This is a genomic window from Neobacillus sp. BF23-41 (assembly GCF_041106275.1).
Window position 1 is genome coordinate 5,935 of the sequence record NZ_JBGBPR010000025.1, and the last position, 57,671, is coordinate 63,605.

45 protein-coding genes, 2 pseudogenes and 1 riboswitch are annotated in these 57,671 nt (G+C 39.4%); of the genes and pseudogenes, 11 read left to right on the forward strand and 36 right to left on the reverse strand.

All coding sequences use genetic code 11. The features are described from left to right. Nucleotides 1–421: 421 nt before the first annotated feature. Nucleotides 422–507: riboswitch (cyclic di-GMP riboswitch) on the reverse strand. Nucleotides 508–1,054: 547 nt separating this feature from the next. The 20 genes and pseudogenes from AB7942_RS24885 to AB7942_RS24980 form a co-directional block, all read right to left on the reverse strand. Beyond that, nucleotides 1,055–1,273, reverse strand: a pseudogene (locus tag AB7942_RS24885) (biotin carboxylase N-terminal domain-containing protein); the annotation flags it as partial. A gap of 59 nt (nt 1,274–1,332) precedes the next feature. Then, a complete protein-coding gene (locus tag AB7942_RS24890; RefSeq protein ID WP_369448929.1) occupies nt 1,333–1,920 on the reverse strand; it encodes a cysteine dioxygenase family protein in 588 nt (195 codons plus the stop codon). A gap of 271 nt (nt 1,921–2,191) precedes the next feature. Further along, nucleotides 2,192–3,490, reverse strand: a complete 1,299-nt coding sequence (locus AB7942_RS24895; RefSeq protein ID WP_369448930.1) for an aminotransferase class I/II-fold pyridoxal phosphate-dependent enzyme — start codon at nt 3,488–3,490, stop codon at nt 2,192–2,194. Nucleotides 3,491–3,531: 41 nt separating this feature from the next. Next, nucleotides 3,532–3,708, reverse strand: coding sequence for an aspartyl-phosphate phosphatase Spo0E family protein (locus AB7942_RS24900; protein WP_369448931.1), 177 nt, complete (start codon nt 3,706–3,708; stop codon nt 3,532–3,534). Between the two features lie 319 nt (nt 3,709–4,027). Next, nucleotides 4,028–4,363, reverse strand: a complete 336-nt coding sequence (locus AB7942_RS24905; RefSeq protein ID WP_369448932.1) for a thioredoxin family protein — start codon at nt 4,361–4,363, stop codon at nt 4,028–4,030. A gap of 52 nt (nt 4,364–4,415) precedes the next feature. Then, on the reverse strand, nt 4,416–5,345 hold the full coding sequence (gene trxB / locus AB7942_RS24910; RefSeq protein WP_369448933.1) for a thioredoxin-disulfide reductase: 930 nt from the start codon (nt 5,343–5,345) through the stop codon (nt 4,416–4,418). 532 nt (nt 5,346–5,877) lie between these two features. Then, complete coding sequence (locus tag AB7942_RS24915) at nt 5,878–6,621, reverse strand: amino acid ABC transporter ATP-binding protein (RefSeq protein WP_369448934.1); 744 nt, start codon at nt 6,619–6,621, stop codon at nt 5,878–5,880. 20 nt (nt 6,622–6,641) lie between these two features. After that, the gene (locus AB7942_RS24920) at nt 6,642–7,325 is read right to left on the reverse strand and encodes an amino acid ABC transporter permease (protein ID WP_369448935.1); all 684 of its coding nucleotides are present in this window, start codon (nt 7,323–7,325) and stop codon (nt 6,642–6,644) included. An 11-nt stretch (nt 7,326–7,336) separates the two neighbouring features. Continuing rightward, a complete protein-coding gene (locus tag AB7942_RS24925; RefSeq protein WP_369448936.1) occupies nt 7,337–8,158 on the reverse strand; it encodes an amino acid ABC transporter substrate-binding protein in 822 nt (273 codons plus the stop codon). Between the two features lie 369 nt (nt 8,159–8,527). Beyond that, nucleotides 8,528–9,685 carry a trans-sulfuration enzyme family protein gene (locus tag AB7942_RS24930; protein ID WP_369448937.1) on the reverse strand — a complete coding sequence of 386 codons (1,158 nt, stop codon included), beginning with the start codon at nt 9,683–9,685 and terminating at the stop codon, nt 8,528–8,530. Nucleotides 9,686–9,743: 58 nt separating this feature from the next. Beyond that, nucleotides 9,744–10,934 (reverse strand): MalY/PatB family protein, encoded by a 1,191-nt coding sequence (locus AB7942_RS24935; protein WP_369448938.1) that lies wholly within the window; start codon nt 10,932–10,934, stop codon nt 9,744–9,746. 214 nt (nt 10,935–11,148) lie between these two features. Further along, the gene (gene cuyA, locus AB7942_RS24940; protein WP_369448939.1) at nt 11,149–12,144 is read right to left on the reverse strand and encodes a D-cysteate sulfo-lyase; all 996 of its coding nucleotides are present in this window, start codon (nt 12,142–12,144) and stop codon (nt 11,149–11,151) included. Between the two features lie 89 nt (nt 12,145–12,233). Continuing rightward, nucleotides 12,234–12,611: a RidA family protein gene (locus tag AB7942_RS24945; RefSeq protein ID WP_369448940.1), complete on the reverse strand. Its 378-nt coding sequence runs from the start codon at nt 12,609–12,611 to the stop codon at nt 12,234–12,236. A 99-nt stretch (nt 12,612–12,710) separates the two neighbouring features. Then, nucleotides 12,711–14,189: an amino acid permease gene (locus tag AB7942_RS24950; RefSeq protein WP_369448941.1), complete on the reverse strand. Its 1,479-nt coding sequence runs from the start codon at nt 14,187–14,189 to the stop codon at nt 12,711–12,713. A 231-nt stretch (nt 14,190–14,420) separates the two neighbouring features. Continuing rightward, the gene (locus AB7942_RS24955) at nt 14,421–15,860 is read right to left on the reverse strand and encodes a sigma-54 interaction domain-containing protein (protein WP_369448942.1); all 1,440 of its coding nucleotides are present in this window, start codon (nt 15,858–15,860) and stop codon (nt 14,421–14,423) included. 60 nt (nt 15,861–15,920) lie between these two features. Then, nucleotides 15,921–17,105, reverse strand: a complete 1,185-nt coding sequence (locus tag AB7942_RS24960) for a MalY/PatB family protein (RefSeq protein WP_369448943.1) — start codon at nt 17,103–17,105, stop codon at nt 15,921–15,923. A gap of 232 nt (nt 17,106–17,337) precedes the next feature. Further along, a complete protein-coding gene (locus tag AB7942_RS24965; RefSeq protein WP_369448944.1) occupies nt 17,338–18,768 on the reverse strand; it encodes an MBL fold metallo-hydrolase in 1,431 nt (476 codons plus the stop codon). A gap of 57 nt (nt 18,769–18,825) precedes the next feature. After that, nucleotides 18,826–20,034: an FAD/NAD(P)-binding oxidoreductase gene (locus AB7942_RS24970; protein ID WP_369448945.1), complete on the reverse strand. Its 1,209-nt coding sequence runs from the start codon at nt 20,032–20,034 to the stop codon at nt 18,826–18,828. Between the two features lie 34 nt (nt 20,035–20,068). After that, nucleotides 20,069–20,854 (reverse strand): sulfite exporter TauE/SafE family protein, encoded by a 786-nt coding sequence (locus AB7942_RS24975; RefSeq protein WP_369448946.1) that lies wholly within the window; start codon nt 20,852–20,854, stop codon nt 20,069–20,071. Nucleotides 20,855–21,498: 644 nt separating this feature from the next. Further along, the gene (locus tag AB7942_RS24980) at nt 21,499–22,545 is read right to left on the reverse strand and encodes a YeiH family protein (protein ID WP_369448947.1); all 1,047 of its coding nucleotides are present in this window, start codon (nt 22,543–22,545) and stop codon (nt 21,499–21,501) included. Nucleotides 22,546–22,676: 131 nt separating this feature from the next. Between AB7942_RS24980 and AB7942_RS24985 the strand changes: the two genes are divergently transcribed. Beyond that, the gene (locus tag AB7942_RS24985; protein ID WP_369448948.1) at nt 22,677–23,573 is read left to right on the forward strand and encodes a LysR family transcriptional regulator; all 897 of its coding nucleotides are present in this window, start codon (nt 22,677–22,679) and stop codon (nt 23,571–23,573) included. A 172-nt stretch (nt 23,574–23,745) separates the two neighbouring features. On the opposite strand, the gene AB7942_RS24990 is transcribed toward AB7942_RS24985, so the two are convergent. The 3 genes from AB7942_RS24990 to nagZ all read right to left on the reverse strand — a co-directional run bounded on the left by AB7942_RS24990 (nt 23,746) and on the right by nagZ (nt 27,774). Next, nucleotides 23,746–24,615 carry a DUF1002 domain-containing protein gene (locus AB7942_RS24990; RefSeq protein WP_369448949.1) on the reverse strand — a complete coding sequence of 290 codons (870 nt, stop codon included), beginning with the start codon at nt 24,613–24,615 and terminating at the stop codon, nt 23,746–23,748. 472 nt (nt 24,616–25,087) lie between these two features. Continuing rightward, nucleotides 25,088–25,720, reverse strand: a complete 633-nt coding sequence (locus AB7942_RS24995; RefSeq protein WP_369448950.1) for an FMN-dependent NADH-azoreductase — start codon at nt 25,718–25,720, stop codon at nt 25,088–25,090. A gap of 308 nt (nt 25,721–26,028) precedes the next feature. Beyond that, nucleotides 26,029–27,774, reverse strand: a complete 1,746-nt coding sequence (nagZ, locus tag AB7942_RS25000; protein WP_369448951.1) for a beta-N-acetylhexosaminidase — start codon at nt 27,772–27,774, stop codon at nt 26,029–26,031. A 592-nt stretch (nt 27,775–28,366) separates the two neighbouring features. Between nagZ and AB7942_RS25005 the strand changes: the two genes are divergently transcribed. Then, entirely contained in the window at nt 28,367–29,173 is an 807-nt protein-coding gene (locus tag AB7942_RS25005) for a 3D domain-containing protein (RefSeq protein WP_369448952.1), read from the forward strand. Nucleotides 29,174–29,308: 135 nt separating this feature from the next. On the opposite strand, the gene AB7942_RS25010 is transcribed toward AB7942_RS25005, so the two are convergent. From AB7942_RS25010 to AB7942_RS25020, 3 genes are read right to left on the reverse strand one after another with little or no spacing between them, the layout of a single operon-like run. Continuing rightward, nucleotides 29,309–30,415, reverse strand: coding sequence for a Ger(x)C family spore germination protein (locus tag AB7942_RS25010; RefSeq protein WP_369448953.1), 1,107 nt, complete (start codon nt 30,413–30,415; stop codon nt 29,309–29,311). After that, nucleotides 30,412–31,509, reverse strand: coding sequence for a GerAB/ArcD/ProY family transporter (locus AB7942_RS25015; RefSeq protein WP_369448954.1), 1,098 nt, complete (start codon nt 31,507–31,509; stop codon nt 30,412–30,414). Before AB7942_RS25015 ends, AB7942_RS25010 begins: the two co-directional genes overlap by 4 nt. Beyond that, nucleotides 31,494–32,984, reverse strand: coding sequence for a spore germination protein (locus tag AB7942_RS25020; RefSeq protein ID WP_369448955.1), 1,491 nt, complete (start codon nt 32,982–32,984; stop codon nt 31,494–31,496). The genes AB7942_RS25015 and AB7942_RS25020 overlap by 16 nt, the downstream gene beginning before the upstream one ends. Nucleotides 32,985–33,238: 254 nt before the next feature. On the opposite strand from AB7942_RS25020, the gene tatA reads away from it, so the two are divergent. Next, on the forward strand, nt 33,239–33,436 hold the full coding sequence (tatA, locus tag AB7942_RS25025; RefSeq protein WP_088089927.1) for a twin-arginine translocase TatA/TatE family subunit: 198 nt from the start codon (nt 33,239–33,241) through the stop codon (nt 33,434–33,436). 67 nt (nt 33,437–33,503) lie between these two features. Next, nucleotides 33,504–34,226, forward strand: a complete 723-nt coding sequence (gene tatC / locus AB7942_RS25030; protein WP_335439144.1) for a twin-arginine translocase subunit TatC — start codon at nt 33,504–33,506, stop codon at nt 34,224–34,226. Between the two features lie 142 nt (nt 34,227–34,368). Here the strand turns inward: tatC and AB7942_RS25035 are convergent, their stop codons facing one another. Then, nucleotides 34,369–35,811 carry an alkaline phosphatase PhoX gene (locus AB7942_RS25035; protein ID WP_369448956.1) on the reverse strand — a complete coding sequence of 481 codons (1,443 nt, stop codon included), beginning with the start codon at nt 35,809–35,811 and terminating at the stop codon, nt 34,369–34,371. Between the two features lie 318 nt (nt 35,812–36,129). Between AB7942_RS25035 and AB7942_RS25040 the strand changes: the two genes are divergently transcribed. Further along, nucleotides 36,130–36,900, forward strand: coding sequence for an IclR family transcriptional regulator (locus tag AB7942_RS25040; RefSeq protein ID WP_369448957.1), 771 nt, complete (start codon nt 36,130–36,132; stop codon nt 36,898–36,900). Between the two features lie 426 nt (nt 36,901–37,326). Beyond that, complete coding sequence (locus AB7942_RS25045) at nt 37,327–38,676, forward strand: MFS transporter (RefSeq protein WP_369448958.1); 1,350 nt, start codon at nt 37,327–37,329, stop codon at nt 38,674–38,676. A 592-nt stretch (nt 38,677–39,268) separates the two neighbouring features. Here the strand turns inward: AB7942_RS25045 and AB7942_RS25050 are convergent. The 3 genes from AB7942_RS25050 to AB7942_RS25060 all read right to left on the reverse strand — a co-directional run bounded on the left by AB7942_RS25050 (nt 39,269) and on the right by AB7942_RS25060 (nt 42,790). After that, nucleotides 39,269–39,427 (reverse strand): hypothetical protein, encoded by a 159-nt coding sequence (locus tag AB7942_RS25050; RefSeq protein WP_335439284.1) that lies wholly within the window; start codon nt 39,425–39,427, stop codon nt 39,269–39,271. A 521-nt stretch (nt 39,428–39,948) separates the two neighbouring features. Continuing rightward, the gene (locus AB7942_RS25055; protein ID WP_369448959.1) at nt 39,949–41,589 is read right to left on the reverse strand and encodes a bifunctional metallophosphatase/5'-nucleotidase; all 1,641 of its coding nucleotides are present in this window, start codon (nt 41,587–41,589) and stop codon (nt 39,949–39,951) included. Between the two features lie 112 nt (nt 41,590–41,701). Beyond that, nucleotides 41,702–42,790, reverse strand: a complete 1,089-nt coding sequence (locus AB7942_RS25060; protein WP_369448960.1) for a HupE/UreJ family protein — start codon at nt 42,788–42,790, stop codon at nt 41,702–41,704. A 458-nt stretch (nt 42,791–43,248) separates the two neighbouring features. Here AB7942_RS25060 and AB7942_RS25065 point away from each other — a divergent pair, with 458 nt between their 5' ends. Beyond that, the gene (locus AB7942_RS25065) at nt 43,249–43,992 is read left to right on the forward strand and encodes a DUF4253 domain-containing protein (protein WP_369448961.1); all 744 of its coding nucleotides are present in this window, start codon (nt 43,249–43,251) and stop codon (nt 43,990–43,992) included. Here AB7942_RS25065 and AB7942_RS25070 read toward each other — a convergent pair. Continuing rightward, nucleotides 43,989–44,429, reverse strand: a complete 441-nt coding sequence (locus tag AB7942_RS25070) for an HIT family protein (RefSeq protein ID WP_369448962.1) — start codon at nt 44,427–44,429, stop codon at nt 43,989–43,991. The genes AB7942_RS25065 and AB7942_RS25070 overlap by 4 nt on opposite strands. Nucleotides 44,430–44,626: 197 nt before the next feature. After that, nucleotides 44,627–46,075 (reverse strand): L,D-transpeptidase family protein, encoded by a 1,449-nt coding sequence (locus AB7942_RS25075; protein ID WP_369448963.1) that lies wholly within the window; start codon nt 46,073–46,075, stop codon nt 44,627–44,629. A gap of 614 nt (nt 46,076–46,689) precedes the next feature. Between AB7942_RS25075 and AB7942_RS25080 the strand changes: the two genes are divergently transcribed. Together AB7942_RS25080 and AB7942_RS25085 are read left to right on the forward strand one after the other, a co-directional pair. Continuing rightward, nucleotides 46,690–47,172, forward strand: a complete 483-nt coding sequence (locus AB7942_RS25080; protein WP_369448964.1) for a sigma-70 family RNA polymerase sigma factor — start codon at nt 46,690–46,692, stop codon at nt 47,170–47,172. A gap of 604 nt (nt 47,173–47,776) precedes the next feature. Then, nucleotides 47,777–48,886, forward strand: coding sequence for an FtsZ/tubulin family protein (locus tag AB7942_RS25085; RefSeq protein ID WP_369448965.1), 1,110 nt, complete (start codon nt 47,777–47,779; stop codon nt 48,884–48,886). 75 nt (nt 48,887–48,961) lie between these two features. Here AB7942_RS25085 and AB7942_RS25090 read toward each other — a convergent pair. From AB7942_RS25090 to AB7942_RS25105, 4 genes and pseudogenes are all read right to left on the reverse strand, one after another. Continuing rightward, nucleotides 48,962–49,375: pseudogene (locus AB7942_RS25090) on the reverse strand (ABC transporter permease); the annotation flags it as partial. Between the two features lie 93 nt (nt 49,376–49,468). Next, nucleotides 49,469–50,431 carry a bile acid:sodium symporter family protein gene (locus tag AB7942_RS25095; protein ID WP_088089939.1) on the reverse strand — a complete coding sequence of 321 codons (963 nt, stop codon included), beginning with the start codon at nt 50,429–50,431 and terminating at the stop codon, nt 49,469–49,471. Nucleotides 50,432–50,704: 273 nt separating this feature from the next. Beyond that, nucleotides 50,705–52,645, reverse strand: coding sequence for a fructose-specific PTS transporter subunit EIIC (locus AB7942_RS25100; protein ID WP_369448966.1), 1,941 nt, complete (start codon nt 52,643–52,645; stop codon nt 50,705–50,707). Nucleotides 52,646–52,883: 238 nt separating this feature from the next. Then, nucleotides 52,884–54,803, reverse strand: coding sequence for a BglG family transcription antiterminator (locus AB7942_RS25105; RefSeq protein WP_369448967.1), 1,920 nt, complete (start codon nt 54,801–54,803; stop codon nt 52,884–52,886). A gap of 474 nt (nt 54,804–55,277) precedes the next feature. Between AB7942_RS25105 and AB7942_RS25110 the strand changes: the two genes are divergently transcribed. Continuing rightward, nucleotides 55,278–56,225 (forward strand): L-lactate dehydrogenase, encoded by a 948-nt coding sequence (locus AB7942_RS25110; protein WP_369448968.1) that lies wholly within the window; start codon nt 55,278–55,280, stop codon nt 56,223–56,225. A 24-nt stretch (nt 56,226–56,249) separates the two neighbouring features. Continuing rightward, nucleotides 56,250–57,491, forward strand: a complete 1,242-nt coding sequence (locus AB7942_RS25115; protein WP_369448969.1) for an MFS transporter — start codon at nt 56,250–56,252, stop codon at nt 57,489–57,491. The last annotated feature ends 180 nt before the right edge of the window (nt 57,492–57,671 follow it).

Genomic DNA, 57,671 nt, shown 5'->3' on the forward strand with positions numbered 1-57,671 from the left:
GGGTTCTACGTGACCCAAAACGTCCGAATTTCTTGAGTTCAGTCACGTAGAGGGGTTCTACGTGACCCAAAACGTCCGAATTTCTTGAGTTCAGTCACGTAGAGGGGTTCTACGTGACCCAAAACGTCCTAAAATTTTGAATACAGTCACGTAGAGCAACTAGGCGACGAAAATGTGATTAAATCTCTGGTAGCCTTACCTAAAAATAAAAAAACAACCCCTAAAAAGACGGGATTGTTTTAGAAAACGCTTTCAATTTATTGATGTGTTTCGATTAACTGGTCTCCTCTTTTCGCTGCAACCATTAGACTCATAATCAAAAGCATAGAGAACGATCCAACAAATAGGCCTGCAATAAATATAAACATAGTATTACCTCCTAGAGTATGTTTTATAATTCGTAGTAAGGTGATCGATCATATTCGGTAACTGGCTAGCATAGTTATGACAACCTTAGCCCCTCTAGTTTTGCGACACCATTTTTCAATGGGAGTGCCCTTTCGTACGAACTATGTGTTTATTTTGATATTATACCATCGATTACTAGGATTAAAAATAGCCCTATAAACCTATTTAATATGATAATAAAGTGATCATAACAACAGTCCACCTCCATTGGCACATCATCACATTTATTGTCGAAATATTTTTTCAATTTTCGCACATTTCTACGTTTTTCCCTAACAATGTTTGGGTATCATAAAGGAAACAATCTGAAGACTTAACACCCCTTAGTAGGGGAAGGTCTATTTGAGATCCCAACTATTGAAAGCGTTATCAATAAAACTCGAAAACCATAAATGTTTATCTATGTCGATCATAGGAGTGGATTTCATGGACAAGCAGGGGAATCTATTAATTGGATTAATTTGGGGTACATCACTTAGTGTTCCGTTATGGATTGCGTTTTTCGGTTGGATCAAAGTAATCACTCATTTTATTTTCTAAAAGGGCTGAATCTCAACATAATCATATAAAAAAAGCGTAAAACCCCTATCTCATAAGGGGTTTTACGCTTTTTTAAATTTAGAAATCTACTATCACTTCTGCAGTTGATCCCTTCAATGTCCAAATAAGCTTCAATTGGCTTTTTTCCTTTTCCGATTAAATACGCTTCATCTGTTTTAAAGCGATGAAAAGACCATGCATCTTCATTTGAGTAAATGGCCACAGTTCGAATATTTAGTTCTGTACATGCACGAAAAATACGAATGGCAATTTCTCCCCGGTTTGCGACTAAAACTTTGTTAATTTTTTTCGTTACAACACTCAAGCTTTTTACCCCTCTCGCATAAATTAGACAATTTTATAGATTAATATTTATAAATAAACTTAGATTGGCCCGGGGGTATACCCTACAAAGGAATCGTGGGCTGAAAAAATACCTTCTTGTTGTAAAGGTTGAAATACCCGAAACTTACGGAGTTGTTTTCCATAAACATGGATGGTTATCGCCGTTTGATCGCCCTCCGTTTCAAGGATGTGACAATCCGCTGGGGGCAGGAGTTTGCCAGTCATTTGCTGATTTACAATCAATGTATCAGTTTGCCTGAGTTTTACTAAACTTTCTGAAATCTCATCCACTCGAAGATAGTTCGTCACCTTGATCTGTCCAGCCACAACCCCTTCGGCTCCCCAAGTACCATCGTGATCATGGAGTGAAGTTTTCTGCCCCGGCTTCCAGACAAGTGCAATTATCTCAAAACGACCCTGCGGATCGCAGTATAGGGAATGGCGGGCATAACCTTCCGAGCTGGGCTTGCGCTTTTCGGGAGAGAGCCAGGATGTGGTGCGAAGCAGCTCACCGAGTAAACGCTCTGCCTCTGCCACCCGAACGGCATCACTCTCATTTCTCTCTATTACCCATGTCATATCTCGAATAAAGTCGATCAGTGTATATTCTGTCGTTTGATTTGTCATGATACATTGTCCTCCTATGAAGGATAATTTCTTTAATGTTTTGCTTTCATATACCTATTTGGCAAAAACATGCCACCGATAAAATAACAAAGGAATGCTTACTATATTCCGTTCTTTGACCTGATATTATTGAAAATTTTGGGATAAACCTTTTCCATAACCACTATCGATACCTTTGTTAATTCTTAAATATGAGAAATCTTTATCTCAGGTTTGAAAAACAATTCCGCTAATACCAAGGAAGTAAAAGGACCTTATGTAAGGGTCTCTATTACACTATGGATTCTAATTCTTTACATGACCGATAGATAAGTTCAAAAAGCAGGTCCAGATCAGTTAAATCAACACAGGAAAATGCGATTCGAAGATCCGTCTTGGCTAGGGAGATCGTCCCCACTCCGTACTGCTTGAGCAAGTGGATCCGCAGCGTTTCTGCATCGGAATGCTTGATTCGAAGACACACGAAATACCCTGAGTTGAATGGATAGGGTTCGAATGCATCCGCATATTTCCCGTCTGCTAAGATCTCTTTGACTCGCTTCGCCCTGGCTTCCATTACCTTATTTCTCTCCCTGAGCTGCACTTCAAATTCGGGATTTAACAAGGCCTCCAAAATGATTGTTTGGGAAAGGTGGGGACTGCATGAGATGGTACTTCGAATGGAACCCATCGCCTTTTTCTCCAGCGCTTCCAAAACCGAAGCATCTCGGATTCCAAATGTGAGAAACCCAACACGAAAACCCCAAGCATATTCTTCTTTGGTTGCCCCATCAATTTTAATGGGGAGGACACGCGGGTGTAACCCTACTAAACGAGCAAATATAGATTCTTTGATTGAATCTTCATAATATAATCCAAAATAAGCATCATCAATAACAGCAACAATGTTAATCCCAAGATCCGCTGCCTGCTTGATGGCATGAAGGATTTCCTCCACTTCTTTTTCCAAAGGAGTATAGCCTGTTGGATTATGCGGGAAATTAAGCACAAGGATAACTTTTCCATTCTTACAGGATAAAAGGGCCTCCAGCATACCTTTTCCATTAAATAGGTTTGCTTTGGTGAATAATGGATAGGTCACTGTTTGGCTGCCGCGGCGGACGTTGAATGTTATATGATAATTATCCCAATACTTATCTGGCAGTAAAATGGGATCACCTTTTTCCACAAACAGGTCGGATACGATACTCAAGCCATGGGTCAGCGCGTTCGTCACGATCGGAGTGCCAAATTCCTTTCCTTCAAGGGAAGGATTATCTTTAAGAAGCTTCTTTCTCCAAACCTCACGCAACTCTGGTTTTCCTGCCGTTGGTGCATATGGATACAGGTCTTTCGGATCGTAGTGGGAGAGGTTCTTGTGAATGACATCTAAATACATTGGTTGTCCACCCTCTGAGGCCATCCCGATTGTTGCATTGAATCGGTCTGCTTTTCCCTTTGCCTCTCCTGCCTGGCTGACAATCCCTTTTGGAAAATACAATGATTTTCCCAACGATGACAACATCTCATATACTGGTTTATTGCGTTCTTCAATGACATGATTTAATTCTAAAGCCAATGGGTCTAGCACTTTATTCACCTTCCTTTTATACATCAATTGTTTGGCTTAATTTAATTTGTTCTTCTCTTTAATCCTGGATATCTAATTTTCATTAATTTGTTAAGTAATAAATCTAAATCTTGACTATATTTAACTGTTCTTGTATCACACAGACCATACATGAATCCTGATTTCTCCATATTGACTTTTAGATAATTGTATTCCTTCACATATTTCATAAGTTCCATTTTTTATTCCTCCTAATGTATATAATATAGAGGTGATTCTAGTCCTAAAGGCTGAATAGTGCCTATACAAAAAACAAGTCGATAAAATCGATAGTTTCGAATATATTGCCAATAAATATTGAGTGACTACTCAATATTTATTGGCTTCAGATTAATGCGGGTGATACAGATTGTTATAACCCTGATTATCATTAAATATAAATGTCAAAGTAGAGCGGCTCTAATTGAGTTTCAGTATTGTATTTGTTAGAAAGCAGTGTCGATATCTTTATGGATAGGCGCTACACCCAATTAAATACTAGTAAATGAGTATCTATTCTCATTTTCTACTTTCTTCAAAGATTTGATTGAGAAACTGTTCAACCTCTTCCTGGCTTTTTCCGAGTTTACTAACAAAGCGATTAAGTTCCTTCCCTTCTTGAAAAGCAATAAAGCTTGGGATTCCGTACACATCTAGCTTTTCTAATAGTTCCGGAAAATGTTCTCGATTTACTGCGATCATATCAACTTTTTCTTTATATGCTTCTTCCAAAATCGGGATGAATAAATCGGTATGCTGACAGTCTGGGCAATATTCAGCATAAAATTTGGCCATAACTGGTTTTGTTGATAAAATCGCCTCATTAAACTCTTGTTCTGTTTTGATCTCTTTCATAATTAAAATCCTCCCTATATTTTGTTCTCAAATGTTATACTGATTGTTTCCACTACTTAAACGCAATTGCATCAAAGTATCTTTCGCAATCCAGAGCAGCCATACAACCACTTCCTGCAGCAGTAATTGCTTGGCGGTATTTATGATCTTGAACATCCCCGCAGGCAAATACACCAGGAATATTTGTTTCTGTTGTACCAGGATTCACAATGATATATCCCATATCGTCCGTTTTGATTTGATTGTCTAAAAAAGATGTGTTCGGTTTATGCCCGATTGCAATGAAAACACCATCAGATTCCAGAATTTCGTTTTTTCCAGTTACACTGTTTTTTACTTTCAAGCCAGTAACGTGTCGTTCTCCTGCAATCACTTCTTCAGGAATGTAATTTAAACTCCAAGTAATTTTTGGATTACTTTTGGCACGGTCTTGCATAATTTGGGAAGCGCGAAGCTCCTTTCTGCGGTGCACAACACGAACCTCCGAAGCAAACTTCGTTAAAAAATTTGCTTCTTCCAAAGCTGAATCTCCGCCACCGACAACGATAATTTTCTTTCCTCTAAAGAAAAATCCATCACACGTTGCACAGGTACTTACCCCACGGCCAATATTTTCCCTTTCCCCTGGAATATCCAAAAGTTTCGCAGAAGCCCCCGTTGAAATGATTAATGATTGCGTTTTGAGCTCCCCTATTCCTTCCACCGTTAAGGTAAAAGGGTTATTTGAAAAGTCGACTTTTTTAACCCACCCCCTTTTAAAATTTGCTCCAAAATACTCAGCTTGCCTTCGCATGTTCTGCATCAACTCTCGTCCCATAATCCCTTCAGGGAAGCCAGGGAAATTCTCAACATCTGTTGTCAATGTCAATTGCCCCCCTGGTTCAGGCCCTTCGATGACTAAAGGACTTAGGTTAGCACGTGCTAGATAGATTGCTGCGGTCAGCCCAGCAGGGCCAGTTCCTAAAATAACGGTTTTATACATCACTTACCTCCTCGTTGTGCTAATCTCTTAGTCATGAATATTTATTTGCAATTTTCATGCCAACTTTTAATTTTCTGTAATATCGCTATTTTTACAACCGTTCTATAGGTTAATCAGTCCCATTTCCTTCACGATTGAGAAAATTATTTTCAAGATTAAGAAAAACATCTTAAGAAAATTTTCTCAAAATTAATGGTGCACCGCGTACGAAGTAGACGAATGATAGGAAGCATAGTTTAACAATGATAATGACTAAATGCCTCAAGCACTGAGTTAAAAAAAGCAAACAGAGCTACTTCTGTTTGCTTTTTTTCATTATTTAAATAGATGAAAGTAAATCAAAGATTTCTGTCCCTACTAATCTTTTAAAGCTTTGTTGTTAAAATAAGGGAAAGGTTAATGGGATTAACCATCCTCTAAATATAGTTAGATAAAACGTAATAATACTGTACTATATTTAATAAGCCGTATGTCTAAGTTTGGGAGATTACTTGCATTGCTGCTTTGCCAGATTATGCATAGTTAAATCGTTTTACGAACAAAGTTTATTTAAAAATTGTAATGTACGTTCATGCTCTGTATTTTCAAAAATTTGTTGTGGTGTTCCTTCTTCGACAATCACACCCTTATCAATGAATACTACCTTATCCGCTGCCTCACGAGCAAAGTTCATTTCATGAGTTACAACAACCATAGTCATTCCTTCTTTAGCCAGTTCTTTCATAACCTTCAGAACTTCTCCTACTAACTCAGGATCTAACGCGGAAGTAGGTTCGTCAAAAAGTAGGACTTCAGGTTCCATTGCCATCGCTCGGGCGATTCCTACGCGTTGTTGTTGTCCCCCGGATAGCTGAGATGGGTAGTGGTTTGCACGTTCCTTTAATCCTACCTTTTCTAGCAAGTGAAGAGCTTTAGTACGTGAAAGTTCCTTGTCTTGCTTACGAACGATGAACAGGCCTTCCATAACATTTTCAAGTGCAGTCATATGAGGGAACAAATTATAACTCTGGAAAACCATACCTGTTTGTTGACGGAACTTAATAACCCTATCTTTTGGAACTTGCTTTTTATCCCGAAAATCCAAAGAAAATTTTCCAAGCGTGATAGTTCCTTTTGTAGGTATTTCCAGTAAATTCAAACAACGTAACAAAGTTGTTTTACCTGATCCCGAAGGCCCAATAATACAAACTGTATTGCCTTCCTCTATTTTCAAATCGATTCCCTTTAAAACTTCTGTTTGCCCAAACTGCTTATGCAGGTTCTTTATCTCAATCACTTGAATATCCTCCTATCAAATCAGCCCGCCACATATCGATCAAGTCGTTTTTCCATACGTCCTTGAGCGTTTGAAAGAACTGTACTGAATATCAAATAAATAAATCCTGCTAGACAATATAGTACCAATGGTTCATAGGTTGTTGCTGTAATTTGCTGCGCGATTCTAAACATTTCGGTCACTGTTATTGTAGCAGCCAATGATGTATCCTTTACCAAGCTTATAAAACTGTTTGACATGGGTGGGACAGACACCCTTGTTGCTTGAGGAAGAATAATCCTTTTTAATGCTTGACGATAACTCATCCCGATTGAATAAGCGGCCTCCCATTGACCCTTGGGAATTGAAAGTATAGCTGCGCGAATAATCTCTGAGTTATAGGCGCCAACACTAAGAGTAAAACCGATAATAGCCGATGGCAGCGGACCAATTGTAATCCCAACACTTGGAAGACCATAGAAAATAATAAACAACTGAACAAGCAGCGGTGTTCCCCTAATTACCCATACATAAAATCTTGCAACAGCGTCGAGAGGTTTAATTCCCGAGATTCGAGCCAGTGCTGTAAGCAAAGCAAGAATGAGTCCCAGAAAAAAAGATATAAGTGTCAACGGTACGGTAAAAGCGATCCCTGCTTTTAACATCGGTAAAAATGAGTTTACAATGATGTCAATAATTCGTAGCATTCTTTCATCAGCAAACATTAGAACACTCCTTATTTTGAAACATCGGTTTCAAAGTATTTTTGTGAGATGCTTAAATACGTACCATCTTTCTTCATGTCGGAGAGTGCTTTATTTACGGCCTCTACCAATTCTTTATTCCCTTTCCTAAACATAATTCCCATTTGTGCCGGTTCATCAAGCTCTGCTACAACTTTAATAGGTGCATCAGGCTTTTGCTTTTTGAAATCGAGATAGGACAATCCATCATTTACAGTCGCATCAGCGCGTTTTGAAAGTATTAAATCAACGGATTGATTAAATCCTTCGACTCCCACAATCTCAGCACCGTTGGATATTGCTATATCCTTAAAATTACTAGTTAGTGTCTGAGCTGCTTTTTTTCCTTTCAAATCTGCAAATGATTTAATAGTGTCATTGTCATTGTGAACAATCAAGAAAGGTTTTGACACAATATACGACTCAGAAAAATCGTATTTTTCCTGACGGTCAGGACGTATTCCTACTTGATTAACTATGATATCGAATCGTTTCGAATCAATTCCTGCAAATATACCGTCCCATGGGGTTTCAATAAATTCTGGTTTCACACCAAGTCTGTTCGCTACTTCCTCAGCGATTTCGATATCAAAACCAGTTAATTTTCCTGAAGCATCATGGTAGCTAAACGGTGCATAGGTTCCTTCTGTTCCAATTTTAATTTTTCTATCTGCTTTAATTTGCTCTAGCAGATTCTTACTCCCAGCTGCCTGATTATCCGGTTGAGTGGTTGCTTGATTTTGCGTTTTTCCACATGCAGTTAACATAAGTGAAACGAGTAACGAAAAAGCGACTATTTTTAAACTCTTTTTCATAAAAATATCCCCCTTTGTGCGCATATTCAAATTTTCAATATTCCCTTCACGTCTTGATCCTGTGAAATCACCTCCCTCATAACCAAATAAATCTGATTCTTGATTGTAATCTAGCAATAACAGCTTATTTTCTAGAGAATCCATAGAAATTATACTATTACAAATATTCCTATTTATTTATATTTTTATATTATTCTGATAATTTTTTATATACTCTATACAAAAAATTATGAGTGGGTTGTTTACAACTTCTCGCCCTGGTGCCTTGGTGTGTAAATGAATGGATAAACTAGGATAATTCCGGGAGGATACCCGGAGTTTAGAGCTTCCTCCAAATAGAGGTGGACAAAAAGTTCCTGATACCATCCGTTATTCTAATGCCATTTCGAGATCCTTCCATATATCTTCCACATCTTCAATTCCAACCGAAAAACGAACGAGTCCATCATTGAGACCTGCTTTTTCTCTTTCTTCTTTAGGGATAATCGCATGTGTCATCGAAGCTGGATGTTGAATTAGTGTACCTATGTCCCCTAGGGAAACTGCTAAAGTACACAATTTTACTGAATTCATAAGTTTAACACCGGTTTCGTATCCCCCCTTCAAGACAAAAGAAATCATTGCTCCAGGACCTTTCATTTGTTTCTCCATGATATTTTTATCTTCGAAACTTGCTAGTCCTGGAAAATAAACCTTCTCTATAGCCTTATGTTTTTCCAAGCGGTCAGCCAAAATTTGTGCATTTTCTTGTGAGCGATCCATGCGAATGTGTAATGTACGTATCCCTTGACAGAGAAGCCAGGCATCCATAGGGGCCAAATTTGCTCCCATAGTCTTCTGCACTTCTTTTCTCATCGGATCAATAATTTCCTTGCTGGAAATCACTAGTCCACCAATAAGATATCCATGACCGGACAAATATTTTGTTGCACTGTGGACGACAATATCAATTCCGCATAGAATAGGATTTTGCAAATATGGGGACAAAAACGTATTATCAACTACGGTCAAGATACCCTTTTGCTTGGCGATCGCCGCTACACTTTTCATATCCACTAAGGAAAGCGTAGGATTGGAAGGTGTTTCAAAGTAGACCACTTTCGTTCTATCTGTAATGTGTGGTTCAAGCTCTTCCCCATTTTTAAATGGTACAAATGTTACATCAATTCCAAACTTCTTTACCGTTTTGGTTAGAAATGCGTGCGTCGCCCCATACAACGCTGTGTGTGCAACAACGTGATCTCCTGCCTGCAAAATACCCAAGAGACAACCAGTTATAGCAGCCATCCCAGATGAGAACGCCAAACAACCTTCACCAAATTCCAATTCCGCTACCTTCTCTTCTAGCTCTCGTACATTTGGATTTCCCAGGCGTGAATACATAAATCCTGGATCTTCTCCTGCGAAGCGTTTTGCTCCAATTTCTGCATTATCAAAAACAAACGTTGAAGTCATATAAACAGGGGAGATGTGTGAGCCATGCCCTGGATCTTTATTTACTTTTACTAGTTTTGATGAATAGTTCATTATTAAAACGCCTCCTAATTTTAGTAATCTGAATTGTGTCGTTTTTATTTCTTCCTGCTTAGTTGTATTTTTTTAAAAACCCACCATTTTTATCATAATTTTCCTTTAGCTGTTTTAAAGCACGTTCTAGTAAAGATCTTGTACAAGCAATATTCACCCTCACAAAATTATCGCTATCTTTTCCATACATGCTCCCAGCATTGATTTTAACTCCGGAATTTTCAAAAAATTGAACTAACTCCTCGCTGTTTAAGCCTAACTCTTCACAGTCAATCCATAGCAAATAGGAACATTCAGGATACTGAACTTTTAACTTTGGTAAATTTTTATTGATATGCTCAATAGCAAAAACAATATTGTTTCGTAAATAATCATTTAATTTATTCACGTAATAATCGCATTCATTATAAGCAACTATTAAAGCCTCAACCCCTAAATAGCTATAATCGAAGTGATATTTCACATAAATATCGTCAAAAGCTTTCTTCAAATTTTTGTTTTTTATAATAACATAAGCACTAAAGAAAGATGCTAAATTGAAGGTTTTACTTGGAGAGTTCATCACCACAACATTATTATCCTCTTCCTCACAAATCTCTAAAAAGGAGTAAAAACGTAAACCTTTGTGGATCATGTCACTATGAATTTCATCACTTATAATAATCACGTTATTCTCTCGACATAAATCGTACATTTTCTTCATTTCTTCTTTTGTCCAAACTCGTCCAATGGGATTAGCAGGATTACATACAAGGAGGATTTTCACATCGGGCATCATTAGTTTAATCTCTAAATCTTCAAAATCAATATCATAACTCCCATTTCGGAATTTTAATGGATTATCGACAGCATTTCTATTAAAATTTTCAATTACCTTTTTAAAAGTAGCATAGACTGGAGGTTGAATCACGACTTTGTCTCCTGGATTCGTATAAGCATCCAAAAACATCCATAGAGCACCTGTCATTAATCCTGGTGCATAACTAATTTCATCTTCTCGAATATCGATTTTATGATGACGCCCATACCAACCTTTAATAGCACTAGTAAATCGTTCATGAGGAAAATTTCCATAACCAAAGACTCCAAAGTCTACCTTTTTCCTTAGCGCATCTAACACTTCACGTGGTGCCTTGTAATCGGTGTCAGCGATCCCCAGTGGAATTAATAAGCCTCCTTTCCCTTCATTATCCCATTTATCCGAATCAGTACCGACCCTATTTATAGATTCATCAAAGTTGTGTAACATAGATTTCGCCCTCATTTTTCAAGATATTTTTATATACGATTACATTTTTTCGTAAACTAAATTCATTCATACAACTCTTTTTTTAAATCTGATGGACACATCTGAAGATATGTCCATCAACAGACACTTTTTAAATCGATCGATATAACATATTAATTTTCTCATCCATCCAAAAATACCACCCGTATGAATACGAGCAATTCCCTCTTAAATTTCAATAAAAGAGCGAAGTATTGGCGTATAACGCTGAGGCTCCGCCAGAATGTACAAATAGGATGTTATCGTCCGGCTTAAAGGTGCCTTTTTGTATTAAATCAATGAGTCCCGCTGCTGCTTTACCTGTATATACCGGATCCAGCAAAATCCCTTCTGTTCTTGCCATGAGCTTGACAGCTTCCACCATTTCAGGCGTAGGTAAAGCATAGCCTGGTCCGACATATTCATCAAAACACATAATAGCCTCACCAGGGATTGAATTTGGAATGCCAATATGTGCTGAAGTTTCTTTAACAAGCTGAAAAACTTTCTCTTCTTGTTCCACTTTTCCTCTGCTTACGTTTATTCCGATAACCGGTATTTTACTTTGATTTCCATAAAAGCCAGTCACCAAACCTGCATGCATTCCCCCGCTACCGCTTACACAAACAACAGCATTCATATTGACTCCTTGATCAAAGGACTGTGCCAAAATCTCCTGAGCGCAAGCAACATATCCCGTTGCACCAATGCCATTCGATCCCCCAACCGGAATGATATAAGGTTTATATCCCTCATTCGTTACCTCTTTAGCTACTTTCAGCATTTCTTTCATCAAGTCCGTCCCATTAGGTACAACCTTGACTTTTTCAGCGCCCAGTAAATGATACAGAAAATAGTTACCATTAAAATCCGGCTCAGAATTTGTTAAAAGTCCCTCTTCCAATACGAGAATGCACTTCATTTTCTCTTTAACGGCAGCGGCCAGCGTTAAACGGCAATGATTTGATTGAATGCCTCCACATGTAATTAGCGTATCCGCGCCTTTTTCCAATGCATCGGCAACGAGAAACTCTAGTTTTCTTGTTTTATTTCCACCGGCCGTCAGCCCAAGTAAATCATCTCGTTTAATATAAATCGAAGGGCCACCAAGAACTTCAGAAAAATGATGTAATTTCTCAATGGGTGTATATGTGGGTGTATATCGTTGTCTAGGAAATTGTGCTAAATTCATATTAATCTCCTCCTGTGTCCTCTTTTAAAGCCATATGTAAATTAAGAAAAGAGAATATCAATCTGAGGTTCTCTTTTCAATTATTATGATTAAATCATAGCAACCGCTTCGATTTCAATCAAAGCATCTTTTGGTAGACGAGCAACTTCAATCGCGCTTCTAGCCGGATAATTCACGGAAAAAAATTCTCCATATACTTGATTCATCGCGGCAAAATGATTCATATCGCTTAAAAAAACCGTTGTTTTTATTACCTGCTGTAAGCTTGCTCCCGCCGCTTCTATAACCTGCTTGAGATTCTCCAGTGACATCCTTGTTTGCTCCTCAATATTATCAGGCATTTCTCCGGTTTCAGGATGAATCGGGAGCTGCCCTGAAGTATACACTACATTTCCTGCTTTAATACCTTGTGAATAAGGACCGATAGCCTTGGGAGCTTCTTTGGTTATGATTGTTTCTTTTATCATAAAAACCACCTCTTTTTTTTTATGTAATCCTATTTAAACGGAATTGTGTTTAATGTTCCTCTGAAAATAAGCGCTGTACATTACACACAGCTTTCCCTACTATTCTTTGCGTTCAAAATCACACTCCATAAGTGGAACAACTTTTGTTTTCTTAATGAATTTATAACCAAGCCAGAGAAGCAAGAAAATAGGAAGACCAATATATGTCGCGAGAATTTCTGCCCAGCTAACTTGATGTCCTGAAAAAAGATTCTGTCCAAGAATGAAAACCACAAAAAATAACAGCGTGATAACCGGACCCAGCGGGTACCATTTGGCTTTAAACGGCAATTCATTTAAATCTCTTCCTTGTGCCACATATGCCTTACGGAAACGATAATGACTTACGGCAATTCCTAACCACTTGATAAATCCGGTAAGAGCTGAAGCATTTACCAGCCAAATAAAAACCGAACCATTTCCAAAAAGGGAAGCCAAAAAGGAGACAAGTCCTAAAATCGCCGTCGTACACAGAGCCAACATGGGAATTCCCTTCCGGTTAAGCCGTCCAAAGATGCGTGGTGCCTTTCCTTCTTTCGCCAATGCCCATAGCATACGTGAAGACGCATACATTGCTGAATTAGCTGCCGATAAAACAGACGTAAGGAGCACGGCATTCATAACTGAAGCCGCAAATGCCAAACCGGCTCTTTGAAGAACGAGCGTGAAGGGACTGATAGAAACATTTTTAACGCCGGATTTAAGTAGGTTCGGATCTGTAAAAGGAATAATCAAGCCGATAACAAAAATCGTTAATACGTAGAAGATGAGGATTCGCCAAAAGATTGAACGAATCGCTTTTGGTACGTTTTTCGAAGGATTATCGGTTTCACCAGCAGCCGTCGCAATAACTTCGGTTCCCTGAAATGCAAAACCAGCGACGAGCATTACACTAAAGATAGATATAAGCCCTCCATGAAAAGGAGCATCTCCTTGGGTAAAGTTACTGAACCCGACCGCATGTCCTCCCATAATTCCAAAAATCATGGCAACGCCAATAACGAGAAACACGATGATCGAGATGACCTTAATACCGGCAAACCAGTATTCAGTTTCCCCAAATGCCTTGACTGATAAAATATTTAAGATTAGCAGCAACCCCAGAAATAGTGCGCTCCACCAGAGAGAAGGTACGTTTGGGAACCAATACTTCATTATAAGGGTAGAGGCCACCAAATCAGCAGGAACCGTAATCGCGGTTGTATACCAATAGTTCCAACCTAACGCAAAGCCAAACGCAGGATCCACATACTTTGAGGCATAAATGTCAAAGGCCCCTGGAACCGGTAAAAAGGCCGATAGCTCTCCCAAACTATTCATGACAAAATAGACCATAATGCCGACCAGAATGTAGGCAGCAAGCGCTCCTCCCGGCCCTGCAGTGCTAATCGTTGATCCGCTGGATACAAATAATCCCGTTCCAATAGCGCCCCCAATAGCCATCATCGTTAAATGTCTAGATTTCAGCTGCCGTTGTAATGATCCTTTTGAATTTCGCTCTTCTAACACGTTAATTAACTCTGCTTCTAATTTCCCCATAGCATGTCCCCCTATTTACTCATAGTTCAAATGCAATTTGTATTGTCTCATCTGACTGTTAATCTCACTTGTGTCTTTTTGGAAATTTCAGTTATTTTAAAACGTAGCTCTACCTGCTTCTTTTGTCCTCACCCCTCTCTAAAAATCCAGGCGAGAAAATGATAGAAGCACTCTCCCGCTTTCATTTCAATTAACTTCTAATCAAGAAAAATAGTTATCTTTTTAATAAAGTTAACATAATTTATATTTTTCTAACTTGCGATAAAGGGTAGACAGGCTAATCTGTAGTTCCTGGGCGATTTGTTCTTTATCATATTTTTCAGCTAAGAAGTAGCTCTGGATTACATCTCTTTCATATTCTGAAATCATTTGTTCTAAACTCAGTCCTCTACTCTCGACAGAGAGACGATCCTGTTGAAGTATATAATCAGGTACATCATGGAAGCCGATCATATCTGATTCAGCCATATTGACCATATATTCTACGGCGTTTTCCAACTGCCGTATATTCCCGGGCCAATCATAACGTATAAGCCATCGCTCCAGCATAGGGTCAAGTCTCAGTGGAGACCTTTGCATGATCCTGCAATGTTTATGAATGAAATGATCGAGATACAAGGCGATATCATCACGCCGCTCTTGCAAGGATTTAGTATGGAGGGGGATGACATTGAGACGATAGTACAAATCCTCGCGAAAAGTGCACTTCTTCACCATTTCTTCCAGGTTTCGGTGAGTGGCCGCAATCACCCGTACATTAATCCCGATTGCTTTTTTTCCACCGATTCTTTCAATCTCTCTTTCTTGTAAAACCCGTAATAATTTGGGTTGCAAGAATAGAGGCATATCCCCAATTTCATCAAGAAAAATGGTTCCATTGTCCGCTAATTCAAATTTTCCTATTTTCCCATTCCGATTTGAACCGGTAAATGATCCCCCCTCATAACCAAACAACTCACTTTCCAACAAGCTTTCAGGTATCGCGGCGCAATTGACTGCTACAAATGGATACGTTCGGCGCTTGCTTTCAAAATGAATCGCTTTGGCTAATAATTCCTTCCCCGTACCGCTATCTCCCCTAATCAGGACAGTAGATGGGCTGTTTATAATCCTTCTTGCTTTTTTAATCACATCTTGAAGCCCAGAATCTTTACCAAGAATGTTTTCAAAAGAAATGGTATTTGGGGGGACCGGGATATCCTCTTGAATTGTACAACCCGTTTCTTTACCAAGGTCTAGCATCGCTAATTTATTGCCTAACAATGTACTGCCATTGCTTAAAAAACGTATCAGCTTCTCTGATTCTATAATCATTTTCTCCTTTTGTTTATGAGAAAAACCAATCATGCCAATGACGCCAACTAGTTTATCTTGCTTTACAATAGGAAACCCAATGGTGGCGAGTTCTTTGCATTGATTAACGAATTGACACTTCATACATTGCGACTCATCTTTTTTTACATCGTAGATTACTCCAGGCTTTCCAGTTTCCAATATCATTTTGAAAAAGGAGCCTTCCGGAGCCGCTTTGCCAATGAGCTCTTTATAATAGCCGGTCCCGCTAATGCGAACGCCATTTTCATCAAGTACAGTTATATCCAAACCAAGGATTTCTGCCGTGTTCTCCGTGTAGTCTTGAATAAACTGCTGTATGCCAATAAAGCCTGCCATATGATCCTCCTCTCCTATAGCGTTATATGGAATAATAATAAAAAATTATCACAAAATAACTTAATGAACTTTACATAGAGAAGCGACAGCGTTTTCTATTCCACCCAGCGCATTTTTTAACATCGAACGCGGGCAAGCAATATTTAGCCTCATAAATCCTTCACCTTGCCTACCGAAAATGTGTCCTTCATTCATTGCAACTCTTGCTCTCTGTAACATAAATTCATCCAGTTCTTTAACTGAAGAACACAATTCCCTGCAATCCAGCCATACAAGGTATGTGCCTTCTGGCTGGATGACGTTGATTTGCGGAATCTTGTTGCGGAAGTAACTCAGAGTGTACTCCAAATTCCCCTGCAAATATTCAAGGAGCTGATCCAGCCATTCTTCTCCATAGCGGTAAGCAGCCTCTAACGCAACAACGCCAAATATGTTTGGCGAGCCAATGGATAATGTATGAAGTTCCTGATTATACCTATCGCGCAGTTGCTGATTTGGAATAATAATACTCGACGTCTGCACACCCATCAGGTTAAAAGTTTTGCTTGGCGCAATGCAGGAAAGGGAGTGATTCGCAAACTCTTCTGAAATAGAAGCAAAAGGAATGTGAGTATGTGTCTTATAAACAAAATCAAAATGAATTTCATCCGCAACAATGAGAATGTTGTGCTTTATACACAGCTGTCCCAACCTCGTCAATTCTTCTTTGCTCCATACCCTTCCGATCGGGTTATGAGGACTACACAGAATTAGCATTTTTACCTTTGCATCTATCTTTGCCTCCAAGTCTTCAAAATCCATGGAATAACGCCCATTTTCAAGCATAAGCGGATTGCTTACAATTTCACGGCCGGCCGCTTGGATCACACGGGCAAAATGATGGTATACAGGCGGTTGGATAATAATTTTATCTCCTGGCTTCGTAAAGGACTGAATCGCAAGCGATAAGGCCGGAATTACGCCTGGGCTGTGGGTAATCCATTCTTTCTTAACGGACCATCGATGTCTTCTTTTTATCCAGTCAACAATGGATTCCATATACGAGTCTGATCTAAGCCCGTAGCCATAAACACCGTGCTCCGCCCGCTGTTTTAACGCTTCGATGACAGGTTGCGGAGACTGGAAATCCATATCGGCCACCCACATCGGAATAACATCCTTTACGCCAAATTGATTTTTAAGATTATCCCATTTTTCACAGTCAGTGCCCAGTCGACAGATCTCTTGGTCAAAATTATATTTCATGAAGTATCTCTCCTTTTCATGTTTGCTTATGCATAAACCTCTTTACGTAATTTATATAAGCAATTTTCATGCCAACTTATTTCCCTTATAAAATCGCCTTATTTTTATAGAATTCTTGATTGAATTCCGAATACCGCGAATGTCAATTTTATAAACGCTTTCATTATAAGCATTGGCAAGTTTGCAAACATGGTAAATATTTCGCATAGATGATAAAATTCAAAGATTTCATTTAAAAATCTCTAGTGGTTCGCAACTTTTCCTGTTTTCTCCATTCCTCATAACCGCCCACAAGACTTTGTACGTCTTTAAAACCATGAACTTGCAGAAGGCTTGCAGCGATAGCAGATCTTCCGCCAGTTTTGCAATAAACTAAAATTGGTTTATCTTGCGGAATGGTGTGTGCCTGTTCCTGCAGATGACCGAGCATCACGTGCTTCGACTGCGGAATATGGCCTTCTTCCCACTCGCCCTTACTTCGGACATCAAGTACATATATGCCTTCTGTTTGAATTGCGCCCTCTACCTGATCCAATGTCACTTCTTCATATTTCATTCCACGCGAATCAGATTCACCTAGCAGCTTCATCACACATGGATCCATTGTGGCAACGATACGATCCAATCCAATGGACTGGAGATCCTTCACGATATCTGCCACATCCGTATTGGTTGCTAGAAGATAGATTGGCTGGTCATAATTCAACAGCCATCCCGCCCAAGTTACAAATGATTTATTATAAGGAATATTCATCACGCCTTGTAAATGCTTGGCAGCAAAATCACTGGCTGGACGCGTATCAATAACCATTTCCTGTTTCACCCATTCCTGCACAATACCGATCGAAACATCCATACGAAGCGGTACTGCCATCCTTTGGATTTGAAGTGCCCCCTCTTTATTCAACCGCTTCATCATTGAAAAATAAGGGGGTGCCTCCGGCTGTCCAGCCAACAGCGCTTCTATAAAACGATCCTCGTTATCATATTGCAATGCCCAATTTGTCCGTTTTTCATAGCCGATGGTTGAAGAAGGTACTGCTCCTAACGCTTTACCACAAGCACTGCCCGCTCCATGTCCTGGCCATACTTGCAGATAGTCAGGAAGCTTTTTAAACTGCTTTAGTGACCGATACATCATGCGTGCCATTTTTTCTGAGGAACCTCGTACCCCCACGGCTTTTTCTAATAAATCGGGACGCCCCACGTCACCGACAAACACAAAATCTCCGGTAAATATGCCGATTGGGCCCTTGATAGATGCACCGCCATCTGTTACAAGCAGCGATATATGTTCAGGTGTGTGTCCTGGTGTATGCATCACCTCAAATTGGATATTTCCAATGGCAAAAACATCTCCATTTCTAAGATAAAAGTGTTCATACCCAGTTGCGTACTCATATTTCCAGTCCGGTCCTCCTTCATTAGAAAAATACAATGTGGATCCAAGCCTAGAAGCTAGCTCCTGCGAACCAGACAAAAAGTCCGCGTGGATGTGTGTTTCCGTTGCACCCACAATCCGAACACCATGTGCTCTTGCTGTTTCTATGTAAGGTTCTATATTGCGTGACGGATCAACAATGATTGCTTCGCCCGTATCCTGACATCCCACAAGGTATGAAGCTTGAGCCAGTTTCTCATCATAAAAGTATTTGAGTAACATCAGTCATCCTCCTTTTAAGCGCGTGCTTTTGTTTTGTTATGACCATCAGAAACATGATTACATCCTACCTTTGAGCATTCCCTTCCAATACATAACAGGAAGGAAGTTTTTCTTCAATACATACATGCTGTACCTCTCGCGTGCCTGATTGATCGGGAAGGTTTCCTGCGGCTGTAAATCATAATTGAATTCGGCCAGTATAAGCCGTCCATATCCGGTAACAAGCGGGCATGATGTATAACCGTCATATTGATGAACCAATGGTTTGGCTCGCATCCGATGAAGTAAATTTTTTACAAGTACGGGTGCTTGTTTACGAATCGCAGCCCCCGTTTTCGACGTAGGCAGGTTGGTGCAGTCCCCAATGCCAAAAACATTGTCAAAGCATTGATGCTGCAGCGTATATTTGTCTACATTCAGCCAACCATTACTTGCCGCAAGCGGACTATTCTTAATAAAGTCAGGGGCGCTCATTGGTGGTACCACATGAATCATGTCATATTGGATATTTACACGCTCTTGTGTGTTCAGATTTTCGAATGTCGCTTGCTTTTTTTCACCATCGATTTCAATGAGATTTTGCATAAACCATGTCTCGATTTCTTTTCGTTCTATTATTTTGTTAAGTGCCTGTTCATATTTTTTCACATTGAATATGCTTGGGCTGCCTGAAGCAAAAATAACTGAAGAGTGTGGGCGCACTCCTGATTTTCTGAAATAATCATCCGCCAAATACATGATTTTTTGAGGGGCTCCACCACACTTCACCGGAGTATTCGGATTGGTAAAGATGGAAGTACCTCCCTTGAAGTTGCGAATCGTTTCCCATGTGCTATCAACATAGTCATAAGAGTAATTACTACATACCCCATTCTTTCCAATACTTTCTTTTAACCCTTTGATTTTATGCCAATCAATTTGAATCCCTGCAGCAACAACTAGATACTCATAGTGCAGTTTCTTTCCAGATGCTGTTACAACCGCATTTTCATCTGGTTGAAATGCGGTAACCGCATCCTGCACCCACACGGCTCCACTCGGAATAACGGATGCTTCTTCCCTTTGTGTCACCGTTTTATCCGCTTCACCAGCTCCGACAAGCGTCCATAATGGCTGATAATAATGTTTTGTTGAGGGTTCAACGATGGCAATATTTCCGCTTAGGCTGTGTGATTCACGCAGGAGACGGGATGCAACCGTAATTCCAGCACTCCCACCGCCTATAATTAAAATTTTATAATGTGTCTCATTCTTCACCTTTGGCATTCTTATCTCCTCATCTCCATTTTAGTAAAGCTGCTCACAAATCTAAGGCTTCAGCATTAATAATCAGCATGTAAATGGCGACGAACATAACGACACCTGAAAATATATAATGGAGTGTGCGCCGCTGCTTACTTAAGCGTGCCGCAAGCAGTGCTCCCACCATTCCACCGCCAATTCCGCCTCCAACAAACGCCAACATAACCCACCAGTTTATGAGGCCGGATAAACTGTAACTCACTGCGGTTGTAAGTCCAAATGTACCGACTGATACCAAAGAAGATCCAATTGCCGCAATCATTGGCATTCTTGCCGCAAAAATCAAGCCAGGAACAATCAAAAATCCGCCGCCAATCCCGAAAAATCCGGATAACAATCCCACCAGGATCGCCATGATGATCAACTGTGGCATTTTGATTTGATTTTTAAGATTGTCTGCTTGACTACTCTCCTCTTTTTTTGGCGTAACCATTTTTACAGCCATAACAATCATCAGAATGGCAAAAAGGAATAACAACTGTTTACCAGGTACCAACTTTCCAATCATTGATCCTGTATAAGCACTCAGGGCACCAGGGATGGCGAAAACAATTGCTGCCTTCCACTGCACATTACCGGCACGTGAGTGTGGAATAAGGTTTACGTAGGCATTTATAGCTACGGCTGACGCTGTCGTTCCAATGACCACATGAGGATCTTTCATACCGACAACGTATAGCAAAAGAGGAACCGCAAGAATAGATCCACCTCCACCGAGCAAACCAAGTACGAATCCAACAATCGTTCCAGAAAAAATGGAAAGGAATACTTGAATTGTTGTCATTCTTTTCTGAGACTCTCACAGAGTAGTTGTGGATTCATCTCCTCCCTCCTTTCTCTATTTACTTATCATTTATATTGCAAGAACCATGCCAACTGATTTCTTCTGTAAAACTGCATGATTTGCGCACCCCACTCTTTGGAAATTCTCAATTTTGCTATCATTCATATTAAAAAATCCTTTATCATCAAGCTTAGACTCTTCCTAGGACTAGGAACCAGTTTTGCATCTGTGATAAACTCTTCAAGCTATTTCTATAAAGTGATTCAACTAACATATCAGTTAACAAATTTTTTTAGATTTCGTATAACTGAAATAGCGTACAAGAACACGTTAATGGGTTACCTCTGATAGGGATAGCACCATTTACCCATCAAGCTAATTAACTCGAAATAAAAAAAGCTTGAGAAAAATTTTCTGTCCTCAAGCTTTTTTACATTATCAATATTAGAGCTAACTGACCCATAATGCCCCGTGAGAAAAAAATCCTATAACAACAGTTTCAAGGAAAATTCAGAAGGGAACAAATAGTACTTCCTTATTCCATAAAAGTGCCAGATTCTTGAATAAGAGATTGAATTTGTAGGAGGGAATCGGGCCCTAAGATAATCAATTAACATTCAGTTTACTATAATAAACTATCATTTTTATACAATAAAGTAAGCTAAAATTGAAAGACAGATAGATGTAATCCCCATCGCGATTAACGGTTTTAATGCCTTCGTACGGAGATCCCGAAGGCATACATTTAATCCGAGTCCGACCATTGCTGCTGTTAAATACCATGTAGTAAGCTTGGAAATACCATTCATAAATTCACTTGAAACTGGAATAGTTGTACCAATGACATAACTTCCAATAATGCTCATGATAATGAACCCTATTAAAAACCATGGAAATTCAACCTTCGTTTCAGAACATTCGTCCCTAGATCTTTTCCTTTTCATGATGTACATCAAAAGAAAGCACAGTGGAACAAGTAAAAACACTCGACCTAATTTTGCAAGTAAACCAATAGCTAGCGCATCTTGTCCCCCTGGTGCTGCAGCTAAGGCTACGTGAGCAATTTCATGTAAGCTAATTCCTGACCAAATGCCATAATCTATGTCTGACAACGCTAAGAAGGGCCGTAATATCGTATAAGAAATCGCAAAAATCGTCCCAACTAAAGCAATAATACCAACACCAATGGCGGTATCTTCATCTTCTGATTTAATAATTGGTGCTATCGCAGCTATGGCTGCCGCACCACACACCCCTGTACCTACTCCAAGAAGAAGTGATATATTTTTATCTGCTTTCAACATTCGAGCTAGCCATACTGTTACCAAGATAGCAAAGATAATAACCCCAGTATCTCGAACAAGTAATCCTAAACCATCCTGTAAAACCGTAACTATATTGAGCTTAAGTCCATACAAAATAATCGCAAACCGTAATAATCTTTTCGAAGAAAATCCTATACCTGAACGGAGGAGTTCAGGGTAACCAAAAAATTGCCGATACATGACTGCGATCACAATGGCGGATGCTAATTGACCAACATGATCAAATCCAGGCGTTTTTGCCAATAAGTAGCCCAGTAAGGCAATCATAAAGGTAAAGCCAATTCCACCGATCCATTGGCCAAAAGATGAGGTTTTTTTTAGGGGTTGGATAGATTCTTTATTTACTCTAGTGTATTGCGCTTCCATCTCATCACCACCTTTATTTATTAACAATCTCAGACTAAACCTTTTCTATCCATAAGAAAAATAATTATTTATGATACTTATCATAAGTAAAACTATATAATAAAAAATAAACTGTAAAAGGGTTGATAAAAATGGATCCACAGTTACAAGTCTTTGTAACGGTAGCAGAGATGGAAAACTTTTCACGTGCAGCAGAAGAATTACATATGACTCAACCTGCAGTAAGCCAATATATTCAATCTTTTGAGCGTACCATGGGGACAAAATTGTTGGAGCGCAGTAATAAATTTGTACGCTTAAATAAAGCTGGGGAAATTGTCTATCATCACGCAAAAGAGATATTAGGTCTCTATACAAAAATGCATTACTTGATAGATGATCTAACCAACAAGCCGAGTGGACCTCTTTCAATTGGTGCCAGTTATACATATGGGGAATACGTTTTGCCGCATGTTATTGCAAAAATGTATATGAAATATCCATTAATCACTCCAACCATTACGATCGGGAACACAAAAGAGGTAGCAAAATTAGTTTTGGGGCACCAATTAGATGTGGGAATTGTGGAAGGGGAATTCAAAGATAAAAATTTAGTAATCGAACCTTTTGCAGAAGATTCCATGTATCTGGTGGCATCACCAAAACATAGTTTGGCACAAAAAAATGGTGAAATTAACATATCAGAATTAGAGGAAGAAACGTGGATTGTCAGGGAAAATGGTTCTGGAACTAGAGAAGTAACTGAGAAAATGTTCAGATTATGTGAAATCATTCCGAAAAAAACATTGGAGTTTGGAAGTACACAACTAATTAAGGAATCTGTAGAAGCAGGTCTTGGTGTTAGTCTACTTTCTTACTGGGCGATTCGTAAGGAATGTTCAATGGGCTCTTTAAATGTCATAAACGTAAAACAACTTCCAATTATACGGAAATTTTCAGTTGTCTTACGATCCCCATTCCAGACTAAAGCGTTAAGCGTATTTTTAGAACTATTAAGAGAAAGTAATAAGGCCATACCTGATTTATGAAGTGGTTTCCAATATTAAAAACGCTATTTTACTAACTTTTTTTGAAAACAATTTGCCAAATTTCTTGGCACTATCCTTATTTTTTTGCACCTTAACTGCAAAAAGGCTCTTTCCGATAAAATGGAAAGAGCTTTTTAATTTTATGTACACATGCAATATTAACCTTTGTTCATTAAGTAAAGAGGACACTAGCCTCATCAAGTAAGCGATTTAAGAAATCTTGCAGCTTTTGTAAAAATGACTGACCCTCTTCAGATTGCAAATATGTCGAGATTTTTTCTGTCGTAACACTAAATTGTTCTTTTACTTGGTTCCAGTCAATATCCATAGCGTTTAGTTTATTGAAGAAGTCTACTAACATATCTAACTCTGCATCTTTTAAAGTAATCCCAAGCTCCGTGGCAACTTGTTCAATTAATGCACGCAAATCAGCTTCTGTTTTCGGTTCATTCTGGGCGATTTCATCCTTGACTTTTCCCATGAGAGCAGCAGCATTTTCCGCTCCAATGGAGTCACCGAGCTGTGCGGTTTTCACCATTTCTTCATTCGCCACTTTTTTGATTTCTTCAGGAATTTCTTCATTAGTTGTCGTTTCGTAAGCTTTCATAATTCCTGTCAAAGCAGCTGTACCTGTAACAGAAAACGGAGCGGTAATCTGAATTTTTGCATCCTTTACACCCGCTGTAAACAAGGCATTTGTATACATTTCATCCGTAACCCATGTAATATTGTTCGTTTGAACGTCTAACCCGGAATCTTTGGAACCGATTGTGATGCTCGCTGATGAAATAGCAATAGAACCAATTTGTGCCTTAGGAATAGACTCCCCTAAATAATCATGCTCTTCTTTATTGGATACGGTAATAATTTGTGCGTTTGCCGGTACCGCTAACTCTGCTAACATATCATTTTTTTGCTGTTCGGTTAGGTTTTCTCCTAATGTAACAATGACATCTCCTTCTGCTACGTCTGCAAAGCTGATAGAAGGAACAGAGAAAAGCATCGGTATAGCAAGAAACATTGCCTGTAATTTTCGTTTCAAAAAAAGACCTCCTTTTATACATTCAACCATTCATAATAGAATGGTTAATGCTTCGCCAATTATATTTAATATCAATAAAGAATACTTCCTGAAAAATTGGCTTTGAATTATCTTAACATAGAGGATGGGATTTCATTGATAGAATGGGTAACTTTTATGTTAAAAATCTATTAAGATTCTTACATAGTAGATAATAATGTTACAACCTTTACAGTAAACCCCAAAAAGCTTAATAAACATGACGTACGTATAACGAATATAATTTAATGGAGTAAAACATTGAAAGAAGTCTATGAAGACGATGAAAAATTACCAAGACCACAACTTTATGAGGGACAAATCGAAGAAACGGAACGATAGTAAAAAATTCCAATCGAATGATGAATTTATGTAAAAAAGCCCTGGGAGAGGCTATTCTAACCAGGGCTTTTTGAACCTAAAAACAGTATAATTAATAATCTATTTCTCCGACTTAGGCAGTCACAGCGGAAAGACTCTTAGCTACCTCTGCCACTTTTGCTAAACCTTCAGCAATAATCGTTTCAGCTTGATCTGGCATCGCATTATGACCTTCGATAACCACTTCATCAACGATCTCCATACCAAATACTCCGCCAAAAACATTTTTCACATAAGTTGCAGCCATTTCCATTGGTGCAGTTTCAGGCGTTGAGTAAATGCCTCCGCGAGCACTTAGGATAACGGCTTTTTTATCAGTCATTAAGCTGATTAATTGACCAGTTTCACTGTATTTAAATGCGAAACCAGCTGCGTATACATAGTCGATAAACGTTTGTAATTTAGCAGGGATCGTTAAATTCCAAAGCGGGAAGGCAAATACCACTACGTCTGCGGCAGTTAAGGCATCCATTGCTTTTTGTTTAGCAGCTAAAATACGTTGTTCGACATCTGTCATTTCTTCGCCTGATTGTAATTTACCAAACGCGTTGAATAAATCTTGACCAAAGTAAGGCATATCTTCGGCAAAAACATCGTAAGTTGTTACATTGACGCCTTCTAAGTTCTCCATGAAAGTTTCGTACATTTTACTAGAAACAGCTTCAGAAGCTGGACGGTTGTTTGCTTTCACTACTAATATATTCATCTATTTAAACTCTCCTTAAAAATCGTATTTATTTTTATCTCGAATTCATAATATATTAAATACGAGTTTTTGGCAAACGAAATGCACTGACAAAGGAGGAAAATTTCACCATGCCCTTTATTAGAGCCATTTTTTGCTTTTATAAAAAAATAACTGATTCGTGGGTTGATTCATTAATCGTTACTGCTGGCTCCTTTTTCCTGTGGTCATTGGCACGATCTAAAGCGGTAATAGCTAAAAGGACCAGATAAACTGGTCCATGCTCTAATAAGGAATTTTTTAGTTCCCTGGCTGAAATATACTAACAATTATTTTGAATACTCATCCAGGAGTTTATTTATCGATTGGTTTAATTCCTCTATATTCACATTTTTCACTTTCGCATTATTTATTCCATATTTCTTTTTTAACTTCAAAATTCTACTGACACTAACATTGATTCTTTGTTCAGAAATTTCCCCTTTTTGGACAGCGGTCTTTAAAGAAGAAATGGTTTCCACTATTTTGTTATAATCATGTCCCACTAAAATAATATCGCTGCCGGCCTTGACTGATTCAACGGAAGCCTTGCCAATCGAATAATGGTCAATAATCGCCTCCATGGTCATGTCATCCGTTATGACAACACCGCTATAGTCCAGCTGTTCTCTCAAGATCCCTGTTATGATATTTTTGGACATGGAAGATGGAAAAGCAGCATCCAGTTTGGGCAGTAAGATATGGGCAACCATCACCACATCAGCCCCGCTATTGATTGCCTGCTCAAACGGGATTAATTCGAATTCTTTTAGTTGCGCAAGGCTTTTATTGACAATTGGCAGCTCCAGATGGGAATCTACAGACGTATCTCCATGACCCGGAAAATGCTTAATGGTTGGGATAATTTTTTGCGACTGTATACCTTTAAAGGTTTGAATACCAAGCTTACTAACAACTTCCGGATTATTCCCGAATGATCGATCCCCGATAACCGGGTTTTTGGGATTACTGTTGATGTCAAGAACAGGAGCAAAATCAAGATTGAAACCAAATCCTTTTAACTCCTTCCCTAAAATCGTCCCGACATTATAGGAAAACTGAGAATTATTTATGGAACCAATTTCTTTATTTGTTGGAAAATTAACCAAACCGCTGGGAAGCCTGGTTACACGGCCGCCTTCTTGATCCACTCCTAATAGAAGCGGCAAATTCGGATCACTTTCAGATTTCATTTGATTCACAAACTGAACTGCTTGCGTTGGGTTTACTAAATTGTTCTGGTAAAAAATAATCCCGCCAACCTTGTATTTCGTTAGTAAATTTTTTGTATTTGTATCCATGGTTGTGCCGGAAATACCTGCGATGATCATTTGCCCAATTTTCTCATCTAAACTCATACCTGATATCATGTCCGATATGCTTTTTTGTTGGTTGGGTTGACCCTCTTGATTTTTTACTTGTGTATAGACTGAAATATGGTCCACTTTTGGATTCGGCTCCTGATCGGTTGGTTTTGGTAAGATCCACTTTAACTCTGTTAAAGGGGTGACCTGATATACAAGAATGATTTGGTCATGAGTATCATCTTTGTAGGACCTAATCTCATCTGGTTTTCCGCACGTCAGTTTGATTTCACTTTGCGGGATTTTTTGTAATTCAGGATCATATGACCTGATATCCGAGATAACTTCACCCAGATATCCTATGACGACATTTCGATCCTCATATTCTTCGTATCTTCCACTTGCCGTTTCCGTTGTTTGGTTCGGTTTTCCCCATTCATTATGTACTTCCTTAATATTTGTCTTACCTGAAATGAAAGGGATGTTGACCACTTTTCCTTCTTTTGAAAGTGAAAAGATTTCCCTACTATAGGCATGTAGTTGCTTATTTTTGTCTTCAACTGATTCTGTTGGACCATCGGTTGAGGTTTGGGGTGGTTTAGAGTTTACCTTTGTTGACTGTTTCACACCCCTGTCTTTATCAAAAGCATAAATAACAACAACTAGGATAATAAGGAAAGAAAGGATTGACATAATAAGTGGTTTCACGATGGGATTTTTACGTTTTGACATATAATGATTGCTTACCCTTTCTTTGGCGAAATTGCCATAATTTTTTTGCAGTGATTACAACATGTCTTGTTTATCCATTATTCCTAAATAGTGTGTTAATAACTTAATGGCCAAAAATAGTGCTGTAATATACAAATATGATTCATATCTTTGTATATTACAGCTTTTTAATGAATCTAGAAACAATTCTTTTAAGGAAGAGAATGCCAGGGAATGAAGGAGATTGAATCGTGCTATTTAAAGAAATATAAATAACAGGAACTCAATTTAATCACTCAAACACCTGGACTCTAATTATTTTTTAAGAGTTCAAAAGCCTCATATACTTGTGGTACGGTTCACCGTAACTGTTAAAGGGGCAATTTTTTACTTAAAACTCACTCCTCCTCAGAGTGGCATACTACTGGGATTTTTGGTTTGAAAGGCACTTTAGAAAGATACTATTTTCTGATTATTCGTTCGTTTCAGTAATATTATTGCAATATAAATGCCATGCGCGTAAAGGATTTAACATCTCCCTGTTCTTTGTTTCAGAAAAATCCATGTTACGATGATAAAAACTTAGCAACCAAAGAACATGGAGGGTAAAAGAATGCTTAAAAGAATTATATCAATAATAGCAGTTGCTGTACTCTCAGTAACTGTAAGTGCTAATGTACAAGCTGCAACAGTAACAGTACAAAAAGGGGATACCCTTTGGGATCTATCACGCGCAAATAATACATCTTTAGAAAATATACAAAAGTTGAATCATCTTACTACGGACCTTATTCACCCTGGAGATGTACTAACCATTGCACCAGAAAAACATTATACTGTTAAAAAAGGTGACACATTATGGGATATATCCATGGATCATCAAGTAACTGTTCCGCAAATTAAAGAGTGGAACAAATTAACTACCGATCTTATCCATCCTGGATTAAATCTATTAATCTATGAAGGTTTAAATACTACTACTACTAAGGTTGTAACAGAAAAACCAATGAACCCTGTTACACAAGCACTAAAGAAAAGTGCACCTGCTGTAGAAGCTGTAACCCCTGCAGCGCAAGCACCAAAGGAAAGTGCACCCGCGGTAGAAGCAGCATCAACCAGTAATTCAAGTTCAAAGGAAATTACTGTGAAAGCTACAGCCTATACGGCTTCGTGTGAGGGATGTTCCGGCACTACGGCTACTGGAATTAACCTTAAAGCAAACCCAAATGCAAAGGTCATCGCAGTTGACCCGGCTGTTATTCCGCTTGGCAGTAAAGTGTATGTAGAAGGCTATGGTGAAGCAATCGCTGGGGATACTGGTGGAGCCATTAAAGGAAATCGAATTGATGTCTTTATTCCTTCTGAACAAGATGCAATCAATTTTGGAGTAAAACAATTAAAGGTAGAAATATTAAACTAACATGGCCAAAACCAGGCTATCCTGAGGATCTCAATTTATGTACAAAAAACTGCAATCCCTTTATGTACCAAGTGGTTGCAGTTTTTTTGTACATTAACTTTATTAAATTATTCGATTGCCCACAAGTGTTAAAGTCTAAAAAACATTCCCCGTTTTTACGATGTTTACCTTTACTTTCGGTTCAAATTGAACATTTTTATATTCTTCGTCCCAATGGATTTTATTCCATAATTGAGGGTGAAAGCTTGAAATTTGCCGGCCAATTCCCAACGCATCACAATGGGCCTTTAGTAATGTATTGGTGATTTCCTTCGCTTGTTTGGTCAATTCATCAGACAGGTCTTGATTTATCTTTTTTATATTAAGTGGATTTTTAAAATCTTGAGGATAGCTTATGACTTCAATATTCAGCTTGAGATCTATTTTGCACGTTATGTTATCATCCTTATCCACCTGGACTTCTAGGTTTCGTCTCACTCCTCTAGTTGAAAAAGAAATGGATTGTCTATTGCTTTTTGGACCTAGGATTAATGCCATTCTGTTCGTCTTACTAAATTGATTCATTAAAGACAGGAGTAAACCGCTTTTCTCTTTTGGTAAGGTTGTACCTGTATAGTGATCACCGTTAAATAAGGCCACTCCAGCCACTTGCACTTTATCGGACTCTACTCTTTCAAGATAAGGTAATATCATATCTTTACCCGGATCTACTATATTATTCCAAACCGTAAAGGTCGATTTTTCCGGTATGACCGTATCCACTTCAGCACCCTGTAGTATTTGCAGGATGACGAAGGCAATGGGGCTTTTTTCTTTTTCCATTGAGAGAATCTCTTTCGCTTTCCCTTTACTGATGACAATTTTGGAAGATACAAAAGAATCTCTATTCCGATAAAAAAACTCTATGAATTGATGAATCCCTTTTTCCGCTAGTTCTTCACCAATGATTACAACATGCGCTTTACTTGCATCGATCTCACCCGAAATTTTGCTGTCCATATCTAAACCTAACCCAACAACTGTTGGTTTTTCAGCTTCTACTAATTCATCATGTAATTCAAATATACCTCCTCCCATACTTTTTATGTTTAATGTTCGAACCGATGCAGCAATTTTCCCTTCTTCCGTTAGGTCGAAACTAATTCCGTTCACAAGTGTTCGATTCACGAGAAGTCGCTGGTCCCAACAGCCAGTCAATAGGATGGGGACTATAATTAAAATCATGAGCGATTTTTTTCTCATGTGGATTCACTCATTTCATGCTTTTTCAATAGAAACGAAAGGATTAATAACAAAGTGGGGATCAAAAATACGACCACATAACTTAAATACGAAACATATTTGTTAAATAGAGTAATGAAGGCGTCATCGTTAGGTATCAAGGTAATCAAAAAAAGAATGAATCCATTCAATAACACGAACTTTGGATAATGTTTCTTTTTTGCATTCATACTCCTGCTCGCAAAATATAAATAACTAATGATGGATGTGGTCATTGGAACAATCCATATTGAAAGGAAAATGAGATCCACGCGATCGACCATTTTATAAGAGATACCTCTAAGTAAACTTAAAATTGGTTCTCTCATTTGAGCCAACTGTTCTGTACTAAAAGTGATGAGAGTGATAAAGATAAAGTAGGTGTAAAAAAGAGTGAGAAAGAGATTGGCCATGGATATCGTCTTTAATACTCCTTTTTTATTATCAATAATGAAGGGGAAGAAAAATAACATCCCTTCAAATCCTAGCATCGCAAGAAGTGAATCCTTACTTCCCATGAAAATATTCTTGATTCCCGAACTTCCAATGGGAAGGATGTATTGAATCTCTTTAGGAGCAGGCCAGCTTAAAATAGAAGTAAACCATAATAACAGGATTAAGGAAGAGGCCAGGACAAAGAATCTTGCTATCATTTTTAAATCGCTGATCGCTAAATAAACACAAGCGGTCAGGAGCAGTAACGAGATGATCCATCCAGGTGTTAGCGGCAATAACCATGAATTAATAAGTTTAATACATAATATCGTTACTAAACCTCCGACAAGGATGAAATTCATATAAATGATAATGTTAAGCAATTTCCCTAAAAAAACGCCAAGAATCTTTTGAGTAATTTCTGTATAAATGAGCGAAGGAAACCGTCTTAGTAATTTCCAATAGATGACCAGCATAGCTTGAACAGCCACCCCTGCAATCAGTGTAGAGATCCATCCGTCACCTTTTGCACTCTTTTGAACATCATGTGGCAATGATATAAGACCGATACCAATTTGAGTTTGAATTAACATAAAAAACAGCTGAAATTTTGTAATGTTATTCGTCATTTCTTTTTCCACGTCCTTGTTCGCCCTAATTGTTTTGCATAGGCTGGCCTTGCGTCAGTCGGACGAGTTGTTAATTTCCAGAAAGGAAGCCTGATGAATGAATCCTTTAAATCTTCTTTCTTAAATGGTGCTAAGGGTGCAAAATATGGCGTTCCAAAAGAATCTAATTTACTTAAATGCATAAAGATCAACATAAGCACGAATACAATCCCAAAAAATCCAAGCAGTGATGCCGCCAGCATCGTTGGAAATCCTAATAACCTTGCACTCGTCCCCATTTCATTTATCGGTGCGACAAAGGAGGCAATGGCTGTAATTCCGATCACCACGATCATCATATTCGACACAATATGTGCATCTACGACCGCTGTCCCAATGACTAATCCCCCTACAATACCAATAGTTTGAGCGATAGGTGAAGGCAGCCGAATCGAAGCTTCTTTTAATAGTTCCAAAATGATTTGCATCGTTAACGCCTCCACAAAGGGAGGGAATGGAACATACTCTAATGAAGTCCTGATGGAGTATAGAATTCCAATCGGAAGGACCTCTGAATGGAACGAAACGATGGCGATGTAGATAGCAGGCAGGCTAATCGCGATAATAAAGCTAAAGAGGCGAGTGATGCGAAAGAAAGAACCAATCAGCCATCTGCTATTATAGTCATCAGGTGCTTGATAAAAGGCAAAAAAAGTAATCGGAACGACTAACACACGGGGATTTCCATCCACAATGATTGTAATTTTCCCTTCAGTTAGATAGGACACGGCTCTGTCTGGTCGTTCTGTAGCTAAAATTTGTGGAAAAGGAGAAAAGGGATGATCTTCAATCAGCTCCTCTACATCACCTGTTAAATAAAGCTGATCCATTTCAACGGAAGTTAATCTCCGCTCCACTTCGTCAATCAGCTCTTTATTCGCAAGTTTATCTAGATATACCATGCCCACTTTCGTATTCGAAAGGTTGCCAATCGTAAAATATTTCACCTTTAACTGCGGGCTTTTAATTCTTTTTCTTAAAAGTTGCAGATTCGAACTAAAACTTTCTACAAATCCGTCATGAGCACTTTTAATACTCCGCTCGTTATTTGGTTCTTGAAGAGACCTTCCTTCAATTCCTCCCACTGAAGCCAAATAGGCTTGCGGATCGTTTTCTATCAGAATCATACAGGCCCCATCTAATAATTGTTTCCCTGCTTCTAAAATCATCGAAGTCTGTTTGATTTCTGCGGCATGGACGGTTTTTTCAATTTCACCCGCTTGCATTTCTATAATAGGCTCTATAATAGAAGATTGGAGAAGTTCTTTCTTCACCAACGATTCAAGATAAAGAATGACACACTTCTGGTTATGAAATCGTAGTTCTTTTTTCATTAGATCGTCTGTATGGCAAAAATACTCTTGTAAAGTCCTTATATTTTTATCAATATCATCAGAAATTTTTCCAAGTTCATTAGATAAAGATGTATTCTCCTTAATGAAACTCATTAATGAAAACTCCTTAAAAAAGCTGAATATACACTTATTATTTCCTTAATATTCCCTCATATTCCAAGCATGCCCTTTTGTCAGCCTCCGAACATATTTACAGACAATTAAAACAATTAATAGTTTATTTACAATTCTTTACACTCACTTAATTAACATAGTGATGGTAGTAACCTATAATCATAGATGGAGATGAAAATCCACTATGCGCTTTATTCTTAGGTATACAGCCATATAAGAGGAGGAAATTTTAAATGCTACAAAATATTGGGATTCCTGGTTTGATTCTTATTCTTGTAATCGCCTTAATCATTTTCGGCCCTTCAAAATTACCGGAATTAGGCCGCGCGGTTGGCTCCACATTAAAGGAATTCAAAAAATCAACAAGAGATTTAGTTTCCGATGAAGAGCCGGCAAAAGCACAGCTCAAAAAGGAGGACAAAGCCATTTAATCCGAATCATTTTTTAGGAAGATGTAAGGAGGCTTGCATCTTCTTTTTCATAAGGAGGACCGACCAGATGAAAAACCACGATATGGCCCTGATTGGTCATTTTGAGGAATTACGTAAACGTCTCATTTTCGTACTAGGAACTTTTATCCTGTTCTTCATTGTATCCTTTATCTATGTACAGGACATTTATCACTGGCTAGTGAAGGACTTAGAAGTGAAGCTGGCCATATTAGGACCGAGCGACATTTTATGGGTCTATATGATCCTATCAAGTGTCGTGGCCATTGCAGGAACCATCCCAATGGCCGCCTATCAAACTTGGCTGTTTGTCCGTCCCGCATTGAAAGAAACGGAACGTAAGGCAACGCTGGCTTATATTCCAGCACTATTCCTTCTATTTATTATCGGAATTTGCTTCGGCTATTTTGTTATTTTTCCAACGGTATTTCAATTCCTCCTCTCCATGTCAGAGGAAATGTTTATGACCTTTTTTACTACAGAAAAGTACTTTATGTTTTTAATTCATATGACGCTTCCATTTGGATTTTTATTCGAACTTCCAGTGATTATCATGTTCCTAACAAGTGTCGGAGTGCTAAACCCATATAGATTGCAAAAGATTCGAAAATACGCCTATTTTGTACTAATTTTAATCGCAATCTTCATCACCCCGCCGGATTTTCTATCAGACATATTGGTAATCATCCCCCTGATTTTCCTATATGAATGCAGCGTTCTATTATCCAAGGTCGTGTATCGGCGAAAACTACAAATGAATCTAGCTGCGTAAATGTAAAAGAAGTCTTAGTCCATGTGCTAAGACTTTTTTTTATGAAATAGACCATCAACGAACCAACCAACATAAGTCAAAAAGAAAAAATGTAAACCAGTCACGAGGCCGGTTTACATCTTTTTATAGATTCATATAAAGGTTAAATCTTCAGGCCGTGGCGCTCAAATGCTGCGGCTTCTAGAATCGACATTCCTTGACTCTCGGCAAACTGGGCAACCTTGTTAGAAACCTGTGGTGCAAAATTTTTCGAAGGAACAGCGTAAGACATTTCCCTTGCACGGGCAGAGTTACTGCGTGCAAATGGACCCCAGATGGCAAAGGTTCTGCCTGGGCTTTGAATATTAACAAAAAGCGTGTTTCCGTCAGGCGAGAAGGTAGGCCCTGTCATTTCAGATCCATTGAGACGATTGTGAGCAAAAGGATAGATTTTGCCTTCAGGTGTAATTCCCATAAGTCGATCGTCACCTGCTCCATCTTCCACAAACCAAAGGTCGCCCCATGGAGTCATAGCAATGTTATCCGGAGATTCCATGTCTTTTGCATCTGTTGCCTCATAGAAAAGCTCCAAGGTATTGGTGCCTGGAATGTAGCGGTAAATGCGTCCAAGATTTTTTTCGCCGGCAGAGCTGTCATCGAACCAAAACACACCCGCTTGGAAGAACGCTCCCTCTAATTTTTTGAATTCAATACAGCCTTGTGCCTTGGCATCCTCGCGGCATAAATGAGGATCTAGTTCCTTCCAGACAATCTTAAAGGTTTGTCCTGTTTTAAATGTGCTTGCTGATGGGCCAGCTACCTCTTCAATCGCTGCCGCATAAAGCTTGCCGCCTTTTTGCAGGGCACCCGGCTGTTGGGTGGTATCATTTGGGATAAAACGATAGAAATAGCTTGGAGATGCATCCTCAGTCAAGTAAACATATCCTGTCGCCGGATCAATCGCACAGGCTTCATGAGAAAAGCGTCCCATTTCCTTAATTGGAGTTCTGGACATTTCATTCTCAGGCTGCTGCGGGTCCACTTCGAATACATATCCGTGCGTCGCCGAACGTGTTTCTTCACAAGTCAGCCACGTACCCCAAGGTGTCGCTCCTCCTGCACAATTTCGAATGGTACCTGAAGAGGTTACATATTCTTTGATGACGTTTCGATTTGGGCTAACAACTAGTGCAGTTGTCCCCCCTGCAGCTGCAGCATCATAAGGCTTGGTTCCAATCACCGGATTTGCTGCACCTGGACTCAATTCATGATTACGAACAAGAATGGTTGTATTGTTAGGTCCTTCAAAAGCTGCCATTCCATCAAAGGCTCCAGGGATTTTTCCGCCGTTTGTCAACTGACCGCCCTCTTCGGAAATAATCTTATAATGAAATCCCTTTGGAAGATCTAGAATTCCATTCGGATCCTGAACCAAAGGACCATACCCACCAAAACCGCTGGTTGGATTATTGGTAGTATCCGCAAATGCTTTTGAACCGAGTGTTAACACTCCGGTTGATCCAAGCGTAATTGCAAGTGTGCTCATTCCTCCCGCTTTTAAGAAATCTCGTCGATTCATGCCATCTTTAGATACTTGATTTTCCATAATGTAAATATTCCTCCTCATAAATGCTTTTTCTATCTATTTATAGTTTAACTAGCAATCATTAAGAATTAATGGAAATTTTGTAAGGATTAAGTAAATAAGATTAAAGAAATGTAAAAATACTCCTATTAAATCGACTTTATAAATATGTGAAGACCTCCACCTCTTTTTTTAGTCTAAAGTCCCAAAAATTATGTAGTAAGTTCACCTAATTATGTATTTCTTTACTACGTATCATTGGTCATGAATAACTGTGGGATATGATTCACCGCTATGCTAATATAGGAAATAATAAAGAGGGTTTAAAGGAGGTTCACAATGGAAGTCACCAAAAAAGGAACGACCATTCAATCATTACAAATCGGAATGGGTATCCTAGATATAATGGCCCAACAAGGAAGGCCATTAAAATTTACCGATATTCAGGATCTAACACAGATTACAAAAAGTAATCTTTATAAATACTTAAATACCTTTACACAATTAGGAATCCTTTATCGTGATAAAGCTACCGGATCCTATGTACTGGGAAGTAAGTTAATTGAATACGGAATGGCAGCAGTCGATCACGAAAACGTTATCGATCGGATCACCCCTTACTTACAAGAGCTGAACGAAAAGAGTTCAAGCACTGTCCTTTATTCCAGTTGGACCCATAATGGTCCAATGATCGTTAAAGATATTAACACCAATCGAGGATATAATATTGGAGCTCAGATCGGGACCATACTTCCCATTTATTCCTCAGCCGGGAAAGTATTTATGGCCTTCATGGATGAGCAAACGATTCGTGAGTGGAAAGCGAGGGAATTGCAACAAAGTCCTCCAGAAAAGGTTAGCCAACTGGAAGTAGAACGCAGATTGATTCAGGAGAAAGAAATTGCTTTTGCAAGGGAGCCGCTGGTATCATCCGTGTCCTCCGTTTCGTTCCCAGTCTTTAATTTTAAAAAGAAATTCCTTGGAGCTGTAACGATCGTTGGTTTTTCCGAGTTAATCCCAAGTAATGAAGAAGAGGAACTAAGTCAATTTTTCATCCAAACCAGCAAAGAAATATCCCGTAGTTTCGGATTTTTATCAAATGAGGAATAAGAAAAGCGCAAGCGCCCTGTTCAGCGGCGTATGGCCTGGAGCGCTCCAACTGAGATAAAGGAAACACGAAGAGCCGAAGGCGCATTAGTGCTTGACTTATCGTAGGGCGGAGAGCGAAGGACACTAGCCGCTAGGGCGCTGAAGCTGGACAATTCTCAAAGTTGAAATTTATACTCTCTAATCTTTAAACTCAAAGCGGGATAATCCCCGCTTTTTTTGTGTGTATTTAACCATTTTAAAAATGTCAAATTTACAAAAAACTTTAAATATTATAATTTTTATATTGAAAATAGAGAAACCACCCTTTATAATCTCTAATTAGATAACAATATTCACTATATCTATAATGAATATGTTGCTTACGAGCTTAATTGTATTACCGTAAGCGCTCTCATTAAGTTTGAATTGAAAAAAGGGGGAGAAAATTTGGCAACAATTAATTCGACAGAGATTATTGCTAACAGTAAATTTAACCGTTTTCATCTAGGCTTACTACTATGGAGCTTCTTCATCATATCGTTCGACGGGTATGATCTAGTCGTCTATGGAACCGTCGTCCCAACTTTAATAGAGAAATGGAACCTTTCCCCTGTTGAAGCAGGAGCCATCGGAACCTATGGATTATTTGGGATGATGTTCGGTGCCATCCTTTTCGGAACACTCGCAGACCGGATTGGAAGAAAAAACGTAATTGCAATTACCTTAGTGTTGTTTAGTTTCTTTACCTTCTTATGCGGCTTTGCAGAAACACCCACTGTTTTCTCAACCTTTCGCTTTTTAGCAGGATTAGGACTGGGAGGAATCATGCCAAATGTCATCGCATTATTGACAGATTATGCCCCTAAAACCATGAGAAGTATGATCGTTTCCATCGTATTATGCGGCTATTCGATTGGGGGAATCCTTGCTCCGTTATTAGGAATCTTTTTAATGCCAAAGTTCGGCTGGGAATCGATCTTTTGGTTTGCAGGTCTGCCTCTATTACTGGTGCCTTTTATGTATAAGCAACTACCTGAAACAGCAAGCTACCTGATACGGACAGGCAAAAAGGAGAAATTGATCTCTGCACTTACTAAGGTAAGCCCCGGATCAAAATTTAATAAACATGATGAAATCGTAGAAATAAAATTACAAGAAACAAAAGTTCCGATTATTGGATTATTTAAAGAAAAAAGAGCATTAAGTACAGTTATGTTTTGGATCGCCTTTTTCAGCTGTTTATTAATGGTTTACGGTTTAAATACTTGGCTTCCTAAGTTGATGATTGAAGCAGGATATGGACTTAATTCCAGCTTAACCTTCCTCATTACCCTTCAAGGTGGTGCCATTATCGGAACGCTTATCATTGGACGACTTTGTGATAAATACGGCTCCAAAAAAATGCTCATTCCGATGTATGCATCAGGGGCAGTAGCGTTGACATTGCTCGGATTTGGCGGAAGTTCATTTTTGATCTATCTCTTAGTAGCCATTGCAGGTGCTGCGACCATCGGTGCCCAAAATATAGTCCAGGCCTATGTGTCACAATACTATCCTCCAAATATTAGATCGACAGCATTAGGGATGGCATCTGGCATAGGAAGACTTGGTGGTATGCTCGGACCACTTTTAGGCGGATTCCTGTTATCTGTTTCGTTACCGATTCACTTAAATTTCATTGCCTTTGCCATCCCTGGTTTAATCGCAGCAGCGGCCCTAGCAATCATACCTGTTAGACATGCGTTTTCTAATGAAAACGATAACAAAAGTGAGTCGATTACAACCAATGTGAGTTAACATCAGACATGTTTCTGGGGCCATTTTATATGGCCCCAGATATGTTTAAAAGGAAATATAAAAACTTCATTAACTTACGATACAGTTCACCGCACCTATTATACCTGATGTTCTTTTAAGTGCACCCGTAATGCATTTCGAGATGATTTTTATTTTTTCAGTAAATGTCATAAGTTTCGTTAAATATGTAGTAAGTGGCCGCTATCTAGTCGTAATTCCCAATACTTATGTAGTAAGTGACCACAATCTTGTAGTAAGTTCCCATAATGATGTAGTAATTACCCCATCCGAATTCTTTCCTCTATGACGGGCAAAACAATCCCCCAAAAAAAGGGACACCATCCCCAACCAGGACGGCATCCTCCTAAAGTATCATAAGTAAATGAGGTTTTTTCCTTTGACCGAGTAGATGACTTACAAATAAAAAGCCATTCCGCTACAAGTGTTTGGAATGGCCTTTCATTTTAACGTTCGGTCTTTGTCGTAAAATTAGGTACTATTCTAGATTGTGAATGAGGGCTGACTGTTCAGTTAGACACTGGAGAGTTAGCCTCATTTTCAACCTTCTATTCTTCATTAGTACGCAAATATCTTAAGCTGCTTCCTGCTGGAAACAAGGATCATTGAAGTATACAACTTCAGAAATAATTTTACAGCCCTTCATGTTTTTGAGAGCCTCTCTTGCTGCTTCTTCTGTTTCAAATTCAAACATGGAAATATTTGAATCTAAATAACGAGTGATAATCCACATAAAAATTCCTCCAATGTTTTATAAATCATTTCTGTCCTACCGACAGACGTCTAAAATTTGGCTAAATATACATTAGCTATGTTTAACCTCAAGGATGATTTAGCATGATGAAATCCGCACTCTAGGATTTAAAGAAGTAATTATTCATTTCCTCAAACCTATGATAATGCAATAATGGAAATAAATAAAATGCAATATAGTTATAGTTACAAATAAAAAAATTTTATATCGTGAAATTTTGAAAGGGAAAAAGTGGATTACCGGGATTGGAAATACTTTTTAGCAAATAAACAAATGGCAAGGATTAAGAACTCTCAAAAAGTTTCTAAAGACTTTGTAAATTCCCTAAATAAATTAGTCCAGTTTAACCGTCGAGATAACAAATAAAAAACACCGTTCCGAATAAATCGGTCCAATTGTCATAGAATCATATTTTTGCCGTTTAACATATATCCCTTCCAGGGAATTTCATTTTCTGCTTCCAGCGGTTGAAAAAGTAGAACAGGTCTCTTAACACGGGGTTATTTAATTTTCGTGACCCGTTCTTCGATCAAAGAAGTAAATGGCTGCTTCAGCTGCCTCACATAATTTTCAAAGACATCGATGTCAACCGGACCGTCCACTTTGTCTGTCCCTTCAAGGAAAACGGTGAAATCGTCACCGCCATTAGCCAGGTAGCTGGTAACCGTAACTGTATATTTGGAAGCAGGGTTAATTGGGGTCCCGTCAGCACGGAGGATATCAAGGACTTTTCTTTTCGTACCTTTAGTTCCGCTCCAGGTGTATTTCAGTCCGGAAATTTGCAGCATACGCACGATTCCCTTCGGCTGCCATTGCTGATTCAAGACTCGGCGAATTTGGTCGCCGGTCAAAGTCACTTTAACTAGATTATTTTTAAATGGTAGAATGGTGAACAGCTCTCCCCAATTGACCTCCCCAGCTTGGATATCGGCCCGGATTCCAGCAGGATTCATAAAAGCGAAGTCAGACTTCATGGCTTTTCGTTGGGAATCGGCAATCAGATTTCCTAAAGCGGATTCACCGTTTTTGTTCCTAATGCCCGTAATGTCATTTGCAGCCGTTCCAACTACTTTACTTACGATGGGATCGACCTTGGCCTCGTACATTTTCATCATTTGCTTAATTTCCTCGTCCGGTTTGATGGCGTCCTGATAGACGTATACAATCTCAGCTTTTTTGGTCACAATCTCTTTAGTTGCCGGATCAAGCTCCAAGTCGACGTCGGAGAAAGCTGTTCCGTAAGAATAAGCTTCAACAAGCAGCTTTCCGTCCACTTTGGCGTTTAGATATGTGTGAGTATGACCGCCAAACATCACGTCTACTTCATCGTCTACCTTTTTGGCAATATCAATGATTTCTCCGGTAGCGGCACCTGTCAGGGCGGACTGACTGCCACCATTGTGTGCAAGAACGACGATAGCTTTAATGCCTTGTTTTTTGAGTTCTGCCACTGCTTTATTAATGGCTTTCACTTCATCTGTGAACTTTACTCCCACTAATACACTCGCATTCGCAATCTTGGGGGTATCGCTCAATACAACTCCAATAAATCCGATCGGTATGCCATTAAACTTTTTAATTTCATAGGGAGGGAGAATCAGTTTACCCGTCTTTTCGTCAATAACGTTGGCACATACATAAGGGAATTGAGCACCTTCAAAGTATCCGGCCTTCGGGTTGGTTCCACCGTGGATCAGGCGCATCATTTCTTTCACACCCCGATCGAATTCGTGATTCCCTAACGTTCCCAAATGAAAGCCTATTTTGTTCAACACTTCAATTGTAGGTTCCTCTTGCAAAAGCGAAGATACGGGTGCGCTGCCACCAACCATGTCACCTGCATGGACCAAAAGAGTGTTTTTGTTTTCCCCTTTCCTTTGCTTCAAATAGGCTGCTAGATATTCGACTTTGCCCATATACCTTCCGTTAAATTTACGGGTCCTGTCCAATTGTCCATGCAAATCGTTAAGGCCGAGTAATTGTACTTGAATGAAACGGTTCTTATCATTCTCGGTGTTTTTGGGTATGCCTGGAGATTCAGAATTTCCGTTGGCCAAAACAAAACCCGCAGATATTGTGGTCGTAAGAACAATAGCAGGAATTGCTTTTTTCACTGCGTCCCAATTCAAAGATGCCCTCACTCAGTTCTCCCCTCCCAATCCTTTAGTGGATTACTACTTTAGGATAAGGAGAAATTGTTAAATTTAGATAACATTCCCATAAACTTTAAGTTAATTTATAAGGGGAAAAATTTCAGGTAAAAACACGCGTCACAAACCAATACAATCCGGCAAGTCCCACCAGGACGGAACCGGTTTGTACAGCTCTTGGCCACCAGTGGAAATTTTCCACTTTTCGAATCAGAGGGTAGAGGCAGACCAAGATGAGCAATTGACCCAATTCAACTCCAAGGTTGAAGGTAAGCAGCGCAGTGAGTTCGTGATTTTTAGGCAAACCAATTTCATGCAGCACTCCGGCAAAACCAAATCCGTGTATCAATCCAAAGGCAAACGTTAACGCCCAGCGATGCTGATAATCCCGTGACCAAAGATTTTCCAGCGCCACGTAAACAATGCTGAGGGCGATCGTCGCTTCTACAATCCGGGAAGACAGGGACACGACGTCCAAAGCTGCTAGAATGAGTGTAATGCTGTGTGCAATAGTAAAGGAGGTGACGACGGCCGCTATACTTCGAAACTTCATTTTTACCAAAAGAAGGGCCAGCAAAAACAACATATGGTCGTACCCAGTTAAAATATGTTCGATTCCAAGCCGTATAAACTGAAAAGCCGTGTCCAAAAATCCCGGGGCTTCACCAAACGTTCCTGTCCACTCCTTTTTATCTTTAGAAAATATATATTCGAACGATTTTCCGTCTAACGTTTTAAATGTGGCAACATTCGTATGTTTGTTTTCGGACCGGTCAAAAAACAAATTATATAGAATTGACACTGTCCCGATTTTGGAAGAATCCTTAAAAAATAAATCGATTTGAATCATCGACAGTTGGGGGACGGATTGAAGTTCATGGCTCATTGACAAAACGCGGCCGTTATTTTTTACTGCCAATCCTTTTTCAATGTAGGGACGAACCACCTCGTCGTAGGCGTTTTTCAATTCATCTTGATCGATTATCTCGTCATGATTGGCATCCACACCCGGGAATTCGGCGATGGATAATGAATCAATCAGGAGAGTAATTTTTACAATATCTCCATCCGCCGCGATTTTAGCAAAGCCGTAGCTTCCGGAATGTGCGTACGCTTTATCGGTATTGGAGGATAAAAAGAAAAATCCCAGAAAAATGATAATTGAAAAAAGAAGTAAATAGGTTTTTTTCAATGTGAATCCCCCCTAAGATCTTGTAACCCGAGAAACAATTACTTGAGAAGAAAAGAATGATATGGAGAGGAAAAAACAAGTTTACATGGTTCAAAATTGATTCCTTCGACAGGAACGATATTGCTTGCGGCTTCCCCTTTTGCTAACCACGGGATAATTCTTCGGAAATCTATTAAGCAACACGGAAAAAACATATGATACTAGTATTTGATTTATTCATATACCGTTCCAATTTTAAGGAGCTAAATTAACTTGGATAAAAATTTTTCGATAGACTTGTTACGGGGGAACCTTATCATAAGTAGAGCGGTTTTAAGGTAGCTATAATTAGAGGTGATACAAATTTCTGTATCACCTTTTTAGGTTGATTAATTTCTAAGAGGAAATAAATATATTTTATTGAATTTATTAATATGATCATCTTTATCCAATAACGAAGCCTGTAGGAGATGAAGAACGTGGGAATATTTGATAAATTCAAGAAAAAAAAAGAAAAGATTGATTATATTGATGAAATAATTACTAAATTGGATTGTGACTGTTCGATTATTGAAGAGGACGATGTTAAAGGGGTTATGACGAGGTATCATCAAGCTCTCATAGAGGGCAAAAAAGAAGGATATACACCACTTATCATTATCCCTTCAGAGATGATGTTAGAAATCGTTGATACCAATGCGGATAAAGAATACTTGAACGATGATCGAGAATCAATCATAGCCAAAGCGAAGGATATTGATGTAAAAGAATTATTAAAGAGACTGCTAGATGAGGTCATGCCCATGGAGGAAGACGATGATATCACTGGTGAGTTTTCTTTAGAGGAACAGATGGACCATTTTCTGTCCATTGAAGATGTAATAAATAAGAAAATAATTTTCGCAAAGATTCCAACGGATAAACCTTGGGAAGTAGCTGCTTGGGTTCCAATGGGCGGGTTTAATGATTGTCCTATGCCAGAGGAGCAAGTTGCAGTATTCAAGTACTGGTACGAAAAATATGGAGCTACTCCCGCTTTAGTATCCACAGATGTATGGGAATTATTTGTTGAAAACCCTCCTAAGTCACAAGAAGAATCAGAATTACTCGCTTGGGAACAATTTGGATATTGTGGTGATATAGTCTGGCAAGGGGTTGGAACAGTAAATTCCCTAGCAGGAACTCTTATCAATTCTTCGGTTTGGTATTTTTGGTGGGACTAAAAAACGTTATAATCGCCCACAGCTCTTTTTATTGTCTCGATCATGTTATGGTATTCTTCTTCTGTTAAGTATGTTTTTCCTGGGTTCATCTCGAAAGTGGACCCCCAATTTTCTCTTCCTTCATACTTAGGCACAATGTGCATATGTAGATGATGTAATGTATCACCATACGCTCCATAATTAATCTTGTTTGGCTGGAAAGCCTGATCGACCGCTGCAGCTACCTTTTTTACATCCTTCATAAAGACCGCTAATTCATCATGACTGAGCTGAAATAGTTCTTTAACATGATCTTTATAAACTACATTACATCTCCCAGTATACGTCTGTTCTTTAAAAAGAAAGACTGTTGAAACCTCCAACTCACATATTTCAATCATAAGATTGTCTCGTCTTTCATCCTTCATGCAATACATACATTCTTTATTTAACTCCATCTTTTTTCTGCCTCACTTATTTATGAATTTTGAACCTATCCCTATAGTACCTCAGTTTTGAAAAATATATTTGGATTTGGATTTCTTAATAAGCAGTCAGGATGGAAGTTCGCTTTTTGTCTTTTACTTGATGAGGCAAAAAAGTAGAAATAAAAAATCAGGAAATCATTGACGATTTCCTGACTCTAATCGATTGTTTAATAGATGACAACTGGGTCGTAAGTGCTTAGTGTATTATACACAGTTTTCATAACACTAGGCGGTGTATTGACGCAGCCATGTGATCCTGCATTAAGATAGGCATTACTTGACCAGTTGGACCGAAAGCCGGCATCGTGAAACCCTTGTCCATCGTTCGTAAAAGGAGCCCAATAATCAACTTTTACGGAATAACCCGGACGTCCTCCGAGTTCTCTCCCCGTTAGTGTGTAAGGTGATCGTTTATAGAGGATATACCACACTCCTTTTTTTGTATCATTACCGGTGCTGTGTTTGCCAGTCACAACACTCGTTGTGACGACTAATTTACCATTTTTGTAAATCCAAATCCGCTGTTGTGCAATCGAAACTTCAGCATATGTATCACCGATGCCATTGTTTGATGTTGTTTCATAACCATAGCCTTCACCACTCCAGCCATGTCCGATAATATTAGTAGCAGCGATTGATTTCTCGCCTTTTTCAAAAGCTTTCTTAATCTGTGTTGTTTCTTTATCCACATCTAATGCCCAGCCATAGCCTTTTCCTTTTACGGTTTTGACTGCACCTGAATGGGTCTTAAATGTGAAATCTTTATCTAATGTGGATTGAGAACTATTAATTTCAGCAATTTTCTCGTTAATATCGCTTGGGTCAATCGTGACCTTCAAGTCTTTTGTCACAGAGGCATTTTTAATTAATTCGCTGCCTTTTAACGAAAAAACTTTATCCTGTACCTTATAATCAACGGTTTGCAGAAGGAGTTCTTCTAGCCTTTTCTGTTCATTTTTTACAATTGGACTGTCTTCGTTTATTGGCTCGATGTATACAGGGTTCAAACGGATTTCACTCGTATATCCTTGCTTTTCGTAGTCCTTTAATAGACTGGCGAAATCAAGCTGCTGTCCATCATTACTTTTTGAGACGACAACTTTACCTTGTTCCAAACTGGCTTTCGCATCTTTAGGCGCTGTTAAACTCTTATTCATTGATAATAGCTTTTCTTCGACTTGTTTCTTCATCTCTTGGCTGCGGTACTGATCGGGTTGGCCAGGCATTAATGAAAATTCTTTGGCCTTTGAAGAAGGCAAATACGTTCGCTGGCTGCTTAATAATTTTTTAACACCCGCTAGATCCTTTTCTGTAAAACCCATCTTCGTATCTTGTCCATCAAAAATTTGTTGTTTCCCGACATAGACGACGTTTTTTAAAACAGATGTATTTAATTTGTTAAGTGCCTCATCAGCAGTCAGTCCATTGACATTTACGCCATTAATCTTGATATTTGCATTAAAGTGGTTTGCCTGATAATAGCTGATTGCCCCAAAAATGAGCGCTATAATAATGATTATACCCGTTGTGATAAACTTCCAGTTCGTATACCATTTAAAAGATTTTGCCCGCCGTTCTCCAATTTCTTCCACTGATTCTTTTACAGCATTTTCCATTAAAATTCCCCCCGCATACCTAACAATCAAGCTATCGACGTCTTTCGACTTGTAGCTTTTGGTTTTGCATCATAAATATAAATTATAGTATCAAATCTTAAATTTTACTACTATTCTACTAGATATAAAGTGTGAACTTTGTCACATTTTGTATCTAAGTGAAATTTTTTTAATCTTTTTGTAATCTGGTTGTCTTAAAGCAGGGTTTGATTGGACTGAGCTTTCCGTTTTTATCTAATTTCCAATAATTATCCAGCAAATGTCGTAAGTTTCGTAAATTATGTAATAAGTGTACAGAATTATGTAGTAAATTCCAATAATTATGTAATAAGGGTACGAAATTATGTAGTAATTTCTAATAATTATGAATTAAGTGTACGAAATTACGTAGTAAGTCCCTATAGTTAGGTAGTAAGCATCTGCAATTCACCCCAAAATCGACTGAAACTCCAAAAAACGCCTCCAAAAATCAAATTTGCTAGCAAAAATCACCTCACTTAGCCCAAAATCCCTTCCAAAAGTGAATATTGTCCGTTCGATACAATCGAGCATTCCCGCTATGGTAGAGGTACCCGGGAATACATGAAAAGCGCGCTTTCTGAAAGGACTTTCCCTTGGAAAGCTTTGAACAGTTAGTCGATCAGTACCAGCCCATGCTCCATAAAATCATGCACTCGCTCCACCTTTACAAACACCATGAGGAATTCTATCAGCACAGTCTCATCGCCCTTTGGGAAGCAAGCCAACGCTTCACTCCCCAAAAAGGGAGCTTCACCAACTATGCCTACACCTATATCAAAGGCTATCTTCTGATGGAATTGAAAAAATTACACCAAGACCAAGAACGAAATGTTCACCCTGATGAGCAATTCTGGGACCTGGCAGCAGATCCCTATTCGGATGACCCATTACAGGAGGTAATTCTATTATCCTACTGCGAAACGCTCACACCGAATCAAAAGAAATGGCTCCTGTATACCATCCGTGATCGCCTATCGGTCAAGGAAATTGCTGAACTAGAAAAGGTATCCTTATCAGCCGTGAAAGGTTGGCGTAGTGGTGCCAGAGAAAAAGTAAAGAATTTAATACGGGAATAGAATACGAGAACAAGATATTCGTGCGTCCGGTAGTCAATAAGGATTATTAACTATCGTTCTCACAAATTCCCTACTACACAAACGTTTGATTAAAATCGCTGCAAGTACTGAAGGGAATGGATTCCCTCTGCTAAACAGGTATGAAGATTGTCGAGATGCGTTTAATCATTTCGAAGGAAATAACCCATCTTTCTACAAAATCAGATGGGTTTCTCTCGAACTTACATTATTCTATAAAACTCTTGCCTTTTCGAGACTACACAAACGTTTGATTAATAGTTGCCTCAACATGCTTCAATACAAGATTTCTCACTCTAAGTACCTGCGAAGAATGTCGAGGGAAATCTTCAAAAGTGACTCTTAAGAAAAGGAACCATGTTTAGCTGCTGAACCAGATTTGAATACAAAAAGGGTTCTTGGTGTCAGGCACCACAGATGGACAAATGTCCTTCCATGGTGCCTGACACCATTTTTAATATGTAGCGATTGTTAAGTCACAGTTGGTTCATTCATTTTTTAACTATTATTTTTAGGCATTTTTTAAATGAAAAAGTCTAATTTCGAAAAACATGAGTATCATTTTAGTAATGAAGGAGGCGATCTGATGGAATCAATTGGGATTTTAGGAGTCGGGCAAGCAGGAGGTAATTTAGCGGAAATTGCCTCATCGATGGGGTTTCAAACCGCACTTATCAATACGAACAAACGCGATGGCATAGTGAACACAAAAGTGGAAAGGAAGTATTTTGTTCCTGGTTACAATGGTGCTGGGCAGGATCGATCCATCGGTTTAAAGGCGGTTAACGATAACTACCGAGAGATTGTCGACTTTGTAAAGAATTCCTTTAAGAAAATTAAACTTTTATTAGTGGCCTTCTCAACCGATGGTGGTACTGGATCAGGGATGAGCCCGTTATTGATTGATCTGTTATTGGAACATATGTCCGGCGTTAACATAGGTGCCATTCCAATTGTTCCTGATCGAAATGTATTAACAGGTAATCGCATCAATGCTACAGAGTGTATTGAAGAGCTTTCTAAGATAAACTCGCTTTCATCGGTGTTCCTAGTTGATAATGATCAAATGAGAAAGTTAAACCCACAATCCAGTAAACATCAAATCTACCTTTCTTCTAATCAGCAAGTCATGGAAGCCATTAAGAGTGTGTTGCAAGTAACGAAAAAGAGCTCGTTTTACGGAAACTTTGATGAAACTGATCTGATGAATATATTGGGAACCAGAGGAGTAACGATTATATCTTCTGCCTCAATTACCGATGCAAAAACAACCTCAGATGTTACTAGTAAAATACAACAATCTTGGGCTACCTCCGTATTCTGTCCGGTGGAGTCAACCGGTGTAATCCGCTCGGGGTTAATCTACGAAGGCCCGGAAAAAATGGCTAAACTAATTAATGTTCCATCCATTTTTGAACGGATTGGAGAACCACTCGAATTATTCGAAGGGACCTATTTCTCGGAATCAGATCCTACGGTAACGACTATTTTGGCAGGACTCGCTTTTCCTTCACGGCGCCTGCATGCCCTTGAGGAATCCCTAGAAAAAAACAAAGATCGGTTACAGAACCTAGTCAAAAAGGAACATACCCAGAAATATGAATCAAAAATAGCTTGGGCATCAACCCTAAAAGCCAAACCTCAGGAGAGAAAGTCCAGCACCGTAACCTCTAAGTTAGATAAGTACCAAAAATAAGAGGAATATATAGTTATTGGTGTCAGGCACCACAAATGGACAAATGTCTTTTCGTGGTGCCTGACACCATTTGCACTATTTCCCCCGTAGTAACTGCATGCGCTGGTTGAAAAGGCTTGGGTATGATAAATGTCCGAGCATGGCGCTTGTGACTGCAGCGGTTGTTAACAAGAGAAAGAGAATAAGCAATTTAAATTGGATTGTTTGCATAGGGTTGGTTCCTGCGATGATTTGGCCGCTCATCATTCCCGTCAACTGGACAAGCCCGATTGTTTTCTGGTTCTCAATGGTCGGAATCACGCTTGCTTTTATAGAAGTGATGAGCTGTGTGTGTATGGCTTGTTTAGGTGTTCCGCCGAGTGACAGGATGAGTCCCGTCTCATCTTGATGCGCTTCTACTTCTGATGTAAATCTGTTGAGGGAGAAAATAGCGAGCACCATCGAATTTCCGATGACCATTCCGATGATTGGGATAATGTATTGGGCCGTACCTCTTTTAAACAGAGAAAAACCACCTTTTAAAATCTTAAAAGGTGGTTTTTCTCTTCTATTTTATTAAATTTGGACGAATGGTCTTCAGGTTCAGACTGCTTGCTTAATACTTTGATCATTTTGATCTTTTTCTTTCATACGGCTGAAAATATTAGCGAGAACGGAACCAGATAGATTATGCCAGACGCTGAAAATGGCACTTGGTACTGCCGCTAAAGGCGAGAAATGAGCGGTAGCGATAGCGACTCCCAAGCCCGAATTCTGCATACCAACTTCCATTGCTACAGCCTTTTGTTTTGCAAGGTCCATCCCGCATAAACGGGCAAAGAAAAAGCCCAGGAAGAATCCAAGCAGATTATGAAGGATTACTACACCAAAAATAAGTAGACCCGATTCAGCAATTTTGGTCGCGCTGCCTGCTACGACAGCAGATACAATTAACACAATCGCAATAACGGAAACAAGCGGCAATGCTTTTGCACCGGCTTTTGCCTGTTTGCCAAAGAACTTTTTAATGATAAAGCCAGCTGCTAATGGAACAATGACAACTTGTACAATCGAAAGGAATAAGGAAGCAACACTGACATCAACCCATTTGCTCGCAAACAGAAGAATAAGCAATGGTGTAACAATTGGTGCAAGAATCGTAGAAACTGAGGCAATTGCAACGGCTAGAGCTACATTTCCTCTTGCTAGAAACACCATAACATTGGAAGCAGTTCCGCTTGGACAGCATCCTACTAAAATGACACCTACAGCAACTTCTTCAGGTAAATGGAGTCCGACCGCCAATAAAAAGGCAAGTAACGGCATAATGATAAAGTGACCGATGACCCCAAGCGCCACTTCTTTCGGTCTTCTAAATACTTCTTTAAAATCCGATAGCTCAAGTGTCAGGCCCATTCCAAACATAACAATTCCTAGTAGAGGAACAATATAGCCTCCCAGCCACACAAAGTTACCAGGATTAAGATAAGCAATTACCGCAAAGATCAATACCCATAACGTAAATGTTTTCCCAGCAAAGCTGCTGATTTTCTCGATGACTTCCAAAACAATTCCCCCTATAAATTAATTCCAACTATTTTAATAAAATTAATAAACATTATATTAGAGTAAATATTTATAAAAATCAATATATTCTTACAAAATTCTACAAAGTTTTCTGTCTATTGTTAATGGTTTCTGCTCTCATCATCATTGATATCGCAAACTCAAATGCGGCTTGACCAAGAGAACCGTTCCCATGGTCTCAAAGACACAAAAAAAGCAGAGAGACATTGCTCTCTGCTTTACTGTTAGATTCAGTTTACCTCCCACGGACCCCTAAATAGTCTCAAGAAGTTTATAGGCTTCCTCTTTCGACGTAACCTTTAATAGTTGCTCTCTAAACCCATCATCCATTAATTTTCGTGATAGCATTTGTAGAATCTTGAGATGGGCATCTCCTGCTGCTTTTTCCGGTACGGCAATCATGAAGATTAATTTCGCCGGGGCGCCATCTAAACTGTTCCAATTGACACCATCACGTTTGATACCAAAGGCAACAGCTGGGCGTTTAACCGCATTGGATTTACCATGGGGGATGGCGATATTCATGCCAAGCCCAGTCGAACTTTCACTCTCACGATTTAAGATCGCTTGTTTATATTCTTGCTTTGAACGTAAGACACCAGCTGTATCAAACTTTGCAATTAATTCATCGATTACATCATCACGTGTGTTGCCAGCTAAATCGGTATCAATTAACTCTATTGTTGTAATATCTGTTAACTTGCTAATCTCAGTTTTAGAAACAGCTTCGACTTTTTCTTCACGTACTGGCGCCGCAGCACTAGTAACAGGACCAACACCCGCTGCAACCGGCACAGCACCATCTACGTTTTTCTTTAATGCCGTAACCATGAGGGCCGTTACAATCACACCAACAATAACAGCGATGAAGAACATAACCACATTGTCAACAGCACCTAATATAGCAACAATCGGACCACCGTGAGCAACTCTGTCTCCCACACTAGAAAGCATGGCGATCACTGCACCTACCATCGAACCGACAACGATACTTGGAATCACACGAAATGGATCTTGTGCGGCGAACGGAATCGCACCCTCTGTAATACCAAATAACCCCATCGTAAAGGATGCTTTACCGGCATCTCTTTCTGACTGACTAAATTTGCGTTTGTTGATAAAAGTAGCAAGTCCAAGTCCAATTGGCGGGATACAGATCGCTACTGCAATGGGTCCCATAATTTCATAGTTACCTTCTGCAATCATGGCCGAACCGAAAAGAAAAGCAACTTTGTTGAATGGGCCACCCATATCGACCGCAATCATCGCACCAAGAATCATCGCTAAGACAATCGAGCTTCCGCCTTGCATGCTAGCAAGCCAAGTTGTTAATGCTTCGAACACACTTGCAACCGGATGACCAATGACGAAGATAAATAATAGACCGACAATAACACTTGATAGAATTGGGATAAAAATAATCGGCATAACGGGCTGAACCGCTTTTGGCACTTTAATTTTTTTAATAGCAAGGGCAACATAACCCGCTAAGAAACCAGCAATAATCCCGCCGATAAATCCTGCACCCGCTTCACTTCCGTAAAAACTACCATTGGCTGCAATATAACCGCCAATCATACCTGGTACGAGTCCTGGACGGTCGGCAATACTTACCGCAATGAAACCAGACAGGATCGGTACCATGAACATGAAAGCAGTACCGCCAAGACCCTCAATTTGTTTCCAAAACGAACCATCTGGTATTTTAATTCCACCTGGTGTTTGCTCACCACCTAGAGCTAATGCAATCGCAATCAATAATCCCCCCACCACAATAAAGGGAATCATGTAGGAAACCCCACTCATTAAGTGTTTATAAAAGCCGTTTTCCTTTTGTTTGCTTTTCTTTTCTTCACCAGCTGGGGCGGATTCAGGTTTATAAACAGGAACGTCTCCGCTTTGAATTTGTTTAATCAATTCTTCTGGTTTACGAATGCCATCTTGGACACCGGTGACAATTAATTTTTTGCCGGCAAAACGGTCCTTCTTAACCTCTTTATCCGCTGCAATAATAATGCCATCTGCTTCGGCAATATCTTGCTCCGTTAACCCATTTTCGACGCCAATCGAACCTTGTGTTTCCACTTTTATATCGATGCCCAACGCTTGGCCCGCTTTTTGTAAGTTTTCAGCAGCCATATATGTATGAGCAATTCCCACTGGACAAGCTGTAACAGCTAATATTTTCCCCATCGTGTTACCTCCTATTGTAAAAATAACTAAGTAATCGCTTTCTTAAATCTATAATATACCAATCTGGTCCAGTTAATTTTTCATCTTTTTACCGGAGACTGCGGTAAAAAAAGTTTAATACGTTCATACGTGACCTTAATGTTAGTGTTGTAGCTCCATTTCAGTCACATAGAACCCTCCTCCTACAAAACGGAGCTAACGGTAACAATTAGCGGAGAATTGCAAAAAAACCAACCCGCTAGGCAAATTGGTCCAGTACTTGTAAAAATTCTTGATAATCCCGTGCAGCTGTTAGCGCATGAACAACCAAAGGTGCCTCACTCAGGGCAGAAATCTTCCCAATTACCCCGCGAAGCTCTCCTTGATTTTCTTTGGCAATGGCCAGCATGATGACAAGGGACACTCGTTCATTCCCCCACTCCATCCGCTCCTTCATGATCGCCGTGGCTAAAGCAGATTGGTGAATCATCGATGGGTTTCCATGCGGGATGGCAATTCCCCCGCCGATAGCTGTAGCTGATTTCCTCTCTCGATTGACCGCACTATGGATATACTCTTTACTGACATAGCCTTTTTTAAAAAGAGCGTCCGCCAGCATTTCGACGACTTCATAGCGGTGTTCTTTTTCCACGTTAAAAAACACGAGCTCTTCCTTCAAGAATGGAGAAAATACATGGGGGCCATGGTGTTCGGTACTTTTTTGCTTCAACACTTCAACAAACTGATTTAACTTTTTCTTATCCTCTTGTCCAAACAACGGTGAAATCACGATGTGCTCGATGTTTACTTTCTCAAGTGGAACCGTTGAGATAATAAAATCCGCTGGATGCGTACTCAAATAATCCGGCACTTCCGCCTTTCCAATACAGGCGACAATCTCAATGTTCTGGTACTGCTGTTCGATTTTCGCCTCTAACAAATGCGACATGCCAATCCCCATATGGCACACAATCAACGCTTTCTTCTTTATATCTCTCTTTTTTTCCAGTCTTTCAACAGAGGCTTGAAAATGAAGGACAATATATGCCGCCTCATCCTCAGGGATTTCGATCTGAAAAGTTTGTTTGATTTCTTCAAGCGTTAACATCACCATATTGAACATATAGGGATACATTTTTTTAATATTCGATAGAAGCGGATTGCTAATCGGAAAACCATATTTGATGCGATTGATGACCGAATGCAAATGAACGGCAAGGCCATCGATTAAAATCGGATCCGCTTCATAATGAATGAAAGTCAACTTTTCCATCTTGCGAACGAAAGCAAGAACAAACGCAGCTGCCTCTTCATCCACTGTTAAATCTTGGTGGTGTTCCTCTCCGACACGCTTGCTGCTAATCAGGTGCCAAGTGAAATAAACCTGCTCCACGTCCGGAAAGGTTAACCGAAAGGCCGATTCCAATTTATCAAAAAACCAGCTGGAAAATTGATATTCTTTCCGTTCAAACGCCATCACCTTTTCGGACTCTTGGACAAATACAGGCGACCGCTGCCGGGTCCGCTTCACCATAATCAGTGCATGAACAAGCAAGCTCTCTAACGCATCATCTGAAAATGCAATCGAAAATCGCCCCTGCATATCCTTAAGGGCATTCCTTACAGTCGAAATCTCATAGGGTAAAAATAAATCCAACACGACATTTTTTTCGTGTAAAAACAGCTCAGACAAGTGCGCCAAAGCATTACGTTTCTTCAATTCTGATCCTTGAATCACATTTCCCACCCGCGGCTTCGAAATGAGTTCCAGCTCAAACCTCTCGAGCCAATTCGTAATCGTCTCGATATCTTTTTTTATCGCCGCTTTAGGAGCATAGTATCGATCGGCAAAATGCTGTAAGGTGATTGCCTTATCACTTGTTAACAGCTGATAGGCCATTTCAAACAGCCGCTCTTCATTACTCTTAGGTTCGCTCGAAAGAAGACTGCGCAAAATTTGCGACCGAGCACTTTCATCACTTTCAATCGCAATCCCAAGGCCCGGCTTCCGGATGAGGCTGGCGCTAGGATAATCGAGGAGAAACTCCTCCAATCGATCTAAATCGTTCCGGACCGTTTTTTCCGCACAATCAAGCTCTTCCGACAAATCCTTAATATGCAATACTCCTTCTTCATGAACAAGCAATATTCGTAGCAATTCTTTTTGTCTATTATTCATCCGTGCACCCGCTCTAAAAACAATATAGGTAAGTGTATCTTTATTTTGTCCGCTAATCAATTAAAACAATGCGAATGATGAACCTGGATCCCAAACAAACGTAAATGCCTTCCTATCCTAAGGCACCTTTATGATTTTTTTGAAAAATAACCGTCCTCATACTTACTTACGCTTTTTTTTGAAAAATAACCGTCCTCATACTTACTTACGCTTTTTTCGAAAAATAAACGTCACCATACTTAATCACGCTTTTTTTCGAAAAATAATCGTCCTCATACTTAATCATGCTTTTTTTCAAAAAATAACCATCCCCACACTTAATCACGCTTTTTCAAAAATGTAAAGGCTTCCATAAAAAGAGTCATATTTGTGTCACAACTATTGTGAAATTATTCACAAACTAGTGATATACTAACACCGTTAACTTATTAATTACTAGCGAATGATGACATTTATATATAGGAGCTGATCATAATGGAGAACAGAAATAAAAAAGTCAATCGAGTGGTCTTAATTGGAACAGGTGCTGTCGGCTGCAGTTATGCATATTCAATGATTAATCAAGGAGTGGCGGAAGAGTTAGTTCTCATTGATGTCAATGAGGCAAAATCAGAAGGGGAAGCGATGGACCTGAATCACGGGATTCCGTTTGCTCCGTCACCTATCAACGTATGGAGCGGGTCTTATCAAGATTGTGAAAGTGCAGACTTAGTCGTCATTACTGCGGGATTGGCTCAAAAGCCTGGTGAAACCCGATTAGAATTAGTGGAAAAGAACACGAAAATATTTAAACAAATCGTAAAAAACATTATGGCCAGTGGCTTTGACGGAATCTTCCTAGTTGCAACAAACCCTGTTGATATTCTAACCTATGTGACCTGGAAGGAGTCTGGGCTGCCAAAAGATCGGGTGATTGGTTCCGGTACCGTATTAGATTCAGCGCGTCTCCGCTTTGCGCTTGGTCAGCATTTCAATATGGACACACGAAATGTTCATGCCTATATCATTGGCGAACACGGGGATACAGAACTTCCCGTCTGGAGCCGTGCCTCTGTTGGTGTGGAAAGACTAGAAGAACTCCCAGCTGGAAAACTAAACAATGAATGCTTAGAAAATATTTTCGTTAATGTCCGTGATGCGGCTTATCATATCATCGAACGAAAAGGTGCAACGTACTATGGAATCGGCATGTCCCTCGTTCGAATTACGAAGGCAATTTTAAACAATGAAAACTGTATCCTAACGGTCTCCTCCTATCTAGATGGACAATATGGACAGGAGGATGTGTTTATCGGTGTTCCGGCGGTCATATACCGCGGAGGAATCCGTGAAGTGATTGAAATACAGCTAAATGAAAAGGAAAAGGAACAATTCAACCACTCGGTTACCGTATTAAAAGAAACAATGAAACCTGTCATCTAGATTTGTTTAGAGTTGAAAACACGAATGAAAGCAGATGAGAGTATGGAAACGATGAATCATACAAAAAAAGGATATTTTATGATGGCAGTATTATGGCTGGCTTATGTAACCTTTGCCATGAATTGGGTGGCGGGCTCTTCCTTGACACCGCAAATAACCGAAACGTTTTTCGGTGGACCCGTGGATCCTATTATTTCTCAATTAGTGAACTATTCGATTACGACCGCGCGTGTCTTTGCCAACATCTTAGCAGCGATGGTGCTCATGAAATTAGGACCTAGAAAAGCGGCAGGTATCGCGATTGGCCTTTTAATGATGGGACTTGTCGCGATTTATCTCCCGAATTATTGGGCCTATACCGTCGCTAGGATGGTCATGGCCGTTGGGGGCTCGATGGTCATTGTCTACATGAACCCCATCGTTGCTCACTATGTTAAAAATTCAAACATAAAGCTGCGCATTAATGCCGCCAATACGGTGGCCTATAATGCAGGTGCCTTTATTGTCGCCGTCCTATTCACAGTTTTTGCCAAGCAAATGGTTGCCAACTGGCGTTTAACATTAACGTTCTTTGCCTCTTTAACGATCTTGTTTTTTATCGCTTGGCTTTGGAAAGCAGAGACCTTTGAAACAAAAGAAATGGGTGGTACCGCTGAAAAGTATGGCTATAAAGAGGCGCTCAAAGATGGATTTCTCTGGCGCTATGGCCTGGCGTTTGCTTCCTTTTTAACCTTGTATGTATTATCGCTCGTGAGCTTTAAAGCCATTTTTGATCAATATACTTTGTTAAATGGCTCTGTAACAAACCTATTAATCTCAGGTTTTGGCATTCTCGGAACATTTGCAGGGATTCGCATCGGAAATAAGGGCGTGCCACGGAAGCCAATCCTTCTGTTCTCAGGGATTGTCATGGTAGGAACCTTTGCCCTTGCCATTGTGTTTGCTAACAAGATTCCGCTTCTTTCCTACACACTCATTTCGATATCAGGATTTGCGATGTATATCCAGTACCCAATCTTTTTGAATCTCCCTCATGAATTAAAAGGGATGACCCCACAAAGATTGACGATTATGTTCGGCCTTTTCTGGGCGATCGCTTATGCGGGCCAAACCATCGCGACGATTGTGTGGAGCTTTATATTAGGCTCTTCCGGATACACAGCGGCGATGATTTTCATTATCGCTGCCTCCAGTGTGTACATCTTCTTGGTGGTGACCTTCCCGGAAACAAGACAGAAGGAAGCCATCCAAAGGCGAGCAGCATAAGGAGGGACATGGGGGGATACGGTTCTTATGACTTTAAATGAGATTTGTGCCGACCATAAGAACCGTCTCCATAGTGTCTACAACTTTTTGGTGGTGTCAGGCACTCAAAGTGAAGTGCTGCCCACATTTCTCTTCGCAACTTATACTTTTACCGACCTACATCTGAGAAAATTGCCAGTT

Excerpts from the sequence above, each read along its gene's own strand:
- AB7942_RS24890 (WP_369448929.1), bottom strand. The coding sequence starts at position 1,920 with ATGACAAATCAAACGACAGAATATACACTGATCGACTTTATTCGAGAT.
- AB7942_RS24900 (WP_369448931.1), bottom strand. The coding sequence starts at position 3,708 with ATGGAACTTATGAAATATGTGAAGGAATACAATTATCTAAAAGTCAAT.
- AB7942_RS24905 (WP_369448932.1), bottom strand. The coding sequence starts at position 4,363 with ATGAAAGAGATCAAAACAGAACAAGAGTTTAATGAGGCGATTTTATCA.
- trxB (WP_369448933.1), bottom strand. The coding sequence starts at position 5,345 with ATGTATAAAACCGTTATTTTAGGAACTGGCCCTGCTGGGCTGACCGCA.
- AB7942_RS24920 (WP_369448935.1), bottom strand. The coding sequence starts at position 7,325 with ATGTTTGCTGATGAAAGAATGCTACGAATTATTGACATCATTGTAAAC.
- AB7942_RS24925 (WP_369448936.1), bottom strand. The coding sequence starts at position 8,158 with ATGAAAAAGAGTTTAAAAATAGTCGCTTTTTCGTTACTCGTTTCACTT.
- AB7942_RS24930 (WP_369448937.1), bottom strand. The coding sequence starts at position 9,685 with ATGAACTATTCATCAAAACTAGTAAAAGTAAATAAAGATCCAGGGCAT.
- AB7942_RS24935 (WP_369448938.1), bottom strand. The coding sequence starts at position 10,934 with ATGTTACACAACTTTGATGAATCTATAAATAGGGTCGGTACTGATTCG.
- cuyA (WP_369448939.1), bottom strand. The coding sequence starts at position 12,144 with ATGAATTTAGCACAATTTCCTAGACAACGATATACACCCACATATACA.
- AB7942_RS24945 (WP_369448940.1), bottom strand. The coding sequence starts at position 12,611 with ATGATAAAAGAAACAATCATAACCAAAGAAGCTCCCAAGGCTATCGGT.
- AB7942_RS24950 (WP_369448941.1), bottom strand. The coding sequence starts at position 14,189 with ATGGGGAAATTAGAAGCAGAGTTAATTAACGTGTTAGAAGAGCGAAAT.
- AB7942_RS24955 (WP_369448942.1), bottom strand. The coding sequence starts at position 15,860 with ATGGCAGGCTTTATTGGCATACAGCAGTTTATTCAAGACTACACGGAG.
- AB7942_RS24960 (WP_369448943.1), bottom strand. The coding sequence starts at position 17,105 with ATGAAATATAATTTTGACCAAGAGATCTGTCGACTGGGCACTGACTGT.
- AB7942_RS24965 (WP_369448944.1), bottom strand. The coding sequence starts at position 18,768 with ATGTTACTCAAATACTTTTATGATGAGAAACTGGCTCAAGCTTCATAC.
- AB7942_RS24970 (WP_369448945.1), bottom strand. The coding sequence starts at position 20,034 with ATGCCAAAGGTGAAGAATGAGACACATTATAAAATTTTAATTATAGGC.
- AB7942_RS24975 (WP_369448946.1), bottom strand. The coding sequence starts at position 20,854 with ATGACAACAATTCAAGTATTCCTTTCCATTTTTTCTGGAACGATTGTT.
- AB7942_RS24980 (WP_369448947.1), bottom strand. The coding sequence starts at position 22,545 with ATGGAAGCGCAATACACTAGAGTAAATAAAGAATCTATCCAACCCCTA.
- AB7942_RS24985 (WP_369448948.1), top strand. The coding sequence starts at position 22,677 with ATGGATCCACAGTTACAAGTCTTTGTAACGGTAGCAGAGATGGAAAAC.
- AB7942_RS24995 (WP_369448950.1), bottom strand. The coding sequence starts at position 25,720 with ATGAATATATTAGTAGTGAAAGCAAACAACCGTCCAGCTTCTGAAGCT.
- nagZ (WP_369448951.1), bottom strand. The coding sequence starts at position 27,774 with ATGTCAAAACGTAAAAATCCCATCGTGAAACCACTTATTATGTCAATC.
- AB7942_RS25005 (WP_369448952.1), top strand. The coding sequence starts at position 28,367 with ATGCTTAAAAGAATTATATCAATAATAGCAGTTGCTGTACTCTCAGTA.
- AB7942_RS25010 (WP_369448953.1), bottom strand. The coding sequence starts at position 30,415 with ATGAGAAAAAAATCGCTCATGATTTTAATTATAGTCCCCATCCTATTG.
- AB7942_RS25020 (WP_369448955.1), bottom strand. The coding sequence starts at position 32,984 with ATGAGTTTCATTAAGGAGAATACATCTTTATCTAATGAACTTGGAAAA.
- tatA (WP_088089927.1), top strand. The coding sequence starts at position 33,239 with ATGCTACAAAATATTGGGATTCCTGGTTTGATTCTTATTCTTGTAATC.
- tatC (WP_335439144.1), top strand. The coding sequence starts at position 33,504 with ATGAAAAACCACGATATGGCCCTGATTGGTCATTTTGAGGAATTACGT.
- AB7942_RS25035 (WP_369448956.1), bottom strand. The coding sequence starts at position 35,811 with ATGGAAAATCAAGTATCTAAAGATGGCATGAATCGACGAGATTTCTTA.
- AB7942_RS25040 (WP_369448957.1), top strand. The coding sequence starts at position 36,130 with ATGGAAGTCACCAAAAAAGGAACGACCATTCAATCATTACAAATCGGA.
- AB7942_RS25050 (WP_335439284.1), bottom strand. The coding sequence starts at position 39,427 with ATGTGGATTATCACTCGTTATTTAGATTCAAATATTTCCATGTTTGAA.
- AB7942_RS25070 (WP_369448962.1), bottom strand. The coding sequence starts at position 44,429 with ATGGAGTTAAATAAAGAATGTATGTATTGCATGAAGGATGAAAGACGA.
- AB7942_RS25075 (WP_369448963.1), bottom strand. The coding sequence starts at position 46,075 with ATGGAAAATGCTGTAAAAGAATCAGTGGAAGAAATTGGAGAACGGCGG.
- AB7942_RS25085 (WP_369448965.1), top strand. The coding sequence starts at position 47,777 with ATGGAATCAATTGGGATTTTAGGAGTCGGGCAAGCAGGAGGTAATTTA.
- AB7942_RS25100 (WP_369448966.1), bottom strand. The coding sequence starts at position 52,645 with ATGGGGAAAATATTAGCTGTTACAGCTTGTCCAGTGGGAATTGCTCAT.
- AB7942_RS25105 (WP_369448967.1), bottom strand. The coding sequence starts at position 54,803 with ATGAATAATAGACAAAAAGAATTGCTACGAATATTGCTTGTTCATGAA.
- AB7942_RS25110 (WP_369448968.1), top strand. The coding sequence starts at position 55,278 with ATGGAGAACAGAAATAAAAAAGTCAATCGAGTGGTCTTAATTGGAACA.
- AB7942_RS25115 (WP_369448969.1), top strand. The coding sequence starts at position 56,250 with ATGAAAGCAGATGAGAGTATGGAAACGATGAATCATACAAAAAAAGGA.